The organism is Pseudoalteromonas sp. SR43-5, assembly GCF_014163835.1.
In the GTDB taxonomy this organism is placed as follows: domain Bacteria; phylum Pseudomonadota; class Gammaproteobacteria; order Enterobacterales; family Alteromonadaceae; genus Pseudoalteromonas; species Pseudoalteromonas distincta.
This window is the reverse complement of the sequence record NZ_JACJEA010000024.1, coordinates 1-57,671: the sequence shown is the minus strand read 5'-3', so window position 1 is coordinate 57,671 and position 57,671 is coordinate 1. Positions and strand designations below refer to the sequence as shown.

Annotated in this window: 45 protein-coding genes (1 of these 45 running past the window's edge); 20 read left to right on the top strand and 25 right to left on the bottom strand. The window is 40.3% G+C overall.

All coding sequences use genetic code 11. The annotated features are described in order from the left end of the window. The 6 genes from H5090_RS14695 to H5090_RS14670 all read right to left on the bottom strand — a co-directional run. Positions 1-182, bottom strand: partial view of a cold-shock protein gene (locus H5090_RS14695; protein ID WP_007580429.1) — the 5' portion only. It extends 28 nt beyond the left edge of the window; the window shows 182 of its 210 coding nt (coding positions 1-182); its start codon is at positions 180-182; its stop codon lies beyond the left edge, outside the window. 184 nt (positions 183-366) lie between these two features. Beyond that, positions 367-576, bottom strand: coding sequence for a cold-shock protein (locus H5090_RS14690; protein ID WP_024595869.1), 210 nt, complete (start codon positions 574-576; stop codon positions 367-369). A gap of 425 nt (positions 577-1,001) precedes the next feature. Beyond that, positions 1,002-2,006, bottom strand: coding sequence for a YeiH family protein (locus H5090_RS14685; RefSeq protein WP_182696073.1), 1,005 nt, complete (start codon positions 2,004-2,006; stop codon positions 1,002-1,004). Next, positions 2,006-3,001 carry a TauD/TfdA family dioxygenase gene (locus H5090_RS14680; RefSeq protein WP_182696072.1) on the bottom strand — a complete coding sequence of 332 codons (996 nt, stop codon included), beginning with the start codon at positions 2,999-3,001 and terminating at the stop codon, positions 2,006-2,008. The genes H5090_RS14685 and H5090_RS14680 overlap by 1 nt, the downstream gene beginning before the upstream one ends. Positions 3,002-3,010: 9 nt before the next feature. Beyond that, complete coding sequence (locus tag H5090_RS14675) at positions 3,011-3,973, bottom strand: aldo/keto reductase (RefSeq protein WP_076925524.1); 963 nt, start codon at positions 3,971-3,973, stop codon at positions 3,011-3,013. 215 nt (positions 3,974-4,188) lie between these two features. After that, positions 4,189-4,938: a GntR family transcriptional regulator gene (locus tag H5090_RS14670; protein ID WP_024595865.1), complete on the bottom strand. Its 750-nt coding sequence runs from the start codon at positions 4,936-4,938 to the stop codon at positions 4,189-4,191. Positions 4,939-5,118: 180 nt separating this feature from the next. Between H5090_RS14670 and H5090_RS14665 the strand changes: the two genes are divergently transcribed. The 10 genes from H5090_RS14665 (at position 5,119) to H5090_RS14620 (ending at position 18,759) form a co-directional block, all read left to right on the top strand. Beyond that, on the top strand, positions 5,119-5,886 hold the full coding sequence (locus tag H5090_RS14665; protein ID WP_024595864.1) for a sulfite exporter TauE/SafE family protein: 768 nt from the start codon (positions 5,119-5,121) through the stop codon (positions 5,884-5,886). 107 nt (positions 5,887-5,993) lie between these two features. Continuing rightward, positions 5,994-8,054: an alpha-xylosidase gene (locus H5090_RS14660; protein ID WP_182696071.1), complete on the top strand. Its 2,061-nt coding sequence runs from the start codon at positions 5,994-5,996 to the stop codon at positions 8,052-8,054. A 102-nt stretch (positions 8,055-8,156) separates the two neighbouring features. After that, entirely contained in the window at positions 8,157-9,896 is a 1,740-nt protein-coding gene (locus tag H5090_RS14655; RefSeq protein WP_182696070.1) for a solute:sodium symporter family transporter, read from the top strand. A 208-nt stretch (positions 9,897-10,104) separates the two neighbouring features. Further along, complete coding sequence (locus H5090_RS14650; protein WP_182696069.1) at positions 10,105-12,540, top strand: TonB-dependent receptor; 2,436 nt, start codon at positions 10,105-10,107, stop codon at positions 12,538-12,540. Between the two features lie 208 nt (positions 12,541-12,748). Then, positions 12,749-14,338 carry an alkaline phosphatase gene (locus H5090_RS14645; RefSeq protein ID WP_024595529.1) on the top strand — a complete coding sequence of 530 codons (1,590 nt, stop codon included), beginning with the start codon at positions 12,749-12,751 and terminating at the stop codon, positions 14,336-14,338. Positions 14,339-14,349: 11 nt separating this feature from the next. Further along, entirely contained in the window at positions 14,350-16,140 is a 1,791-nt protein-coding gene (locus H5090_RS14640; RefSeq protein ID WP_182696068.1) for an alkaline phosphatase, read from the top strand. A 139-nt stretch (positions 16,141-16,279) separates the two neighbouring features. Then, on the top strand, positions 16,280-16,993 hold the full coding sequence (locus H5090_RS14635; protein ID WP_182696067.1) for a hypothetical protein: 714 nt from the start codon (positions 16,280-16,282) through the stop codon (positions 16,991-16,993). Positions 16,994-17,286: 293 nt separating this feature from the next. After that, positions 17,287-17,721 carry a hypothetical protein gene (locus H5090_RS14630; RefSeq protein ID WP_182696066.1) on the top strand — a complete coding sequence of 145 codons (435 nt, stop codon included), beginning with the start codon at positions 17,287-17,289 and terminating at the stop codon, positions 17,719-17,721. A gap of 130 nt (positions 17,722-17,851) precedes the next feature. After that, positions 17,852-18,373, top strand: coding sequence for a YcxB family protein (locus H5090_RS14625; protein WP_182696065.1), 522 nt, complete (start codon positions 17,852-17,854; stop codon positions 18,371-18,373). A gap of 2 nt (positions 18,374-18,375) precedes the next feature. Further along, positions 18,376-18,759: a hypothetical protein gene (locus tag H5090_RS14620; RefSeq protein WP_002960201.1), complete on the top strand. Its 384-nt coding sequence runs from the start codon at positions 18,376-18,378 to the stop codon at positions 18,757-18,759. Positions 18,760-18,858: 99 nt separating this feature from the next. On the opposite strand, the gene H5090_RS14615 is transcribed toward H5090_RS14620, so the two are convergent. From H5090_RS14615 to H5090_RS14570, 10 genes are all read right to left on the bottom strand, one after another. After that, on the bottom strand, positions 18,859-20,748 hold the full coding sequence (locus H5090_RS14615; protein WP_182696064.1) for a monovalent cation:proton antiporter-2 (CPA2) family protein: 1,890 nt from the start codon (positions 20,746-20,748) through the stop codon (positions 18,859-18,861). A gap of 164 nt (positions 20,749-20,912) precedes the next feature. After that, the gene (locus H5090_RS14610; protein ID WP_182696063.1) at positions 20,913-23,309 is read right to left on the bottom strand and encodes a PKD domain-containing protein; all 2,397 of its coding nucleotides are present in this window, start codon (positions 23,307-23,309) and stop codon (positions 20,913-20,915) included. A 220-nt stretch (positions 23,310-23,529) separates the two neighbouring features. Then, a complete protein-coding gene (locus H5090_RS14605; RefSeq protein ID WP_182696062.1) occupies positions 23,530-24,423 on the bottom strand; it encodes a hypothetical protein in 894 nt (297 codons plus the stop codon). Between the two features lie 204 nt (positions 24,424-24,627). Next, positions 24,628-27,156, bottom strand: a complete 2,529-nt coding sequence (locus H5090_RS14600) for a TonB-dependent receptor (protein ID WP_220490782.1) — start codon at positions 27,154-27,156, stop codon at positions 24,628-24,630. Between the two features lie 280 nt (positions 27,157-27,436). Beyond that, entirely contained in the window at positions 27,437-28,282 is an 846-nt protein-coding gene (locus H5090_RS14595) for a DUF4198 domain-containing protein (protein ID WP_024596099.1), read from the bottom strand. 34 nt (positions 28,283-28,316) lie between these two features. After that, positions 28,317-28,826 (bottom strand): DUF2271 domain-containing protein, encoded by a 510-nt coding sequence (locus tag H5090_RS14590; protein ID WP_024589611.1) that lies wholly within the window; start codon positions 28,824-28,826, stop codon positions 28,317-28,319. Beyond that, positions 28,826-29,458: a PepSY-associated TM helix domain-containing protein gene (locus H5090_RS14585; RefSeq protein WP_182692760.1), complete on the bottom strand. Its 633-nt coding sequence runs from the start codon at positions 29,456-29,458 to the stop codon at positions 28,826-28,828. The genes H5090_RS14590 and H5090_RS14585 overlap by 1 nt, the downstream gene beginning before the upstream one ends. Before the next feature lie 124 nt (positions 29,459-29,582). Further along, positions 29,583-29,978, bottom strand: coding sequence for a YbaN family protein (locus H5090_RS14580; RefSeq protein WP_024596096.1), 396 nt, complete (start codon positions 29,976-29,978; stop codon positions 29,583-29,585). A gap of 129 nt (positions 29,979-30,107) precedes the next feature. Further along, positions 30,108-31,430 carry a carbohydrate porin gene (locus H5090_RS14575; protein ID WP_182696061.1) on the bottom strand — a complete coding sequence of 441 codons (1,323 nt, stop codon included), beginning with the start codon at positions 31,428-31,430 and terminating at the stop codon, positions 30,108-30,110. Positions 31,431-31,530: 100 nt separating this feature from the next. Beyond that, positions 31,531-32,013, bottom strand: coding sequence for a MarR family winged helix-turn-helix transcriptional regulator (locus tag H5090_RS14570; protein WP_182692757.1), 483 nt, complete (start codon positions 32,011-32,013; stop codon positions 31,531-31,533). A 428-nt stretch (positions 32,014-32,441) separates the two neighbouring features. On the opposite strand from H5090_RS14570, the gene H5090_RS14565 reads away from it, so the two are divergent. From H5090_RS14565 to H5090_RS14550, 4 genes are all read left to right on the top strand, one after another. Continuing rightward, entirely contained in the window at positions 32,442-33,290 is an 849-nt protein-coding gene (locus H5090_RS14565; protein ID WP_182692756.1) for a D-hexose-6-phosphate mutarotase, read from the top strand. Positions 33,291-33,326: 36 nt separating this feature from the next. Further along, the gene (locus tag H5090_RS14560) at positions 33,327-33,860 is read left to right on the top strand and encodes a PH domain-containing protein (protein WP_182696060.1); all 534 of its coding nucleotides are present in this window, start codon (positions 33,327-33,329) and stop codon (positions 33,858-33,860) included. After that, a complete protein-coding gene (locus H5090_RS14555) occupies positions 33,853-35,400 on the top strand; it encodes a PH domain-containing protein (RefSeq protein WP_182696059.1) in 1,548 nt (515 codons plus the stop codon). The genes H5090_RS14560 and H5090_RS14555 overlap by 8 nt, the downstream gene beginning before the upstream one ends. 122 nt (positions 35,401-35,522) lie before the next feature. Beyond that, the gene (locus H5090_RS14550; RefSeq protein ID WP_182696058.1) at positions 35,523-38,339 is read left to right on the top strand and encodes a PD40 domain-containing protein; all 2,817 of its coding nucleotides are present in this window, start codon (positions 35,523-35,525) and stop codon (positions 38,337-38,339) included. A gap of 16 nt (positions 38,340-38,355) precedes the next feature. Here the strand turns inward: H5090_RS14550 and H5090_RS14545 are convergent, their stop codons facing one another. Both H5090_RS14545 and H5090_RS14540 read right to left on the bottom strand, forming a co-directional pair. After that, positions 38,356-39,516: a lipopolysaccharide assembly protein LapB gene (locus H5090_RS14545; protein WP_024596092.1), complete on the bottom strand. Its 1,161-nt coding sequence runs from the start codon at positions 39,514-39,516 to the stop codon at positions 38,356-38,358. A gap of 49 nt (positions 39,517-39,565) precedes the next feature. Then, positions 39,566-40,699 carry a PepSY domain-containing protein gene (locus H5090_RS14540; RefSeq protein WP_024605420.1) on the bottom strand — a complete coding sequence of 378 codons (1,134 nt, stop codon included), beginning with the start codon at positions 40,697-40,699 and terminating at the stop codon, positions 39,566-39,568. Between the two features lie 290 nt (positions 40,700-40,989). On the opposite strand from H5090_RS14540, the gene H5090_RS14535 reads away from it, so the two are divergent. Further along, the gene (locus H5090_RS14535; RefSeq protein WP_033013459.1) at positions 40,990-41,604 is read left to right on the top strand and encodes a PQ-loop repeat-containing protein; all 615 of its coding nucleotides are present in this window, start codon (positions 40,990-40,992) and stop codon (positions 41,602-41,604) included. Positions 41,605-41,676: 72 nt separating this feature from the next. After that, complete coding sequence (locus tag H5090_RS14530) at positions 41,677-42,465, top strand: PhzF family phenazine biosynthesis protein (RefSeq protein ID WP_182696057.1); 789 nt, start codon at positions 41,677-41,679, stop codon at positions 42,463-42,465. A gap of 67 nt (positions 42,466-42,532) precedes the next feature. On the opposite strand, the gene H5090_RS14525 is transcribed toward H5090_RS14530, so the two are convergent. After that, on the bottom strand, positions 42,533-45,040 hold the full coding sequence (locus tag H5090_RS14525; RefSeq protein WP_182696056.1) for a zinc-dependent metalloprotease: 2,508 nt from the start codon (positions 45,038-45,040) through the stop codon (positions 42,533-42,535). Between the two features lie 288 nt (positions 45,041-45,328). Here H5090_RS14525 and H5090_RS14520 point away from each other — a divergent pair, with 288 nt between their 5' ends. Together H5090_RS14520 and H5090_RS14515 are read left to right on the top strand one after the other, a co-directional pair. After that, the gene (locus H5090_RS14520) at positions 45,329-46,507 is read left to right on the top strand and encodes an efflux RND transporter periplasmic adaptor subunit (protein ID WP_182696055.1); all 1,179 of its coding nucleotides are present in this window, start codon (positions 45,329-45,331) and stop codon (positions 46,505-46,507) included. A gap of 14 nt (positions 46,508-46,521) precedes the next feature. Continuing rightward, positions 46,522-49,677: an efflux RND transporter permease subunit gene (locus tag H5090_RS14515; RefSeq protein WP_182696054.1), complete on the top strand. Its 3,156-nt coding sequence runs from the start codon at positions 46,522-46,524 to the stop codon at positions 49,675-49,677. Between the two features lie 113 nt (positions 49,678-49,790). Here H5090_RS14515 and H5090_RS14510 read toward each other — a convergent pair whose 3' ends face one another. Both H5090_RS14510 and H5090_RS14505 read right to left on the bottom strand, forming a co-directional pair. After that, on the bottom strand, positions 49,791-50,243 hold the full coding sequence (locus H5090_RS14510) for a cytochrome c (RefSeq protein ID WP_024595584.1): 453 nt from the start codon (positions 50,241-50,243) through the stop codon (positions 49,791-49,793). A 92-nt stretch (positions 50,244-50,335) separates the two neighbouring features. After that, the gene (locus H5090_RS14505) at positions 50,336-50,806 is read right to left on the bottom strand and encodes a DUF2721 domain-containing protein (protein ID WP_007377300.1); all 471 of its coding nucleotides are present in this window, start codon (positions 50,804-50,806) and stop codon (positions 50,336-50,338) included. A 191-nt stretch (positions 50,807-50,997) separates the two neighbouring features. On the opposite strand from H5090_RS14505, the gene H5090_RS14500 reads away from it, so the two are divergent. Beyond that, positions 50,998-53,172, top strand: a complete 2,175-nt coding sequence (locus H5090_RS14500) for a S9 family peptidase (protein WP_182696053.1) — start codon at positions 50,998-51,000, stop codon at positions 53,170-53,172. A gap of 42 nt (positions 53,173-53,214) precedes the next feature. Here H5090_RS14500 and H5090_RS14495 read toward each other — a convergent pair whose 3' ends face one another. From H5090_RS14495 to H5090_RS14480, 4 genes are all read right to left on the bottom strand, one after another. Then, positions 53,215-54,702 carry a cell wall metabolism sensor histidine kinase WalK gene (locus H5090_RS14495; protein ID WP_182696052.1) on the bottom strand — a complete coding sequence of 496 codons (1,488 nt, stop codon included), beginning with the start codon at positions 54,700-54,702 and terminating at the stop codon, positions 53,215-53,217. Positions 54,703-54,712: 10 nt separating this feature from the next. Further along, positions 54,713-55,438, bottom strand: coding sequence for a response regulator transcription factor (locus H5090_RS14490; RefSeq protein ID WP_007580488.1), 726 nt, complete (start codon positions 55,436-55,438; stop codon positions 54,713-54,715). 62 nt (positions 55,439-55,500) lie between these two features. Continuing rightward, entirely contained in the window at positions 55,501-56,235 is a 735-nt protein-coding gene (locus H5090_RS14485) for a spondin domain-containing protein (RefSeq protein ID WP_024607274.1), read from the bottom strand. A gap of 10 nt (positions 56,236-56,245) precedes the next feature. Further along, positions 56,246-56,947, bottom strand: a complete 702-nt coding sequence (locus H5090_RS14480; RefSeq protein ID WP_165722689.1) for a spondin domain-containing protein — start codon at positions 56,945-56,947, stop codon at positions 56,246-56,248. A gap of 185 nt (positions 56,948-57,132) precedes the next feature. Here H5090_RS14480 and H5090_RS14475 point away from each other — a divergent pair, with 185 nt between their 5' ends. Continuing rightward, complete coding sequence (locus H5090_RS14475; RefSeq protein WP_182696051.1) at positions 57,133-57,498, top strand: DUF4870 domain-containing protein; 366 nt, start codon at positions 57,133-57,135, stop codon at positions 57,496-57,498. Positions 57,499-57,671: the final 173 nt, after the last annotated feature.

Here is a 57,671-nt window from a genome sequence, read left to right as displayed (position 1 = left end):
GGGCCTTTTTGACCTTGAGTAACAGTAAACTGTACACGTTGGCCTTCAGCTAAAGTTTTGAAACCGTCGCCAGAGATTGCGCTAAAATGTGCAAAAACGTCTGCGCCAGATTCTTGCTCGATAAAACCAAAACCTTTTGCTTCGTTAAACCATTTTACTGAACCAGTAGTTGTATTAGACATAATATGTTTCCTAAAAATTAATATAAGTGTGCCTGAAAAGAGGCGATTGAGCCGGAAAAAATAGTTAACTTGAGGATATCGTGCAGGATTATTACTAAAACAACTCGGTACTAACAAATAAAACAAAACTTCTTTCAAACTAGTATTCAAAATGGGTTATTGCTAACCCATTTTACGAAAGCAATTAGATGCTAACGATGTTTTCAGCTTGTGGGCCTTTTTGACCTTGAGTAACAGTAAACTGTACACGTTGGCCTTCAGCTAAAGTTTTGAAACCGTCGCCAGAGATTGCGCTGAAATGTGCGAAAACATCAGGACCAGATTCTTGCTCGATGAAACCAAAACCTTTTGCTTCGTTGAAAAATTTAACTGTACCAGTTGTAGTTGTAGACATAATAGTATCCTAAGGATTAATAAAAGTGCGCCTTAAATTAGGCAATTTAACAGGAAGAAAACATACATTTAACTGAGGATAACGCGAAGGATTATTACTAAAACAACGTGGTACTTACAAATAAATAGGGTTTTCTGTCAACCCGATGTGAGGCAGGATAACAGTAAATTAAAGTATATACCAAGCCCTATTGTAAATTTATTTTAGAGTAAGTGCTTTATTTGTTTGTTTGTTTTTTAACTGATTAGTTATGATTGAGATGATCTTTTTTACTTCTTAATTAAAGGTAAATCTATTTTAATCAAAGCTTTATGCTTGTTTTTGTATGCGGTTTTAGAGTAGGTGAAATACAGGTTTTAATTGGTTAAAACATAACCTAATTACCTACTAAATATTTTAATATATATCTGAAATAATCTGATTCATTAGCTCCAAATTACAAATCCAAGTATTAATAATGCAATCCAAAGTGTTTCAGCAACAATTAAAACAATAGGTTTCATGCCTACTTCGGTAAGTTTTCCTAAATTAGTTTTCATACCTATGGCTGAAATAGCCGCAATTAAAAAGAACTGTGAAAGTTCGTTAGCGGTTTCAAGCACTATTGTAGGAAGAGAAAAGCAGCTATTTATTATCATGAGTATGACAAAGCCAATTAAAAAACCAGGTACTTTAGGTAATTCTCCGTGTTTTTCTTTATTTGAGCGATTAATAACAACCATCATAATAAGCACAACGGGTAGTAGCATAGCAACACGCACAAGCTTAGTTAGGGTTGCTATATCGCCTGTCTCAGGTGATACAGAATAACCAGCACCCACTACCTGCGCTACATCGTGTATTGTGCCGCCTAAAAATACGCCTGCATTATGCGCGTCAAATTCAAGGTAATTAACCACAATAGGGTAGAGGATCATAGCTAGGGTCGACATGGCTGTTACGCCAATAACGGTTAATAAGGTGTCGCGTTCTTTATGTTCGCTGTTTGGCATAATAGACGAGATAGCCAGCGCAGCAGACGCTCCACAAATAGCAACCGAACCACCTGTAAGTGCACCAAAGCGCTTTTGTAAGCCAAATGCGCGTGCTAGTACTACGCCTAAAATAATAGTAGTAAATATAGCGCCCGCTAGCATTAGTGCGGTTTGCCAACCCAGTGTTACTAAATCTCCCAGTGCTATGCGTGTGCCTAGCAGTACTATACCGACGCGCAAAACCGTGGTGCCAGTAAAGTCGATACCTTTGGCGCAAGGGCTATCGCTTTGATACAAAAATGAGACTGCCATACCCAGTAACAAAGCAAACAGCATGGCTGGCGCGCCGTAATGCTCACTCAAAAATAAAGCGGCAAGGCCAGTCATTGCAGCAATGCTGGCGCCTTGCCATAAAAGTGATATTTTACTGCTTAATTTACCACTTAAACGCTGCATTACGCTTTTGCTGCGGTAAGTGCTACTAATACTTGGCGCTTACGTTCACCTGTAAAAGGGCGACGACCATGCATAGCCATTTCGTTATCAACTAAAGCAACGTCACCGTCTTGCCATGCAAGATCAAAGGTAAATACTTTAGAAAGCTCAACAATTTTATCAAGTCCTGCTTTAGGAATGGCACTACCATCACCAAAGGTAATGGCAATTGATGGGTTATCGCGTACACCTTTCCAGCCCATGTAAGCGGCAATCAGTTGGTTATAAAAAACCTGTACATTGTTTTCAAGAGTTACTACAGCAGGCAGCACCGGTGTAACGGCCTTTAGTGAGCCGTCTTCAAGCCATTCCCACTCGTAACCAAGTTCGGTTAATTTATTATGTGCTTCGTCTTTGGTTTCTACACTTAGCGTACTTTTCCAGCTGCGACCTTGGCCTGATGTTGCATCGTCAGCGGCTGGCATATAGGTGGTATATTTTAGGCCTTTGTGTTCAAAATCATGGGCAAGTTTACTATCGTATTCTTTTAATGCGCTAAATAACTTATCTGATCGGCAAAGAGGTGTTGCACCACCTTCTTCTGCGGCCGATTTACAAAAGAAGAATAACTTACTGGGCGAAATAGGCGTTTGCGCCATTTCGTGATGTAAGTATATTTCTACATCTTTTGGCGCTTCGTTGGCTGTAAATACACGCTCGGTAAAATTAATACGTACCGCGTTAGACAGAGACTCTTTATAAGTAAAATTGTCGTAATCAAACCCTGCTGAAAAAGTATCAAAGGTTTCGGCGCTATTTACCGGGAAGCCACGAAACAGCACAGCACCTGAGCTGCGAAGCTTTGTAGCCAATTCACTTTTATTCGCGCGAATGAAAGCTACCGCTTCTTCAACGGTGCTGGCGTTATTGCTATTAACCACAATGCACGGAAAAACCGAATCATCGAATGTTAATTGAGTTGGCACTGAGGCGTAGTTAATTTCGGTAGCTGACATTGTATGTTCCTAATCGTAAATTGGGTGAAAACGGTTAAAGGCAGCTTCACAAAAGTGCCCAGGGTCGTTAAATCGGCGATTACTGTTAAGCGCAGAAATTTGCGCCATTTCTTGCTCTGTTAATTCAAAATCAAACAGTGCGAGATTTTCTTTCATGCGTTCAAGTTTTGAAGTTTTTGGAATAATGGCAGTGCCGCGTTGCACGCCCCAACGAAGAACTACTTGTGCTGGCGTTTTGCCATGATTGTGTGCGGCCGCTTTAACAACGCTTTGCTCAAGAACTGATTCAGTTTTATCAGCCATTTCTAGCTCAAGGTATGAAAGCGCACCCAGTGGTGAAAACGCAGTAACCGGAATATCGTACTGCTTAGCTAATCTTACTAATCGCTCTTGCGTTAAATAAGGGTGCGACTCAATTTGCAACATAGCGGGTTTGATATTTGCGTAGGTCATTAAATCGTGAAGCAGTGCGCTTGAGTAATTACATACTCCAATGCGTTTAGCTTTGTTGTTATGTACTTGCTCTTCCATTGCTTGCCACGTTAAATATAGCGGCACTTTTGCCAGCTCCATTTGTGGATTTTGCGCGTCTGGGTCAACAAACCACTCTGGTGGATAGCGGGTTTCTATTGGCACAAATGTTTGCGCAATCGGAAAATGAATTAGGTATAAGTCTAGGTAATCTAGCTTTAAATCACTCAGTGTTTTATCAATCGCGAGGCCAACATGCTCTGGTGCATGAAAGGTATTCCACAGTTTTGATGTTACCCATAATTCTTCGCGAGTACATAAACCATCGTTTATTGCTTGGGCTATGCCATCGCCTACTTGTTCTTCGTTACCGTAGTCTGATGCGCAATCAAGATGGCGGTAACCTGCCTTAATGGCTTGGTATACCGTTTGCGCACAATCTTCTTGTGCTACTTTCCATAAACCGAACCCTACTGGAGGGATATTATTTAATGAACTCATTGGGAATTCCTGTTAAAAATGCATAATGACTTTGGTCTTGTATAAGACATAAGTTATTATACGAATCAAACAGTGTCAATACTGTGTTAACAGCAAAGTAGTAAATGGGTGGGTTAAAAAACCTACAGGCAGCAAAAAGGCAGCGTTTGCTGCCTTTAAAAAATATTTAATTATTATGCGCTAAAGTGAGTTTTTAGCACTAAACACGCTTTTAATTAATCAAGTTCAATTTGATAGTGGTAATGATCGCTACGGCATTTGCTTTGGCGGTATTCAATTAGCTTACCTTCGATTGATTCGGTAATTCGTGATACCAACAGCAGTGGGTCGCCAGCTTTAATAGCAAGCATTTTGGCATCATCAGCTGTAGCAAGTACAGCTTTAATACTGTCTTGGGTTTTGTGTACAGTTTGGTTAAATTTGGTTTGATAGTAATGGTACAATGTATGCGGAATATCACTACTTTGATGTATATCAGGAAAGTAGCTTTGTGGTAGGTATATAGTTTCGCTCATGCAAAATTCGTTATTAAGAATGCGCCTACGAACAAGCTTGGTAACTTTGTCTTTTTTATTGAGTTGTAACGCTTCTATTACTTCAACTGGCGCTGCACAAAGCTCAACCGATAGCAGTTCAGCCTTTGGCAAATCGGCACCTTTACCGTCTGCTTGTAACGGAAAAAACCTAAATAAGGCATCTTGCGCAGTATGCTCTGATACAAACGTACCAACGCCTTGGCGACGAGTTACTATTTTATTGTCGGTTAATAAGTTTAGTGCTTTACGAACTGTACCTTGGCTTACGTTAAATTCTTCAGCAAGGCGAAATTCGCTTGGTAGTGCTTCGCCAGGTACCCAACGTCTTTCAACAATGAGCTGTTTAATATAATCAGCCACTTGTAAGTAAAGTGGTTGAAAAGCCAAGCTTGGGCCACTTAATTTGTGATCAAACATAGAGTTACTCATTATTATTTACCATTAAATTTAATCCACCTGTAGTTATAGCATAGGTGAAACCTTTTACGCATATTTGCGCTAGCTCAATTAAACGTGAACTACTGCTGTAATGTTTAATAGGCGCAAAATATACATTATGCCTAAAAACAAATCGTTACACTACAATAGCTCACCCTTAGGAAATTAAAAGTGCTCAGTATTTCTTTTGAACTCATTTTGCTTATGGCGCTGTGCCTAAGCCTTGCCACTGTAATGCAAACTCTTAGCGGGTTTGGCTTTGGGTTGCTGGTGGTTGCAAGCTTTACGTTGCTTGATGTATTGCCACTTACGGCAACTACATTTTTAGTGAGTTTGCTAGGGTTAGTTAATTCAACAACCGTGGTCGTTAAAAACCGCAGTTCGGTAAAAGTACCCGAGCTAAAACTTATGTTGTATACCGGTATACCGTTAATGCTGATAGGTTTTGTGCTGCTTGAGTTTATGTCGTCGCATTTAACACACTATTTAAACTTTATTTTAGGTGTAAGTATTCTGCTGTGCTGCGCTTTAATGCTGATTGGCCGCGATCGTGCTAATAAACAAAGCCGCCCTCGTTCGTTTTTAATAGCTGGAGGGGTGAGTGGATTACTTGGTGGGTTGTTTTCAACCTCAGGGCCGCCGCTTGTGTTTCAGTGTTATAAACAAAGTTGGTCTATTGAAGCTATTCGCAGTACGTTATTAGCGGTATTTACTATCGGCGGGTTAGTACGTGTAGGTATCGCCTTATTTGGTACTTTGCCGGGGCTCGACATTATGTTTTTAATTGCAGCGGCTATTCCCTTAGTGTTGTTAGTTACGCATTTTGCTCGTAAATTAACGCCTTACGTTGACGCTAAATGGATACGCATTATAGCTATTACGTTACTAGGACTGAGCGGCGTATCGCTGGTGGCTACATCGGCACCTGGCATTTTTTAAAAATTGCGATGTAAATAATTCATCTTGAGTTTATTTACGTTGACATGGGGATTACAATTATTTAACTTGTGTCTTATACAAGACTAATAATTGGTTAAGGAACTCCCATGAATGCATTTGAATTACGTGAGCCAGACTGGAACGCAATAGAACCAGCACGCTTAACCGCACAGCCAAAGTTACAAGGTAATGTGTTGGTTTTGCCCACTCAGTTTGGTGATATTAGCGTAACGATAAGCCAGTTTGGTTTACGTTTAAATGCAGGCACCACGCATGACGAGCAGTTTAAAATATTAACCACAACCCCATCAGAATACCCCCTCACACTTAGCAAAAACAATAATGATTACAGTGTAAGTGGTGGCGAATATCGCCTAGAGTTTTACTGCGACCCTTTTCATTTCAAACTTTATAAAAACGATGAGCTAGTGCAGCAATCAGCAACCGATGGCCACTTTGTACGCCAGCATCGTTTACCGCCACTGGCTAAAACTGATAACGGCTGGATACTAAGCTTAGAGCTTAACTATGACGAAGCCGTGTATGGTCTTGGCGAAAAGTGGGGCAAGCTTGATAAACGCGGCCAACTTATTCGTTCATACAACCACGATGCGCTAGGTGTTAACGCCGAAAAGTCTTATAAAAACACCCCGTATGCATGGAGCCCAGAAGGCTGGAACTTATTTGTACATACACCTGCACCGGTAACTCATGGCGTAGGTTACGCACTGTGGTCGCAACGCGCATATGTATGTTTAGTTGAAGATGACGCGCTAGATGTATTTTTATATCAAGAACAAACACCTGCTCAAAGCATTAACCGTTACTGTGAGCTAACAGGTTTTGCACCGGTGCCACCGCAGTGGAGCTTTGGTGTTATTTTATCAAAAGCCTATTACAAAGATGCTGACGAATTACTGAGTGTTGCCCGCGAAGTGCGTGCTAAAAATATGCCGTGCGACGTAATTACTCTTGATGGCCGCGCATGGCAAGACACCGACACCCGCTTTGCATTTGAATGGGACCCAACACGCTACGCCGACCCAAAACCAGTGCTTGATGAACTAAAAGCCATGGATTTTAAAATTTGCGTATGGGAATACCCGATGATCTCGGTAAATAATCCATTATTTGCTAAAGCGGCCGAAAATGGCTGGCTTATAAAAGATAAACGCACCGGTAAAGCGTATCAATACGAGTGGGATTTAAGCCCATTTGGCGAAGTACTTACACCACTACCAGAGTCGGGTATTTTAGATTTTACTCACCCCGACGCTTACGAATACTGGCTCGAATCGCACAAGCCATTGTTTGAGCTGGGCGTAGATATGATAAAAGCAGACTTTGGCGAACAGCTAGAAGACGAAAACATGGTATCGCACAGTGGCGACAGCGGCATAAGATTACACAACGTTTACAGCATGTTGTATAACCGCTGCGTTTACGAAGCAGCCGAAAAATACTGTAAAACAGGGCCATTTTTGTTTAGCCGTTCAGCATGGACTGGCAGCCAACGTTTTCCTGCACAGTGGGGCGGCGACCCGCAGGCCGATTGGCAAGGTTTAGCAGCGAGTATTCGCGGCAGCTTAGCGTGGGGCATGTCGGGCGGGCCATTTTTTGCAACCGACATTGGCGGTTTTTACAAAGACACTCGCGATGCAGAACTTTACGTGCGCTGGGCGCAAGCGTCGGTATTTAGTGCGCATATGCGCTTACACGGTATTGGTCCTCGCGAACCGTGGTCTTACACCGAGCAAGCAAGTGATGCGGTATTTGCAGCGCTTAAATTGCGCTACCAACTTATTCCTTATTTAGAGCAAAGTGCCATACAAGCACAGCAAACTGGCTTGCCAATTCAGCGTGCAATGGTTTTAGCATTTCCTGATGATGTGCTAGCGCATAGTTTTGATCAGCAATTTATGTGCGGTGAAAAATTGTTAGTAGTGCCTTGTGTCGTACCAAACGGTAAAGTGAAGTTTTATTTACCACAAGGCAACTGGATTCGCTTTCCTGATAAACAATCTTACGAAGGTGGTAAGTACTACGAGCACACACTCGCACTTGAAGAAATGGCAGTATTTGTACGCGAAGGCGACAGCCTAATGCTTGGCCCAGAGGTTCAACACACAGAACAAGACATGAGCCAATTAACAGCATGGCCTAAATAAATCTCGGCTTAATAAAAAACACACACTACACACATACAACACACAATAATAAAGATATTAGCTTACTTTTTACCGAGTAAAGTAAGCTAAAAGGGGCGCAAGATGGAAGGTATGAACATTACCATGACACTGCTATCGTGCTTGGCGTTTATGGCGCTGGTGGGATATATCTCGTACCAAAAAACCAAAGGGGAAGTTAACACCCAAGATGGCTACTTTTTAGCGGGTCGTGGGTTAACAGGTACATTTATAGCAGGGTCAATGATCCTCACTAACTTATCGGCCGAGCAACTAATTGGCCTTAATGGCTCAGCCTATGGTTACAACCTAAGCTCAATGGCGTGGGAAGTAACCGCAGGAGTATCAACCATTATTATGGCGTTGATCTTTTTGCCTCGTTATCTAGCGGGCGCGTTTTCTACCTTACCTGAATTTTTACGGGATCGTTTTGACGATACCGTACGACGCATGACGGTGATCTTATTTATGGTAGGGTATTGTTTTATAACGATCCCTTCTGTTTTGTACTCAGGATCAATAGCCGTACTTAGACTTTTTGATGTACCCACCTTATTAAATATGAGCTACCAATCAAGCCTAATTGTGACCATTATTACAGTGGGCTCAGTTGGGGCTATTTATGCTGTATTTGGTGGTTTAAAGGCGGTTGCGGTATCAGATACTATTAATGGTGTTGGGTTACTTATCATTGGTATTTTAGTGCCAACACTGGGCTTAATTGCATTGGGTGATGGTAGTTTTTCAGAAGGGTTAAGCACCCTAGTAAACACCGACACAGAAAAGCTCAATGCTATTGGTAGTAGCGATGATCCCGTGCCATTTGGCACTATTTTTACAGGGATGATCTTAGCTAATTTGTTTTATTGGGGCACTAATCAGTATGTGATCCAGCGTACGCTGGGCGCTAAAAACTTAGTAGAAGGGCAAAAAGGGGTGTTGTTTTCAGGGTACTTTAAAGTGTTAGTACCGTTTATGATGATGATCCCAGGCGTTATTGCTTACCATCTTTATAAACACGAAAGCCTACCCACTATCGATTTAGCTTACCCACATTTAGTGAAAGAAGTGCTTCCACAGTATTTATCTGGGTTCTTTTTGGCCGTATTGCTAGGTGCTGTATTTAGCTCATTTAATTCACTGCTCAATAGCGCGGCAACCTTATTTTGCTTAGACGTTTATAAGCCAATGAAAAAAAATAAGGTAACAGACAGCCAACTTATAAAAGTAGCCAAAATTACTAGTATTGTTATTGCCATATTGTCGTTTATAACTGCGCCATTATTGATGTTTGCGCCTGAAGGTTTATGGCACATAATTCGTGTGTTTACAGGCTTTTACAACATTCCGGTCATCACAATTGTATTGGTAGGTTTGTTTACTCGAAAAGTGCCTGCACTGGGCGCTAAAGTCGCGATTATATTCCATATTATTGCCTACACCTTGCTTAAATTTGTATGGGATGTAGACATTAACTTTATTCATATTTACGCCATTTTGTTCTTAATTGAATTGGCGATAATGCTGGGTATTGGTTACTACAAACCACTTAAAACACCATGGCAATTTACACGCAAAGCTGAGGTAGACCTTAATCCTTGGAAATACGCATTACCTTGCGCAATTGTATTAGTAAGCTTGATTGTTAGCTTATATATATTATTTTCGCCACTCGGATTGGTTGGTGGAACCAGTGTGTACTTTGTACCAAGTTTAGCTGCTGTATGGTCTACAGCCTTAGTGCTTAGCTGGTGGAGTGTACGTCGTTGGCAGGTTAGTTACGAAAATAGCTTAGCGCGTATTGGTGCTAAAAACGCCGCATAACCTGCGGCTATATTCTGTATACCAAACTTAAATCACATTTAATTCACATAATGTTTGCATTAGTAAGATAGTTTGTTTAAATTTAAAGCTCTTATATAAGATATAAGAGCTTTAAGGGAAGTACCACACACTGACACCGCTTTATTAGCAACACACACAATTGCTAGCGCGGTACCACACAGCACACACGCACAATATGGAGAATGACATGAGAGCTAAAAAGTCCGTCTTAAGCTTGGCAGTCACGTTAGCAATGACAACCGGTTTAGCGCTTAGCGCGCAGGTACATGCGCAGCAAGAGCAAACCGAACAAGAACAACAAAAAACAGAAACAGCTAAAAACGATACGTTTGAAAAAATAGTCGTTACTTCACAAAAAAGAACGCAAAGTTTAAACGAAGTACCTGTTGCGGTATCGGTACTTAATAGCGATCAAATTAATTCAGCTTTTGCTAATAACATGGAAGGCTTACAGTCACTTGTCCCTTCAGTTAGCTTTAGAAAAGGCACCACAACCCGTAACTCAGCGCTAACAGTGCGCGGTATTGGTACTATTTCATTTAGTATTGCTGCCGAGCCAAGTGTAGCAACTGTTGTTGATGGCGTGGTGCTTGGCCGCTCGGGTCAAGCATTTGCCGATTTATACGACGTAGACCGCATTGAAGTATTACGCGGGCCACAAGGTACATTGTTTGGTAAAAACGCCTCAGCAGGTGTGGTAAACATAACAACAAAAGATCCCTCGTACGACACAACAGGCAGCGTAGAAACCTCGTTTTATCAAGATAACGAATACCGTTTTAAAGGCGTTATAAGCGGCGGTTTAACCGACGACCTAGCGGCAAGCCTAACGGTATTTAAAGGTAAATTTGACGGTTACATTGATAACGTTTACAACAACGAAAAAGTAAACGGTTACGACCGTGAAGGTGCACGTGCTGTATTTAAATACGAGCCAGAGGATGACTTAAGCGTAAAATTTATTGCTGAATTTTATAACGCTGACGATGATTGTTGTGCCGACTTAGAAGCACTACCAAGTGGCCGTAATCCAGATTCAAAATCAGTACCAAATAGTAACGGTATTGTTGATGGCGTAGCCGATATTGATTTAGACCAACGCAGCGTTGATCACGATTACGAGTCGCGCACAATTGACGAACATAGCGCGTTTTCGGTACAGGTTGATAAAACAATTGGCGACTATACATATACTTCAATTACAGCGCAGCGTTCGTGGGATAACACAGAGTACCGTGAAGGCGACTTTACCTCTATTGCTGGCGACAGCAGCGAGCCGGTATTTGACGCGCCGTTTCAATTACACGATTTAGGTGCACAGCAATGGGATCAGTTTTCGCAAGAATTTAGAGTTACATCAAACCTAGCTGGGCCATTTAACTATGTTGCTGGCTTATTTTATTGGAACATGGATTCACAACGTAACTTTACTCGCGATGCTAGTTGTCAAAATAATGGTGGCCAGCTTGATAGCGCAATGGCTTTTTACGCGCAAAATAACTTATCGGGCGCTGAACTTGATGCAGCACTTAACGACCTAGATGGTTATACACAAGGTCTAGGTGTTAGCTGCAATGCAAACGATATTGTATCGGCCACTGCTTTTATGAGCACAGAATTTAACAACTGGGCCGCTTTTGCCGACGGTACTTACGATTTATCTGAAGATTTACGCGTATTATTTGGTATTCGTTACACCGACGATGAAGTGTCGTACACGCATCGCCGTGTAAGTAATGATGTATATGGCCGCACCGGTGTAGGCGTGCGCCCAGCAACACTTAATACAGATGATGAAGGTAAAGCCGAAGAAACCAACGTATCGGGTCGTTTAGGTATGCAATACGATTTAGGCGATGGTCAAATGGTATACGGTACTTACTCGCAAGGTTACAAAGGCCCTGGTTTTAATATTTATTATAACTTTAACCCAGACACCGATAGTCGCGAAATAGCACCTGAAGAGTCTGACGCTTATGAAATAGGCTACAAATACGCAAGCCGCGAATTTGTATTTAACATGGCGCTTTTCAGAACCGAAATTGAAGGTTTTCAAGCTAACAACTTTGACTGTTCAGACGGCACTTGTATTACGCGCTTAACCAATGCGGGTGATGTAAGTACGCAAGGTGTTGAAGTTGACTTTATGTGGGCTGCAACAGAGTCGCTAACGCTTACCGGTGGTGTTGCTTACATTAAAGCTGAAATTGACGAGTTTAATTGTCCGGCAGAGGTAGCCGCAGGTTCATGTACTGACCGCTCAGGTTTAGATGTACCATTTTCGCCAGATTTAAAATACTCACTAACGGCTGACTACTTTATTGAAACCGACCATGGCTTTAACGTACATATAAATGGCTCTTACATTTACACCGACGAGCAATACTCAGACCTACCAGACAACGTAGGCGAATTTAACCCAGCCGCTTTGTTACCAGATTACGGTATTTTAAATGCAAGTGTGGGTTTATCGTTTAAAGATGACGCGTTTAGAGTGTCGCTTATTGCTAAAAACTTAACCGATGAAAGCTACGTAACTACCTACAGTGGCGATAACTTCCGTTACCAAATACCACGTGATGCTGAGCGCTACTTTGGAGTATCGTTTAAAGCACGTTTTTAATATTTAAATAATTCTCTTAATAATTTCCCTACAAGCGCAACGTTTTACACGTTGCGCTTTTTTTGTGACTTATCTTTGTAATAGTTTAGTCATTTTACTTTCATTAAAATTACCTTTATCAGTCACATCTGTTTTCTATAGTGCAGCGGTTGATCTTTTTTGTGTTACACATTTCAAAAAAATAACCACTAAACAATGGGAATTACGGATGAAAATTAAAAAAGTCGCTGCGGCAATCGCGCTAACGTTTACGTTTAGCGCAGTGAGCCATGCTGATGTACTACCGCAAAGCCAAACAGACAGCAGCTGGTATAGCGCTGCGCAAACTAAACTAACAACAAAAACAGCACAAGCGCAGGCTACACAAGCCACTAAAGCTAAAAACGTTATTTTATTTGTGGGCGATGGTATGGGTATATCTACTCTTACTGCCGCGCGCATTTTGCAAGGGCAGCGTAATAACCAATCTGGCGAAGAAGGTTATTTAAGCTTTGAAGAGTTCCCATACTCTGCACAAGTTAAAACGTATAACGTAGATGCTCAAACGCCCGATTCAGCAGGCACGATGACGGCTATTATTTCGGGTGTAAAAACCGATGTGGGCGTTATTGGTGTAGATGAAGATATTGAGCGCGGCGTGTGTTCAACAGTAGCAGGTAATGAGCTAATTACCGCGACCGAATTAGCTGAAATTAAAGGGCTATCTACCGGTATTATTTCTACAGCACGTATTACTCATGCAACTCCTGCTGCAACGTATGCTAAATCGGCTGACCGTAACTGGGAAGACGTATCAGATATGCCAGAAGATGCCGTAACGGGTGGCTGTGAAGACATTGCATCGCAACTGGTTAACTTTGAAAAAAACCTAGAAGCACGATTTGTAGGGACCGACGTAGACGGTCTTGATTTTGTAATGGGTGGCGGTCGTCGTCACTTTTTACCAAAAGATGAAACAGCTAACTCAACAGACGCAGTAAGCGCTATAGAAGGCGACCGTACTGACGAGCGCAACCTAGTAACTGAGTGGCAAACACAATACCCAGATGCTACGTACGTAATGGATCAAACAGGCTTTGATTCAATTGCAGATGACGCAACTAAAGTATTTGGTTTATTTAACGAATCCCACATGCAGTACGAAGCTGACCGCGCAAACGATGTAGCGGGTGAGCCTTCGCTTACCGATATGACTACTAAAGCAATTGAAGTGCTTGGTAAAAACGATAACGGATTTTTCTTAACGGTTGAGTCGGGTCGAATTGACCACGCGCACCATGCGGGTAATGCATACAACGCGCTTAACGACACCATTGAGTTTGCTAAAGCCGTGCAAGCAGCGGTAGATAACACCAATCCAGAAGAAACCCTTATTTTAGTAACTGCCGATCACAGCCATGTATTTACTATTGCAGGCTACCCTAAGCGTGGCAATCCAATTTTAGGTCAAGTAGTTGCAGTAGGCGAAACTACACCAAGCCTAGCTGCCGACGATATGCCGTACACCACAGTAGGTTACGCAAATGGTTTAGGTTTTAGAAATTTGGGCAGTGAGACTGATGCGGATGCAAGTTACACAAGTGCTGCTGTTGCAGGGCGTGTTGAGCTAAATGGCGTTGATACAACAACCCCAGGTTTTCACCAAGAAGCAACTGTACCAATGGGCTCAGAAACACACGCGGGTGAAGATATTTCACTGCATGCAAAAGGTCCAGGTGCTCAGCTAGCACAAGGCGTAATTGAACAAAACGTAGTGTTTCATCTAATTAATCAAGCTCTTGAACTAACTCAGCAATAATGGCGGCTAACATGAACAAATTAACAGTACTTTCTTTAGCAGTAATGGTCGCGCTAGCAGGTTGCTCGAGTGACGATAACAAAAATGAAAATAATATTATTGCAGTAGATAACGCTATTGCAGTGGGCTCTGAGCAGTGCATTAATGGCGGTGTAGAGACTCAAGTAGGCGCAGATACCAATAATAACGACGTGCTAGATAGCGACGAAGTTAACTCAACTAATTTAGTGTGTAATGCACCTGCAACGTCGCTCACAAACGAGCAATTAGCCTCGCTTACTAGTAATGCATGGTTTAGTGAAGCGCAAACAAAATTAGGTGCTGCACAAACAGCAAGTAGCAACATTGTTACTGAATCAGGCAAAGCTAAAAACGTTATTTTATTTGTGGGCGATGGTATGGGTATTTCTACCATAACCGCAGCACGTATTTTAGCGGGTCAGTTAGAGGGCGAAATGGGTGAAGATCACCAGTTAAGCTTTGAAACTATGCCTTTTTCGGGCTTTGTAAAAACATACAACGTAGATGCGCAAACGCCAGATTCGGCAGGCACTATGACCGCAATGGCATCGGGCGTTAAAACCGACGCAGGCGTTATTGGTATTGATGAAGCGGTTGAGCGTGGTAATTGTGCATCAGGCAAAGGGCACGAACTTGTTACCTCGTTAGAGCTTGCTGAAATTGCAGGTAAAGCAACAGGGATTATTTCTACAGCGCGTATTACTCACGCAACACCAGCTGCAACGTATGCTAAATCGGCAGAGCGTAACTGGGAAGATATCTCCGATATGCCAGAAAGTGCTGCAACGTGTGAAGACATTGCATCGCAACTGGTTAACTTTGAAGCCAATCTAGAAGCACGCTTTAGTGGTGTTGATGTAGACGGTATTGACGTAGTAATGGGCGGCGGTCGTCGTCACTTTTTACCAAAAGATGCTGCGTTTAATTCAACCGATGCAGTAAGTGCTGTTGAAGGGGATCGTACAGATAACCGCGACTTAACCGCAGAGTGGAAAACGCAATATCCAAATGGCACGTACGTAATGGATCAAACCGGTTTTGATGCAATAAGTGACGACGCCACTAAAGTGTTTGGCTTATTTAACGAATCCCACATGCAGTACGAAGCTGATCGAGCAAATGATGTAGCAGGCGAGCCTTCGCTTTCACAAATGACTGAAAAAGCAATAAGCGTGCTTGATAACAACGAGCAAGGTTTTTTCTTAACGGTTGAGTCGGGTCGAATTGACCACGCGCATCATGCGGGTAATGCTTATAACGCGTTAAACGACACTATTGAGCTTGCCAAAGCCGTTAAAGTGGCAATGGAAAACACCAACCCAGAAGAAACATTAATAGTTGTAACTGCCGATCACAGCCATGTATTTACCATTGCCGGTTACCCTAAACGCGGTAACCCAATTTTAGGTAAAGTGGTTGCAGTAGGTGCAACTGAGCCAAGCTTAGCTGCCGATGATATGCCTTATACAACGGTTGGTTACACCAATGGTGGTGGCTTTAGAAACTTAGGTAGCGAGACAGATGCCGATGCAGGTTATGCCTTTGCACCTGTTACAGGGCGTGTTGATTTAACAGATGTTGATACAACAACACCGGGTTTTCACCAAGAGTCGTTAGTACCACTTGGCTCAGAAACACATGCCGGTGAAGATGTTGGCGTTTATGCAATGGGCCCAGGTGCACACTTGGTAACAGGCACAAACGAGCAAAGCTTTTTATTCCATGTAATGGACTTTGCAGCTGACTTTGTAAAAACAGCAGACGCAAAACTAGCGCAATAAATACCGGCTAGTTATAAATTTAGTTAAATATATCTAAATAAAAAACCCCGCACACTGCGCGGGGTTTTTGTCATTAAACTGACATTTATAATCGTTATGTTATTGCCATAAACTTGAAATATAAATAAGAGATAGCTAAATGAAAAAAGCGTTATTAATAATTGCCACGCTTGTAAGTACAAGTAGCTTTGCCTCGCAATGTGATATTGATGCCAAGCATTTAAAAGCGGATTATAAAATTACCAACAGCCATAAAGCGCAGCAAAGTAGCGAGTCACTTACCCTTTGGCGAAACAACCAGCAAGTAGCGCACCAAAGTGAAGTAATAACCGAGCTTTGGCAGCACTTAGCCAATAATCAAATACGACCAATACGTTATTTTAATGCCCAGCAACGCGGTATTGAATATCAACCATCTGAGGTACGCGGCGTACAAAACTGGAGTGCTAAAAGTCAGCTGGTGGATAACCACTTAATCGAAAAAATGACCTTAGTAAGCACACAAGGCAAAGGCTGTGATGAAGTGAAAAACTATACACTGAGCGAAAATGGCAACGACTTTAACCTTGCCTTTATTACGCATTCAAAATTAGTTAAAACATTTAGTATTAGTAATAAAAAAAGCCAAACAAGTACATTACTAAGCCTTAATAATGTAAACACTAATGAGCCATTAATTAGTGCTCAATTTGCACAGTGGGATCGCTTTCAAACCACCGATTACGCCGACATTGGCGATAACGAAGGCGACCCATTTTTAGCTAAAATGATAAACCTTGGTTTTATTGAGCACGGCGCAACTGGCTTTTATAACCAGCAGGGCGAGGCTATTCAAGGCGGGCATCACCACTAGGTTTTAGTTGAGTTTTAATGTGGCGTAGGACGAGCTTGCTGTGTTGGGGGTAAATTTATACTTCAGTCAGCAAGCTGTGGTGAGCTATCAACCGGCCTCTAAAATAAAGTGAATTTAAAATACTTCCGCCTAAATAATACTTCGAATAATCGCCTCATCTTATAAATAAGCACCGCCTGCTGCTAATTATTTATAGTTCGCAATAACTTACGCTATTTGATACTAATAGAAGTCCACGCAATAGGGACGCTTGAAAAAGTACTTATTAGCAAAGCTGTTATATTGGAACTTAAATGCGAGTACTTTTAGTTATATGTTTTTTATGGACTAGCTTATTATTTGCCTGCGGCAATGATGAACTAGGCCAATCAGCCTCTTTTGCAAAAATAAATGAAGACTATAGCGTAGGTAACTTTGTTGGCTATGATGTCTACGTACCTGAGATATTTAAAGACTATTATTTAACGTCATTTACAGTAGTGATAAAAGATACTTTATTAGCAGACTTGGATTTTACTGAAGCTAATAGTTATGAAGGTTATTACAAGGTATTTTTTCAAGTTAATCCTGAGAGATTAGATTCATTAAATATAGTACTTGGTTATTCAACAACAAAAGACAAAAAAGGAATTGTAATGTGTGGTGAAAGAATACAGTTAAATTTAAAAGAGTTACTCAGAGCAAATCAACCAGAAATGATCATCGCGCCCCCACCACCACTAAAATAGATCGAATTATTAAATTATTTTTAAACGTCGATCAAAGCGCTTGAAATAGTTTGTTCGGGTTTTGTTTGGTCTTATATTTATATAGCTTAAGTCGTTCGCTATGTTTAAACAAAGTTAGGATTCATTTTTTATGATCAAATCTATCACTGTTACTAAAAAGAATTATACCGACTATGCTGATTTTGCAATAAAAAGGTTGTGTACGCCTCAAGGTAAAAAAGACTCAGGAGTTATAAAAAATGTGATTGTTTGGTTTGTAATAACTGTTGTTTTTATGACTATCTTTCAGGTCGAGTCTATTCGCCTTTCTGACTTTCATTGGCCAAGTGGGTTAATTGTAGCAGTGCCATTTTTAATATTAATTATTGTATTTTTATACAATAATCATAAGTTAAAAGAGCAATCAATCCCCAATGAAAATGGCGTAATGATTGGCAATAAAACAATTGAATTTCAAGCTGATGGCATTCGCGAGACTAATCATCTTGGAAGTTACTTTTATAAATGGCAAGCCGTTGAAGCAATGGAAGAAAATAAAGGCGATTTATATATATTTGTAGACAAGTTATTGGCTTTAATAATCCCAGCTAGCACATTTACAAACGAAGCCGAAAAAGAAGAACTAAAAGCATTTATTAAAGCTCATATTTAGTCATGCGTCATTTTATAAATATTTACACCGTCTTAGTGTTTATTTTAATGCTTATACCTATTTCATCAATGGGAAGTGAAAAACCAGCTAACACTACCGATGAAAAATGGGGCAAGTATCTAGAGCATAGAGCTGCTTGGAATAAAATGCTTAAAGAGCGTTATGAAAATAAGTTAAAGCATACTCCGCCAAAACCGCCTTGGATTAAATTTCCAAATTATCATCCGAGCGATATATTTTGGAGAATGGGTGACGGCGAAAGCTACATAAGTGACTATTTCTCTATCTATTTTCAGTACGCTTCTAAGGCTGAAATAAATGCTTATAAGATTAAATATCCTGAACACTCAGATTGGCGTGGAACATATAAGCGCTTTGAACACTAACTAAAAAGTACAGCTATGCTTTCAGATAACTTATTTGATTGTGGCGCTTATTCACAGTGCTATTAACTCACGCTAATAGCACATATCAGTTTTTAGACGCTACTCAAGATGAGCATCATCAGGCTTTTTAGGTTTACTCGCTACTTCGGTTAAGCCGTCTTCGCAGTCGCCGCTGTCGCAGGTATTTAAATCGCTTTGTGCTTGTTTATCTTGTTGCAGTACTTGCTTTAAATCTTCCATGCGTTGGCGAACTGCTACGCCGTAGCTGGCGTCGTCGCCCCATAATGCAGCAAGTTGCAGTACTGCAGCGCGGTCGTGGTCTCTAAATAGCTTACCAGCACGCTCTGCATCTTGCTTAGTGTTACCTAGTAACTCGAGTGCTTCTACGGCAAGGTTAATAGCTGAGTCGACTGTTTCGCGGTTAAACGCATCTACTTTTAAATTAAGTAACTGATACGCATGGCGGCGGTCGATTGCGCGAGCAACAATTTTAAGTTGCGGGTAGTTTTTATGCGCGAGCTTAATTATCTCAATGGTTTTATCGGGGTTATCAATTGCAATTACTAGCATTTGCGCTGTGTGCGCGCCTGCGGCTTCAAGGAGTTCTTGGCGTGCGGCATCGCCATAAAATACGGTGTTACCAAAACGGCGTAGTAATTCTATTTGGCTAGGGCTGTGATCAAGTACGGTAATTTCGTAGCCTTGCGCGTGCAGTAAACGCCCCATAATTTGACCAAAACGTCCGTAGCCCGCAATAATTACGTGCTTAGCGGTGCTAATTTGCTCTGGCTTATCAAACTCAGGTAAAGCACTGCTGCTGCGTTTTTGTATTTGCTCATAAACCATAAGTAATAACGGCGCTATTAGCATTGATACCGCCACAACTAAGGTAACAAGGCTGGTTTGCTCGGGCGTTAAAATGCTGAGCGTAGTGGTTACGCTTAGCAGTACAAAGGCAAACTCACCCCCTTGGGCAAGGGCTAGGGCAAATAATAATTGCTGTTTGCTGTTAATTTTAAAGGTAACGGCAAGGGCAAATAAAATGCAGGCTTTAACTACAATAAGTAAAACCACTAAGGCAATAACGGTACTAAACTCGTTAAATAGCAGTTCAAAGTTAATTGATGCGCCAACAGTTATAAAAAACAACCCTAAAAGTAAGCCTTTAAAGGGTTCTATATCGGCTTCTAATTCGTGTCTAAATTCGCTCTCGGCAAGTACAACGCCTGCTAAAAAAGTTCCCAATGCAGGCGATAAACCAATACTTTGCATAACCAGTGCAATAGCGACCACTAAAAACAGTGCAAAAATAGTAAATATTTCACGCATGTGCGTTTGGGCAATGTATCTAAATAACGGGGCCGATACATATTTACCGCCGGCAATAATAGCGGCAATAACCGCAACCGATACACATACTTGTTGCCATACAGGCCAGCTTGCAATAATTGAATCGCTGATTTCTTTTGTGTTAGTTTGCGGGGCAAATGCAAGCAGTGGCAATAGGGCTAAAATAGGAATAATTGCGATGTCTTGAAACAGCAATACCGAAAAAGCGTTTTGTCCGGCTTCTTGCTTTAGCCAGCCTTTTTCTTCAAGGCTCTGCAGCACAATAGCAGTAGAGGAGAGCGCCAGCATTAAACCAATGGCGAGTGCGGTTTGCCAATGCATGGCAAAAAACCAATAACAAAATGCAAAAATTGCCGCTGCCGTTAACACAACTTGCAAGCCGCCAAGCCCTAAAATAGAGTGGCGTAATGTCCATAAACGCGAAGGTTGTAGCTCAAGGCCCACTAAAAACAGCATCATTACTACGCCAAATTCAGCGAAGTGCATTACATCGGTTTGATCGCCCACAACACCCAGCGCATAAGGGCCAATGAGTATTCCGGCAATTAAATAACCTAATACTGAGCCAAGTCCGACTCGTTTTGCAATAGGCACAGCTACAATGGCTGCTGCTAAGTAAATTAAAGCAATTTCTAACACGCGTTTATCCTAATAACATCAAGGCTTTTAGAATGGCTTAGCTGCTTATAAAATACAATGGATTATATGGCTCAAAGTTGCTTATTTATCAGTAGTTATAACACTAATGGTTATAACTACTGGGCTAAGAATAGCACTTTATGTTGAAGGGCTTATTTGGGGGACTAAATATTACAAATACTTATAATTGCTGAGCTTGGTTGGCCTGAATCAGAATGGTAAATAGTAATGTTTGAGCTGATTGTATTTTCAACGTTTGTTTCAATTGCTGTTACTTCAAATTCGGCAGATGCAGGTAGGTCGATGTCTAATTCGCTATCGAGGTAAGTACTTCCGCTTTTTTGCAAAGTAAGTGGTTTTGTTTGATCAAAGCTAAATTGAAAGCTATCTGACGCTAAAAGTGTATCTACCATGTTAAAGCGTAGGTTAACTGTGTCGGGGCCTGAAAACTCAGCACACAAAAATACCGAAACCTCAACAGCTTGTAAAACGGGCATGCTATTTTGGCCTATATCCACAGTAAAGTTGCTTTGCGTAATTGCTACAGAGTTGTATTCCCCAGTTGCTAGCCTTTGATCTGCTGTTTTTATCGTTATTTTTTCACCTTGCGCTAAATTAACCTCTTCATCAAAAAAGCCATTTGTATTGGTGCTGTACTGCTGTCCATTAATTGTTAGCTGTGCATTGCTTATAGCCGCTTTTTGCACATTAGTGAGTTGTCCTTTAATACGACCGGTAAGTAGGGCAGAGTTAGTTACTGTAATTGAGAATTGCACACTTTTTGAAAATCCATCAGCATCAGTTGCTATAACGGTTAGCGTGTAACTACCTGTCATATCGGCGATAAATTCGGTAATACTTTGGTTTATATTGCTTAAGCTGGTGCTCGAGCCTGAAGGCGCTGATAGCGTCCAAGCGTAATCGAGAGAGGTTCCTTCTGGGTCGTAACTTTGGCTTACATCAAATTTAACTGCATTGCCCACTACATCGTAGCGTGATTGCTCCCCCGTGAAGCTAATTACTGGCAATGCGTTTTGTATTACATCAATTGTTAGGGTTTTTGTGTCAGAGAACTGCACGCCATCGTTAGTGCGTAACGAAATAACCACTTGTCCCCCTACTGATGCACTAAACGTTGGTTTTGATATTGTATTACTGCTAAGCGTTGCTTGGCTTTGCGACGAAATGATTTCCCATTGGTAGCTTAGTGGCTGGCCCTCTGGATCGTAACTAGTTGAGGCATCAAGTAAAACCTGTTCATCAACCGTTATGGAGGTTTCATAAGTTACCAAAGTAATAGGCTTTTTATTGCTACTGGCGTGCAGTACTGAGGTTGCTTGGTTTGAGCTTAATTGCCCATCAGACACTGTAAGCACTACAACGTAGTCGCCTTCTTTATCGGCAACAATAGAGGGCGTTGCAGATGTGTTGTTAGTGAGTTGCGATGCACTATTTACAGGCTTGGCTTGTAACTGCCAGTTATAACTCAGCGTATCTCCGTCTGGGTCGCTACATTGTTGGCACTGCAAAGTGGTTGATTCGTTTAACGTAATATCACGTTCGGATTCAAGTGTTGCAACGGGGACTTTATTACTTGTGGTAACAGTTAAAGTAACTGATGCGGTATCACTTTCGCTTTGTTGATCGGTAACGGTGAGTGAAAGCGAGTAATCTCCAGCTGTTGACGCTGAAAATCCAGCGGTATGATTTTGTATGTTTGAAAGAGCCGGCGTGCTGCCCTCGGGTTTTGATGTAATTGCCCACGCATAACTAAGCGTATCGTTTTTATCGGGATCAGTACTTTGGTTACCATAAAGCGTAACAACTTCATTTGGGGCAATTGTTTTATTTTCTACGTTAATAACCGCTTGTGGCGATGAGTTAGAATTAAGCGATTCACTTTTTATGAGTACAACAGTGCTTGCCGTATCACCTTGTGAATTAGTAACGGTAAGCTCAACCTTAAACTCGCCTATTTCGTCTGCAACAAACTGGCTTTTAACTTGAGTCGCATTTTCAAGCGTTGCATTACTTGCTACGGGCTTGGTAATAAATTGCCATTTGTATTGATTAATGGCGCCGCTGGTTGTGCTACTTTGCGCGCCATTTAAAAGCACAACATCCCCTTGCTTAACGGTTTGTGTGCTACCTGCGTTAGCAATTAGTTGGGTATTTGCAGTAACGGTGAGTTGTTTTTGTGCAGGTGTGCTTGAAAGCTTGCCGTCACTCACGGTTAATACTAATTGGTACTCTTGTGCTTCAGATACTGAAAACTCAACGGTACTTTCATTATTAACCGTAATCGGTATTTCTACTTGTTCGTTTTTGCTGGTTAATTGCCATTGATAGGTGAGTGCATCGCCATCGGGGTCACTACTTTGTGCTGCGCTAAAAACGAGGGTGGTATTTACTTTAAATCCCGATTGCTCGGTAGTAATAACCGCAATAGGCTTTGTGTTAGTGCTGAGCGGTTTAGTTACTGTTTTGGAGTCTGAACCTCCAGAGCCACAAGCTACGAGGGTGAATAAAGCAGTAATTAAAATTAATAACTTCCATTTCATAATATTAATATCCTTTTAAAAAGTTGAATATTAATATGTACCCAAATTAGCTATAAAGCAAAAAAATAAATCAAATAAGTACTTTTGCATTATTTTAGGAAATAGTTAACGCGAAACAGTGCTGCTTTTAAATAACTTATACTTTGAGAGGAGTGCTTTATGCCCAGATTGATAGGGCATAAAGTATATTAAATGGCAGTTGAATAACGCTTAAATAAAGTTAGTCAGCTACTTTTACTGAACCGCTAATATTATCGATACTTACATCGCCCGAGCCCGACTCAGTAATAGTCAGCCCCTTTGCATGGTTAACGCGAATATCACCCGAACCGTCTTCAATTGTTACGCTTGAACCAATATGCTCAATAAGCAGGTCACCAGAGTTATCATCAACATTAACTGCACCGCTTATATGGCTTATCACTAAATCACCCGATCCATCTTCAACGTTTAGCAAACCGGTTATGTTGCTCACATGCATTTCGCCAGAACCATCGTCAATAGTTGCATTACCGCTTACGTTGTTTATATGAATACTGCCAGAGCCGTCGGTTAATTCTAAATTACCTGCGATGTTTTCAAGGTTTACTTCACCAGATCCATCGTCAACAGTTAGGTTTTTAGCCCCACTTATCGTTAAATTCCCCGAGCCGTCTTTAACATCAATATTGCTTTGCATAGCACTTATTAAAATATCGCCAGAGCCATCATCAATATCTAAATTTAGATTACTTGGCACAGTAACCACTAAATTAATACTTGGAGATTGACCACTGTAAAAGCTAATACCATTACGGCTTTTATTTTGGGCAACAAGCTTTGCTTGTTTACCGTCTTGCTCCAGCGTTAGCTCGTATTCGTCTTCAATGTCGGCTGTGTAAATAGTGGCATCAACACTAATGCTGGTGGCCGTTTTTGAGCCTTTTATTTCAAGGCTACCTGCACCGCTTAATACATTTAAATATTCAAGATTATTGCTTGGCAGTGATAGCTGTTGAGTTTGCTTTACTGAGGCAACGCTTGGCGATATGTGAAATACACAGCCACTTAATAATAAAATGCCGCCAATAAGTGAAAGTGGTTTTGTAATGTTAGATACAGTTGATGAGCTCATGTTTAGTCCTTTGTATTTTTGTTTGTATTTATATAAACAATATAGAGCAAAAATGAGGCCGAAATGTAAGCTGTTGTTTTATATAGGGTGGTGGTTTTTTATGAAAGTTGAAATACTAATAAGTGGTTAAAATAACTAATTATTAATATAAAAGGATGCGTGATGCATCCTTTTATAATTGCTCTGCTTTTATTAGTAAACTAATTAAAAGCTGTAAGTAATATTACCGTATAAGAAACGTCCGTCTAATCCGTAAGGTGCATACGGTGTGTACGGGAATATTTGACCAAAGTCAGAGTAACCAATGTTATCCACGGTGGCTTGTGGGTACTGATCGAACAAGTTGTTTGCACCAACGGCAAATTTCCAATATTCGTCTGGACGGTATGCCACTTCTAGGTCGGTGATCCATTTAGGGTCTAAGTATTCATCGCGATCAGCTGTAGTTGATATGTCAGCGACTTCACCATAACGTGTGGCACGAAGCGTTGTTTGCCATTCGTTAAAGTTCCACACTGCTGATAGGTTCCATTTGCTATCTGGCGTGCCTTCTTCAAAGCGACCTACTTCACGACGCGCAAACACTACGTAGTCGTCACCTAGTGAGTTAAGTTCGCTTGGGTTGTCGTTTACGTGTGTTACTTCGGTGTCGTTAAAGTTAGCTGCTACGTTTAGGCGTAAATCACCTAAGTTGTCTAAATCTAGGTTATAAGTGGCAACTATATCTACACCTTGCGTGCGTGAATCGATAGCGTTGGTAAAGTAACGTACGCTTTCGGTATTTAGCTCACCGGCATTTTGTAGTATTTCTACTACGGCATCGCCCTCTAAGTTTTCAGACAATACAATACGGTCATCAATATCAATACGGTACGCATCAACGGTTAAGCTAAAGCTGCCTTGCGTGTACATAAAGCCCGCAGTAACGTTTACTGACTCTTCAGCATCTAACGGCTGAGCACCGAGTGCTTGCGCTGCGGCTGAATCGGTTGGGAATAAACCAACTTCAAATGGTTGGTTGTTTTCAAGTACTGTTGATATTTGGCGGTACGAGCTTTGCGCTAAAGATGGCGCACGGAAACCTGTGCTAATTGCTCCGCGCAGTGATAGGTTTTCAGTAATGCTGTAACGCGAGGCAAGTTTAGAGGTAAACGTGTCGCCAAAGTCGCTGTAATCTTCATAACGACCCGCTAAAACGACGTTCCATTTTTCTGTTAAGTAGGTATCAAACTCAACAAATAAAGCGATGTTATGACGGCTTTCGTCAGTCGCACTTTCTGGTCCAAAACCAGCAAGTACTTGCGCGCCACCGGCTGCAATTGGGTTGCCGTTGCTATCAAGTGCGGTGATGTAAGACGCTTCTTCGCCTTCTTCTATTTTGTAGCTTTCGTGGCGGTATTCAGTACCTACGGTAAAAAATACGTCATCAGGTAAGCCTAAATCGAGTGTGGTGTTGGTCGTTGCGTTTACTAAAAACTGATCGTAAACCAGTGCACCGTTATCAAATTCAGTTGGGCTGTCGGCACCTAGTGATGTGTTAATACTATTTACAACACCAAAACCAAAGTCGTTGCGGCCGTAGTTGGTACTTACATCCCATGTCCAGTCGTTAATTTCGCCTTTTAAGCCCAGTGCAAATGAGTAGTCTTGTACGTCTGTTTCAATCTGCGGCAAAAATCCATCTGGGTACACTTCTAAAACGTTACGGCTGTCTTTTGCACGGCGGTAAAAACCACCTGAATTACCTTCACGCTTTGAGTAGCTACCAAATGAATAAAGGTTTAAGCCGTTATCTAAATCGTAACCCATGTTGTAAAACAACGCGTAATCTTCAAGGTCTGCTTTACCAAAACGGTGGTTGTAACGATCGATAGTAAATTCGCGTGGGTCTAGGGTGCCATCATCAAGACGGCTGTATTGTTCGCGTGGGTCAAAGCCTGAGCGTTGCGTTGAGTCGTTATCGCGGTATTCAATTGATACATTTACAAAGCCGTTATCAGATAACGCAAAACCAGAGTTTGCACTAACTGTGCGTGTTGCACCGTCGTTTACTTCTCTGTCGCCACCGGTATTAAACGCTAAGTCGCCGTTAGCATCTGCATAGGTGCTTTCTAGCTGAGGTACGCCAGCCATTTGAGTATCGTATTTACCGTACGTTACGCTAACGCTGCCGCCTTCTGAGGCATCTTTAAGTACAATGTTAATTACCCCAGCAATTGCATCAGAACCGTACTGTGCGGCTGCGCCATCACGTAGTACTTCAACACGTTTAATTGCAGAGGTTGGGATCATGTTCAAATCAACAGCGGTAGAGCCTCGGCCAACAACACCCGCTAAGTTTAATAGCGCACCGGCATGGCGGCGCTTACCGTTTATAAGTACTAATGTGTGATCGGGTGCTAATCCACGTAAAACAGCTGGTTTTGCATGGTCAGTACCATCACCCATAGTGGCACTTGGGTAGTTAAAGCTAGGTACTTGGTTTGCTAGTATTTGGCTTATTTCTAGCTGACCCGTACTTTGCATATCACCGCTGGTAATAATATCTACAGGTACTGAGCTTTCGGCAATACTGCGTAAGCTACGGCGAGTACCTGTTACTGAAATCACTTCAATGCTTTTTTCGGCTTGAACATCTTGTTCTGCAGCAAATACAGAAGAATAGGGTGCACTAAGTGCAGAAGAAACGGCCAGGCTAAGTGCTACTTTTTTGGCTGATAATGGCTTTAACATGATGTTGATTCCCTTGAGGGCTGCTGACTATTGATTTTAAAAAGGAGCGCATCATATAGAAGCGACTACCCTAGTGCAAAGATAAAAACTATCTAAGATATTCTAAGTTGTTAACAAGTAAGGTCACTGTCTACGCGTGATATAGGCGTTTGGATCGTTGTAGTTGCAATCTTGTGTCGAATGGTTGCGAATTCAAGGGGATTTTAGATAAAAGTTAGTAAGACGTAAAAAGGCCAAGCAAATGCTTGGCCTTTCAATTTTTTAAATTTAGTAATTTAAATTATTCAGGGGCAACTTCAAGCGTTGTAAATAATGCATAACGTCCTGCATCTACGCCTTCTTCATTTACGGTAACCTTGTTAGAGGTTTCGATTAGGTATAGGCCTGGCTCTTTCCACGTAATTGTAAACATACCGTCTTTATCGGTCGTTACTTTTACTTCGCCACGCTCGTTACGGTAGCGTGTGTCGCCTTTTAAAATACTTACTTCAACGCCTTCACCAGCAGATTTACCATCTTGTAGTAACTGAAAACGTGCTTGTTCACCTACAAATAAATCGTTTGGATGCGTTGGACCGCTAAGCTCTAAGCCTAAACCTAGCTGTGCAGGTTTTGAGGTGCCATTTCGGCTTACAAATGTATCTACTGTTGAAACAACCTTTGTTGTCGTTACATCTTTTGCATTGCTAGGTAACTCGGCTTCTGTTTTTTTACCAAATACGCGCTTGCGCTTACCTTCTTCGTTTTTATAGAAGGTCATGTACATTGGCTTTTGGGTCATTGCAATGTGGTAAGTGCCTTGCTCTGTTAAGCTTACCGCAGCTGAGCTTTTACGCTTTAAGTAATAAGCACGAATGGTTTCAGATACTGGCTCACCATTAGGTGCAAGTGCCATTAATAATGTGTCGTCGTACTCGGCGCCTTTTTCTTTAGGTTTAAAGGCTTTGTCTGGTGCAAACATTTCGTTAGAGATACTAGCGTCAATCATTACGTAATGCGCTTTATCGCCTGATAAAGATGTATGCGAAGGTAGTAACCAACGTCCGTGTGCACTTGCTGAAGTTGACACTAAAGCAGATAAGCTCAATGCGCCGATTAATGCCGTTTTTAATAAATTAATTTTCATTGTATTTCCTTAAATTCAAATGATTAAGTAGCAGCTACTTAGTGCTTACAGTGACGAAGCTTTTAGAAAACTCGTTTTTACCATCAATTGTTAGTTTGCCTGATTTAGTTAAATCGAGCTCAACGCGGGTGTAGTCTCTGCCGCCTTCTTCGCGTACAACTTCAATATTTAGTAAGTATTTACCTGGTTTTACTGGGTTACCGTCTAAATCATTACCTTGCCAATTTATGGTGTAAGTACCTGCGCGTTTTGTTGCGCCGCTAATGCCGTCAAAGTTGGCATCGCTTTTACCAGCTTTACGCCACCATTGGCGTAAGTCTTTAAACCATTCTGCTTTTTGCACCCAAAGTGCAAGCGTTGTAACGTGTTTGCGCTCTGGTGTTTCAAGCCAAACTGCAACGTATGGGCGGTGATACGGTTGTACTTCTAAGTCAGGAAGCGTTAATTCAACCTCTAGCTGTGGTGTTTGCGCATGCGCCGTTGTTTGAAAAAACGCAGCTACGAGCAGTAATGCGGCGCTTATAAATAATTTAAATTTAACCATTAAGACACTCCTTTTATTTGTGGAACCCAACATAAATAAATAACCAGTGGAGTTACCACTCCGAGTACGGTTATCCATATTCCTGCTAAGCGTTTTTTTCTATTTTGAAACAAAATAATCATGCCGGTGATGGCAAATAAAATCATTAGTACGGCAGATATATCAATTACCCAACTCCATACTTCACCGCTGTGGCGGCCTTTATGTAAGTCGCCAATAAGGCTTAAAAAGCCACCTGTTTGGTAATCAAGATTTAGCTCGCCAGTTGTAAAATCAAGCTCTGCGTAGGCAAACCCAGCAGGCAGTGGGTAGTCGAGCATGACAAGCGCGTCTTCTTTTTCCCACTCAATGCTTTTTACTTTTGTAAGTGCATATTGCTCGGCTAGGTAAGCTTCTATTTCAGGGTAAAGCGTTGGCAGCGTATTTAGCTGCTCATTCGCTTTGGTAACTAGCTCTGCTGGAATTACCGCCGTTACTTGGCCATTATTTTTATCGTTTTTAAGCCAATCAATATGGTTGAGCACAATGCCGCTAACGCAAAATAAGATAAGCAAAAAAAACAAAGCTGTAGAAATATAAATATGTAGAGCACGGCTTGTGCTATACAAAGCCCGCTTGTTAATAAACGACATAAAAACAGTAAATAAATTAAATTTACAACATGATAATGATTTGCATTAGCCATTACAAATTTACTTACTTATCTTTACATAAAAACTTTAAAACAAAGGCGGTAAGCAGGTAAAAAATGAATATTTAACGCTTAGGAGGGCTGGAAGGTCTTAAAATAAGGTAAATCATTACCAATACTTCTATTACTGCAACGAGATAAATAACCCAAATAGGGGCGGCTGAATACAGTAAAAATGTAAATCCAATTAACATGCCAATGGCGGCGTAGCATTTGGCTTTTACAGGCACTACTTTATGGGCTTGCCATTGCTGCAAAGTTACACCGTAACGAGGGTGGTTTAACAGCCATTGTTCAAGCGCGGGTGATGAGCGAGTAAAGCAGGTGAGCGCTAAAATAAAAAATATAGTGGTAGGCATGACCGGCAGCACAATGCCAATAATACCCAAGGCTACAAGTATTAAGCCAAGTGCTTTAAACCATAAGTTTTTATAACAAATAAACACTGCTTTTATATTCACTTAGGCTCTTTTTAGTAATGGCTGATACTTTCGATTGTAGGCCAAATAGTTATAAAATCGAAGTGTAAAAACATAAAAAAGGGCAAACTAAGTTTGCCCTTTTAAATTTATAAAATAGGTTTTACTTATCTAGAAGTAGTAACCTACGTTGATGTTAAAGCGACGCTCTGTATCGCCATCACCAATAATTGTTCCGCCAATAAATGGCTGGTTACGTGCTTGAATAAAGTCAAAGTACGTAAATAACGGGCCTGCTGATACGCTCATACCTGTTACGTTCATCCATGTATCTGCACTGTCGTCAGATTTGTCATAAATGATCCCGTAATCGTTGTAAAACTGTACGCCTGTTATAGGGCCTAAATCAACCGATAGGTCGTAAGCTACGTTAAAGTTAGTCATGGTAGCTTCGCTTGATACGGTGTCGTAGTAGTCAAACGCACCTACAACAAAGCGGTTGCTGTTGTCGTCTAGGTCGTAGTCGTACTCACCGTGCTGAAATTGAATATTCCAGTTATTTATTTGGCTGTTTACGTGGAACGCCCATGCGCCGTAGTTACCTGCACGGTCGTTACCATCATGTAAGCCACCGCTTAATAGTGATACACCCACATCGGTTTTAGCGTTTTCGCCATGCTCAATTTGGTACACTGTACGAGCTGCAAATGTGTTGTATTCACCAAGGCGAGAGCCAGGTGCATCGTATGTGCCTTCGGTTGTTGCACGGCTACCAACTATATCAAAAGAGTAACGCTCGTTAACTTCAGAGCTGCCATCAACGCCGCCTACTTCATCATTTTTGAAAAAGCCTAGGTCTAGTTTCCAGTTATCTTTTAGTTTACGGTTTACTGTTACACCCAAGTCAAAGTCGTCTTCTAGGCCAACATAGTAGTTAGTGCTAAAAAAGTAGCTGTGTGAGTTGTATGGGCCATTACCAAAAGGGACAGGTGCAATACCAGCTTGTGCTTCCCAGCCATCAGTAAATTCGTAACCTAAGTATGCATACTTAACAATGGTCATGTAATCGTAAAAGCGAAAATCACCATTAACAGAAATATCGTTTATTTCGCCAGATAAGTTAATGCGAAATACTTCGAAATCTAAGTCGCCGCTACGATCTTGAGTGTCTTCATCGTATGAATTAGTGCTGTAATTAAAACGCACTGCGCCACCAATTTTAACGCCTTCGTCTTTTTTCTCAGATTCGGCGGCAGCAACAACAACTTCTTTGTTATCAGCTTTTTTACTAATTTTTGCAACTTCTTGCTTGTGTAGCTCATTAATTTTTTGCTGTTTTGTTTTTTCATCAGCTAACTTATTTTCAAGCAGTTGCATTTGTTGCTTTAACTGCTTAAGTTGGCTTTGTAACGTGTCTAGATCATCAGACGCATAAGAAGTACTTGTAACACCACCTAGAACTAGTGCTAGTGTTAATTTTGAGAGTTTAGTCATAATTGCCGCTCAGATTTTGATTAAAAAATAAAAAATTCAAGACGTAAAAAAACGCCTTACGTTTAGGGTAAGTACAAAAACTATGTATTTTTTTTATTATTTATTCTTTAGGAGCTTGAGTAAGCGCACCAACTTCTAGAAGGGGCGATGCATCTAATTTATCTGCATCCATCATTGCGGCTACACGCTGCATTGATGAGAGTAAAAGGCTCTGTTCCCATTCAGCAAGTGCAGAAAACTTTTCAATAAAGTGTTCTTGCAATGGCTGAGGTGCTTTATCAAGTAACTCTTTTCCTTTATCGGTGAGGTATAAGCTCACTCTGCGTTTATCCATTTGACTGCGTACGCGTGTTACTAAGTTTCTGCTTTCTATTCTGTCGAGAATATTGGTGACCGTTGCTGGGCTTAAATTTACATTTTGAGCAATACGGCTCGCCGTTATTCCATCGGTTTTTTGCACTTCTTGCATTATAAGCAATTGTGGGCCAGTTAAACCCGAAGTTTTATTTAGCTGCTTAGAATGTAAGTCAATCGCGCGGATAACTTTACGTAAAGAAATCAATAACTCGTCATATTTTTGCATTTGCTTATCTCGTCGATGGGGCGGTAGTTTGCCGTAATCGCGAAATGTTACACATCAAATAAATTGAATTCAAATAATATATTGTACTTTAGCCCGCTTTTATTGGTTTTTAATAGTTAGAGCAGTAACTAATGTAAAATTATATTGTTTAAATATTGGTAAATTTTCTTAGCACCTTGTGTGCATTAAGTTGCGCACAGTACGTATGTTGTGAATAATTGGCAAGTCTTATTGTATAGACTTTAGTATTATTCATTTACAGCTGTTAGTACAAAGTAATTGTTTGTGAGTTTACTGTATATGTATTAATCGGCAATGAACAAATTCAGCAATCAATATTTAATATCAATAGCGTATACTTTAAGCATGCATTATTGTTTAGATGTAAACATTAAAAATCTTTAGTATCAGTATTATAGGGGGAAGGTATGAAATTATCGCCATCAGTTAGCATTGAGCAAAGCGAATCCGGACTTGAGTTTATTAAAGTAGCTAGTGAAAAGTGCGACGCAAAAATATTTTTGCAAGGTGGGCAAATTACCGAGTTTATCCCTAAAAATAACAAGCCACTTATTTGGGTTTCACAAGAGGAAACCTATCAAGAAGGGGCGAGTATTCGAGGCGGTATTCCTATTTGTTGGCCGTGGTTTGGTACACACGCTAATGATGGGTGGCCTGCCCACGGTTTTGCGCGCACAAGCGTATGGCAAGCCGATGAAGTACACGAATCTGATGAGCAAATTACAGTTAGTTTAAAGCTCCCCATGAAACTTGTTAATACAACGTATTGGCCGCATCAGTGCGCATTAAAAGTTGAGTTTATATTAAGCGATAAATTACAGGTTCGCTTAACGACCACTAACTTAGGAAGTGTGCCATTTAGCTTTACTCAAGCATTGCATACCTATTTTCCAACCTCAGATATTACAAATACCCATGTTGATGGTTTGCAAGGCGCGCAATATATTGAGTTTAGTGAAGGGCCATTTGTACAAAATGATGTTGTAAACTTTAATCGCGAAACCGATATGGTTTATACACAAGCAAATGCAGTACAAACCATTAACACGCCAGAAGGTGTTATTAATGTGAGCCGCGAAAACTCAAGTTCGTGTGTGCTGTGGAATCCATGGATAGAAAAGTCAAAACGCTTATCTAACTTTGCTGACGATGAATATAAAACAATGCTCTGCCTAGAGGCCGCTAATGTACTGACAGATAAAGTAACGCTTGAGCCAAAACAAAGCCACACCTTAATAACCACCATTAGTTGGTAAGCTAGTCATAATTAAAAGCAGAAATAGGGACAAATAGTGTTTAACAATCAACAAATAATGGATTTGCCAAAGCATAGTGATATTAGCTTTAAGCCATTGGCTGATAAAGCCTTATTACATACACAACTTAGCTCGCTTCTGTTTTATGTACCGCTAATTGGAGCGCTTATTGCTGTTTGTTATTTTAATGAAGCTTTTGCTAATAATGCACAAACGTATTTGCTAATTGGTATGCCAATTTTGGTAGCCGTATCTATGGCGTACAACATAATAAGTGTGAGGTTGCGAGGTTTTGCAGTGCGAAATCATGACATTGCTTTTAAAAAAGGCGTTATTTGGCAACAAGTGACGGTATTACCTTTAGCGCGTGTACAGCATATGGAAATACACCAAGGGCCAATAGAGCGAAAACTTAGTCTTGCGAGCATTAAATTATTTAGCGCTGGCGGTGTAAGTGCGGATTTACAAATTAGCGGGCTAACCCATGATGATTGTAAAAACATGCGCCAATTTGTACAAAACTACCGCCAAGACGACGCAACTACTCAGGCAGCTTTAGTCGATGAGTAATACAACTATCGAAGATAAAGCCAGCCCTATTTACTGGCAAAAAGTATCGCCCTGGGCACTTTTATACTTTGTTGTGCACTTTAGTGTGCGCTTTGTAAAAGATGGCCTTTTAAACTTACTGCCCATGCTAGTCGTATTTGTTACTCAAGTAGAAAATAAGTTGTTTTGGGCGCAGGTTGCAGGCGGTATTGCACTAATTTTGCTACTTGTTTACTCATTTTTATATTATTTAAATTTTAAGTTTAGTATTAGTAGCGACAACGAAATATTGCTTAACAAAGGTGTATTTAAAAAAGAGCGACTTACGCTTAAATTTGGCCGCGTGCAAAACGTTAATATTGCCGAGCCGTTTTATTTTACCCCCGTAAACTTAGTTAATTGTATTTTTGATGCCGCTGGCAGTGTGTCGCAAGGAGTTGTTTTACCAGGTGTCACTAAAGATTATGCACAGCAAATGCGTAAACAAATATTTGATTTTAAAGCGCAGCAACAGCAAGAAGCACCAAATACTGAACAAAGCGAAACAGACACTATCGAAAACAGCCTAAGCATTAGCAATAAAGAAATAGCCAAATTTGGTTTAATGTCGAATATGGCTATTTTAGCAATCGCTGCTTTTGCCCCTTTTATAAACCTAATTGTTGATTTTTTAGAGAAGCAAATTATTGCGAAAGTAGAAGGCTTTTACCAACAAGAGCTTGGTATGCTGGCCAGCGCTGCTACTTTTGCGATGATCACCTTAATTGGTTTGTTAGTTTTGGTGGCTGTAATGCTATCGGTGACTATGTCGCTTATCCGTTTTTATAATTTTGAGCTTTATTTTAAAGGTCAAAAGTTTAAACGCATTGCTGGCTTGTTAGAGCGCCATCAGCTTTCAATGAGCATGGACAAGGTGCAATCTATTGTTATTAAACAAAACCTAATGGGGCGATTACTAAAGCGATTTACCGTTGAGTGTTTACAAGCAAGTAGCGGCGGAATAGCAGCCGGTGTGGCGGCTAAAAAAAATAAACAAACGTTAGTACTACCTGTATTAAATAGCGAACAAGTTGATAGTGTATGCCAATGGATTTACCCGTGGTTTAATAGTAAAAAACTCGCTTTTAAGCGCGCAGAGCGAGCGCTTTTGTATAAAAATTTAGGCTTTTATTCACTGTTACCCAGTGTATTAGTGTTTGGCTTTTGTTTTATTGCTGATATTAATACTTTGATAAGCCTTGGTGTTTTAGTGGTGTTTTCTGGCTTGGTGACTTTGTCGTATCAGCGTTATGGTTATTACATGCATGAGGATAATGGTCGATTTTACATGGTTGTACGCAAAGGTATGATTGGCGTTCATTACCGTGTTTTTGAGCTTTATAAAGCGCAAAGTGCGCGCAGTATAAGTACGTACCTAATGAGAAAGTCAGGCTTAAAAAGCCTGTATATACAACTTGCTTCAGGCTTTGTATTTATGCCCTACATAAAGCAGCAAGATGCTGACTTTATTATTGATTTTACAATTAAGCAGATTGAGTCAGATACTCGCAGCTGGATGTAAAATACCCTAATAAAACATGTGTAAATACCCATTTTCACATGTTTTATTACATTTTCTTACTGCCCATGAAAGACATTTAATAATACCCTAGATGGTATTAAGGAATTATTTTAGGGACGCTCATGAAAAAAACACTTATCGCATCAGCTTTATTACTAGCAGCACCGATCTTTGCAGCCGATTGGCAAACTATTCATACCGAACATTTCAACATTCACTACAGTGTTGAGCATGCTGATTTTGCTAAATCAACTGCAGCAGAGCTTGAAATAGTACGCACCAAAGTGCTTGAGCAGCAAAACCGAACACTTGATAAAACAGTTGATGTAGTGGTGTTTGATCCCCTAAATGCGGCAAATGGCTTTGCGCTACCTACCTCAAATAATCCTGTAATGGCACTTTTTACAACCCCACCACAATCCGACACCGTTATATCAAACAGCGCTGGCTGGCAGCAGTTACTTGTACTGCATGAATATATTCACTTAGTGCATTTAGCACAGCCTACACGCAATCACTGGCAGCAAAAAGTACGTGGCATATGGGATTTATACGACTTAACTTACAGTGATACACCGCGCTGGGTAGCCGAAGGTTATGCCACATTGATTGAGTCTAAAATGACGGGCCGTGGGCGTTTATTTGATAACTACTCAGAGTCAATACTGCGAGAATTTGCTCAGCAAGGTGCTTTGCCAACCTATGGGCAATTAAATGGCGAGCAGGGCTTTATGGGCGGCTCAATGGCTTACTTAATGGGTAGCCGCTTTTTAAATTGGCTAGAGCAAAACTATTCAGAGCAAACACTCGATAGTGTTTGGACGCGAATGCAAGGCGTAAAAATGCGTGATTTTGATGAGGCATTTAGCGGTGTGTTTGGGCAAAGTGCAGCCAAGCTATATCGCCGATTTATAGCTGAATATACCTATAAAGCAATGCAAATAGAGCAAGGGGAGCCGTTACTTAATAGTGAACTTTGGCTTGAGCTTAACTTATATGCAAGTAACCCAGCACTTTCAAAAGATGGTAGTAAGATTGCGATTGTTGAGCGAGATAAAGAGAGTAATACCAAGCTTATAATTTATAGCACGGATGACAACATAAAGGCGCAAGAAGAGTTTACTAAAGCGCAAAAAGAGCTACTCGAAAACGATGCACAAGACATCCCCGATACAGCGCCAAGTGTGTTTAAGCGCGAACAAAAACAAGTGCTTAATCAAATTAATCGAGCCGGTATTGCAAACCCGCAATGGGTAAATAACACAACGTTGTATTTTAATGCGTACAGCAATGAAGAGTCGGGTATTTATAACAAAGTGTCTGATATATTTAGCTATAACACTGACACTGGATATATCACACAGCTTACCAAACTTGCTGGTATACGACGATTTAGCGTAACCAGTAACGGTGAAACCTTGTATGGCGAGCAAATAAGAGATGGCTACTCTGAATTAGTAAAGGTTGATCTCAATACGCAAACCACCACACCATTATTTACAAAAAGCCTTGAGACAACTTACGATTACCCAATACTCAGTCCTGATGAAACTAAATTAGCTTATTTATCAACGTCATTAAATGAAAACTGGCAATTGTATATACAAGACGTAGGTGGTAATAAGCAGCAATTAGTACCTATGCCAAACGGGTATCAATATTTAAGTCAGCCTAGCTTTAGCCATAATGGCGAGTCACTTTACTTTGTTGCAGGCTTAAATAGCGCTACTGATATTTATAACTACAACATAGAGAGTAAAAAACTCACCAAGTTAACCCAAGGGCAGGAAGCCGTTGCCCACCCGATTGAAATGGCCGATGGCTCGTTACTCTATTTTTCGATAACCGCAGATGGGCCAAATGTAAAAACATTGCCAAAAGCTATAAACAGCACTGTAGTTACTGAATTTTCGGCTAATAAAAAAGCACCGCTGCTCATTGTAAACGAACATACGCTTCCAAAAGCTAAAATATATACGCATCAAACAACGCAGCAAACAAATTACAACGTGCTCGAGCAGCACGCTACTTTTGCACTAGGGACGCAGTATTATTCGGCTTCTACCAGTTTGTTAGATTTAAGCATTAAAAGTAGCGATTTATTAAAACAGCTCGACTTGCAAGCGGGATATAGCACTGATTTACACGATGGAGCACTGCACGGTGGTTATGTGCAGGCAAAATATAATGCGCTTGATGTAAAACTGAAACTTGCACTGTTTGACTATAATTTAAATACATCGCGCCAGTATCAACAAAGGCTAAATGCAGATATGGATGCCCGTGGTGGTTTTGCTGCAATAAGTTACCCTGTTAAATTTGGGCAGCTAAGTTTAACGCCAGAGCTTGCCTACAATTACACTGATTATAAACAAAGCCATAAAAATTGGACGCGTTTAGGCGTTGCCCAAAATTGGCAATATGATCGTCAAGACTTTGTAATAGGCCAAAGCCTTTATGCTAGTTGGTACGATGGCAGTAGTAAAAGTAATAGTTGGCAAGGTTACGATTTAGTCGCCAAAATTTTTGGTAAAGCGTTTGGTATTCCTCTTTATGCAAACTTTTCTCAAAAGCAACGTGATGACAGCAGCCTTGCATTAGGTGGCTTTAGCTCAAATCTTATTAATCAGCATCAAAATAGTGAATATGTACTTTCATCTGAGCTGCCTTTTTATAGCGCAGCTGCAAAGCGCTATCAAGGTTACGGTGGCGGCTTTAGCTTTAAAGAAGGCATGCCGTGGCTTTATTACAAGCAGCATCAACTCGACGGCACCGTATATGCACAAAGTTACGGGATAAAACACCAAGGTGATTTTAGTTTTGGAATGGGGCCTGCTGGTATAAATGACTTAATATTTAATATGGGACTGTCGCGAGTAGAAGGCGACAGTTTTGAGGATGAAATGCGAGCGTGGCTGAGCTTTTATTATTCGCTATAAATATTAATTGGCTAAGTTACTTATCCATCTGCAAGGATAGTAACTTAGCTTGATATACATCGATTTTTTGGTTATCACGTTCTAGTTCGATAGCTTTCTCAAGCAAGGTTTGTGTTTGTTTAATATTACCTTGTTGATAGCGAACTTTTGCGAGTTCCAAGTATAACTCAGCAATGTAAGGCGCTTTAGTAATAGCTTGCTCAAGGTGTGCTTTAGCCTGATGAGCATGGCCAGCTTGTAAGTTGTTTTTAGCGATTACTAGTAATTCATATGGGTCTTTTTCTTTATTAACTAATTGTGACGTGAGCTCTTTAACAAGCTCTTTGTCGCCTAATTTTTTAGCTAAAAGCTGATAGTTGCTGATTAAATTAATGCTTATTTCATTATTACTAAGTGCTGTTTGATAGATATTTTTAGCGCTTTGTAAATCACCTGCCCGACGATGCAAAACGCCCGCTATATTAAATAATTCAGGATCATTGGGAGTGTATTTGTTTGCTTGTAAAATAAGTGAGTAAGCAATATCCAGCTGTTTGTCTGCTAGCGCTGTTGCGGCTAAATTACTGTAAAACTTAGAAACTAAATCGTTATAATCTGCACTGCTTGAATAAAAGCTGCGACGGGTAGGAAAGTAGTCGATTAAGGTGCCCGCTCTGAAAAATTCAACAATATTATCATCTTTTTTCTCTACTTTTGGGGCGTATACTCTTGTTCTAAAGTGGCTTGCTACATAAACAACATTATTTTCTTTTGCGTATACAGGCTGACTTGTTACTTCTTGAAAGCTCGTTTCTAATCCGAGAGCTTGTGCATAGCTTTGTGTTAAAACAGCTAAGCTAATGCAGTTGCCTTGCGAAAGTTTTAAGGCTTGGGCTGAAGTAAGTGTATCGCCGTGGTATTTAAAGTTAGCTAAGTTGCTTTCGAGGTAGTTGTAAATAATGCGGTCATGACGGATTTCAGACTGTTTTTGTTTTTCGGCATAGGCTAAAAATTTTTCTTTTTCAGCATTTGGCAGCTCGAAAATACTGTACTCAGAAGGAGTGTCGAGTTTATTAAACAAAGAATGGTTTAATAGTTGTTCAAGCTCTATTTGTTGTTCTACTTGGTGAACCTTGGTTGTGTTACATCCAACTAAATATAAAAAAGTAATACAGACTGCTATTTTATAAAACATCATAAACCCACTCCATTGTTAAATTTTACATTACAATGTGGTGGGTTTTTAATCAAGCACTTGCTGTACTGCGTTTACTTGAGCGATTTTTTTGTGATTGTTTTTTACGTTTACGGCGGGTAAACCACAAGTAAAAACCAGTACCTGCTAGCCACACTGGGCTCAAACCAATTACGCACCACAGTATTTTACTTATTAGCCCTGCAAAGTAGCCAAAATGAAGTTTTCTAAAGCTATCAATTACTTGCCAGCCAACGCCTACTTCGCGAATATCCCAGTTAGTTAAATGTTCGCCTGTATGCTTATCGTAGCTAACCGTATTAGCGTATTCGCTCGCAAGCGGGTTATTTGTATCGACTTCGCCGAATAAGGTGATATTTTCGTCAGGCTCGAGCGGCATAACTAAAAACGTACCATTAAAAGTGGGTATTTGCTTTTTACTGTCATCGAGTATGTGTTGAAACGAAATATCGCTACTGTGCAAGTTTTTGGTTAGTACAAAGTGCTCTTCCTCAGCGTGTTCAATAACTTCGTGATACCACACCGCCCAGTTAAAGTAGCCACCTGTAATAGCTAAAATAATAATGATGGGCGACCCTATCACCCCAGTCATTTTATGAATGTCGCTAAGTACAATTTGCAGTGTTGCACGCCAGCGCACACTAAATAGGCGCTGCCAAAATTTACGATAAATAATAAGTCCTGTAATACCTAATACCAATAAAAACAGAGCAAAAAAGAAGCCTAGTACTGTGCCTGTTTGCCCTGGCAGGTTTTTAAAGTCGTTAAGTAAAAAGGTGTAATGCAGTTCTAAAAACCAATCAGTAAAATAATGGCTGGTACCAACAGGCTCTGACAAAATGTCACCCGTATACTGGTTTAAATGAAACTTATACCATTGCTCTGTCCCGCGTTTAACTAAGTAAACCCGATCAGCAGTATCATCGTTAAATATCTCCCAACTACCTACTACATACTCAGGGTAAGCAAGCTCTGTTTTTGCGATTAATTTGTCGATTGGCATGCGCTCTGGCAGTGCTTTTACAACATAGTGACTGCTTGGCATAAGTAAGCCATCTATTTCACTTTTAAAAACTAATACGCTCCCTGTAATACTAATAACAATCAAGGGAATGAGAGCTATAAGAGCGATCCAACTGTGAATTTTAAAAAGAGTTTTTCTCATAGATAGTTTTATATATTGCAGTTAATGACTTGCGCATGATAACAACTATCATTTTCATTTAATAGCTTGTGAGTAGGTTTTCTATTAAATAGGTAAACCGTGAACTTAATTCTACGGTTTTTGTATACCTAGCTTTCCAGTACCTAAAATAAGAATATCTTATTTAGTTGAGTTAAATTTACGCGGCTCTACAATGCCGCGCTCATAGTAAAAGCCTTTTAAAAACAGATGTTTATTAAATGTTTTTATTTCTGTTTTTAATTAACATTTATATAACGAGCGAGGTTGCTTTGGCGCATTATTTGCCTATATTGTCTTCTTTTATTTTGGTTTTTAGTTTTTTACCATTACTAAACAAAATTCGAAAAAATCGTAGTGTCTCTGGTTTGTCACTATTAATGATGACATTTGGATTAGCACAAAGCCTTTATTTTATAACCTACAATATTTTCTTTGAGCGCTATTATATTGCGTTACCATTTATTGTAACCGGTGCGTTAAGCGGGCTTATTTTATATTTTTTTGCACGTTTCAATGCAGCTAAACGAGAACGTGTACAGCTGGTTACTATGCTAGGTTTTTCGTTACTGCCTTTTTCACTGCTTTTAAATTCAAGCCTTGATACTGCAACGGTATTAAGCGCTTTAACGTATGTTGGTCTTGTGATGAGTTCGGTACGTGTTATGCCGCAAACTTATAAAACATTGCGTACGGGTAATGTGAGTAATTTAAGCGCGCGCTACTTTAGCTTGCAGTTTATTGCTGGTATTTGCGGCTTAGTTGTTGAGCTTACGACAGTTGCTCCAAGCACGGCGCACTTACTTATGTTTATTATGCTATTGCTTACCAATGCTGTGCAATTTGGTTGTATGCAATACTATAGAATGCGACCTGTAATGGCTTAAAGCAAAAATAAAAGTGCTAATTTAGTTTAGGTATGGCAGTTTTAAGCTATTAATCATTACAAAGTTTAAACAATGCAATTAGCTATTCATCAAATTGATGCGTTTACGAATGAGTTATTTAAAGGTAACTATGCGGCAGTGATCCCACTAGAATCGTGGTTAAGTGACGATTTAATGCTAAAGATTGGCGCTGAGAATAACGTATCTGAAACTGCTTTTACCTGCCTGCAAGACGATGGAAGCTTTGTTATTCGCTGGTTTTCGCCGTTGATGGAAATCAACTTTTGTGGTCACGCCACACTTGCGGCTGCCTATGTTTTATGTGAAGAGCATAATATATCGAAAATTCGCTTTGTTGCTGATGCGGTGGGCGAGCTAATCGTTAATAGAAACGCTGATGGCAGCTTTGCAATGACCTTTCCTAAACAAGCACCGATTGAGGTACAAAATGTACCGCAGCAATTGCTTGATGGCTTGTCTATACAACCGATTAAAGTGCTTAAAAATCGCCAAGCTTACTTTGCTATTTATGAAAATGCCGATCAAATACTTGAATTAAAAACTAACTCCGAGCTTTTAAAAGCGCTTTATCCACTAGATGTAGTGGCTACAGCACCTAGTGATGATTACGATTTTATATCTCGTTATTTTTGGCCTGCAAGCGGTGGCGATGAAGATTATGTAACGGGCTCAATTCATACTGGCTTGGCACCTTACTGGGCGCAGCAATTGGATAAAACTACGTTAAGTGCTTATCAGGCTTCAAGCAGAGGCGGGCATTTAATTTGCAAAGTGGATGATACAACCGTCACTTTGACCGGGCATGCTGTAAGGTATTTAAAAGGCACTATTTATATTTAAACTGTGAATTAAGTTATAAAAAAGGCCACGTAAATTGTGGCCTTGGTTTACTCAATTAATAGAGGTTTTATGCTTCTAGCGCTTTTGCAATTAAGCGATCAATATATTTCTTATGCGCTTTAGTTGCTGTATCTGCACCCCAAGCAACACTGGTATCGGCTATTTGAGTTAGCTGATATAACGCTGCTGTTTTAGCTAAGTTATCGTATTTGCTTGCTTTGCCAAGACCAGCAATTGCAATTAACTGGTTAACATACTCAATTTGTAAGTTGTGACTAATAGAGTTTGCGTCTTTGCTTTTCACGAAAATGCTGGCGGTTAAATCTTCCATAAACTGAGTTAGGCTATATTCGTTACCGTACAGAGCTGTGTCAGAAATACGCAGTAATACCGCTGGGTGTAATAACTGTGCAAGTACAGACTTTTGCATTCCTAAAATCATTTGGTGTGCTTTAGGGTCTTCATTTTTGCCATAGTGATTAAAGCCACGACGTTGCAGCTGTAAGTAGCTATAAAGAGGTTGCATGTTTTGTAGTACATCTGGTGCAAATACAAACTTGGCTAGTATATCCATTGCTTGTGTTTGACGCTCAAGCGATACCGGTGTAAATGGTTTATCTGCATTTGTATCACCCACTACAGCGCGCTCAACGTATACGCCACCAATCTGGCGAGAAACAACACCTGCTTGAGCTCGGTACTGACCAAATAAGCTATTAGCAGAGGTAACAAGCTGTTGGTAAGACTCACCTTTAACCGTTGCTTTATCTTTTAGCTCAGTAAATAGTTTATTAATTAGTGCCATACGATCTGCGCCATAGGCAGCAGGGTTTGACGACAAATCACCAATCATTACACGTGGATCGATATGGCGACCTGGTGCGCGCATATCGTCTGCATCGTTACCAAAGGCAAGGGCATGTTCACTTGAACGAGCAAGTATTTTTTCAAGTCGAGCTTGCTCAGCAGCTTCATCTGCAAGCGCTACGCTGTAGCCATAGTTAATTGCCCAATCATCGTAAGGACCAGGTTTTGTTTGAAAAATATCACCTTGCTGCACACCAATTGGGGCAATGTTAGCGGGTGCATAATCCATAACAGAACCGGTTACTATGCCTTGGGTTTTGTTTTTATCGTGTACTTCTTTTTCATCCCACAAAATTGATGATTTCATATTATGGTTAAGACCTAAAGTATGGCCAACTTCGTGAAGTACCAGTTGCGTTAAACCTTGGCGAAGCATTTCTTTATCTTCAATTTTGTCGCCGCTAGCAAGGCCTTTGGCAAGCATTAGATTTTGTTGAATCTCATGCCCAAGAGAGCAATTTAGCTCGCCGGTATTTGTTGTTTCACCGTGGCTCATTGTTCCTTGTGTGAAAAGCGTGTCGTAAATCCAGCGGTTTTTCATAAATACAAACTCAAGCATAATGTCTGAGCCCAGTATTTCGCCTGTTAATGGGTTAGCAAGTGCTGGCCCGTATCCGCCAAATGGAGGCTTAGGTGACGAAGTCCAACGCAGTACGTTGTAATTGATATCGCCCGCATCCCAGTCTGCATCGTCTGGTTGTACTTTTACCTCTAAGGCATTTTTAAAGCCGGCTTTTTCAAAAGAGGTATTCCACGTTAAAACAGCGTCACGAATAGTATCGCGCCATTCAATGGGTGTGGTGTTTTCTATCCACCAAGTAATTGGTTTTACTGGCTCTGAAAGCGCTGCACTTGGGTCTTTCTTTTGTAAGTCCCAGCGTTTTATAACATCTTGATAAGGTGCCCAATCGGTAGATGTCATTTGATCAAATTGATTTGTAAAATAACCAATGCGCGCATCATCCATACGTGGTGCGTAGTTATTGCTAGGTAGAGCGACAAACGAGTGCTGAACTTTTACCGATACGCTACGCGGGTCGCTTACTGCATTTGAGCCACGTACCGTTGGGCTTGGGTTAGTAAATACGTAATCAACAACTACGTCTAAGTTATTAGGATATGGACGCTGTTTAATAATGCGTGATTTTTTATCGTCTAGTTTACCTACTTTAAAGCGCTTTTTAGCGTTTTTATCAGCAGGATTTGGTGTAGGCGATACTTTATGAAGTGCTTCGCTTAAAAATAACTTATTTACATTAAATGCTATTTTACCGTCTTCTTCTTTTTCTATTTTAATGCTCGCAAGTACCGCTTCACTAATATTGGCATCACTTGCTTTTGAAATTGCACTACTTTCGTCAAATTTGTAGCGAGGTGTTTTGCTAATAATATCGATACGGTCAAAGTATTTTCTAAATTCAATTAACTTAGTTTCGCGGTACGAGCCACGATAATGGCCAGCATCTGTAACGCCATCGACAGTGTGCGCAAAATACACAAACGGCGTATTGAGTTGGGATTCGTTAATCACCATAAGGTGCTTACCGGTTTTTTCGTCTTGATAAAGGCTAAATATACCGGCAAATTCGGTTTGTCCTTTGATCATTTCGCTAAGTGTTTTTGACTCTTTTTCGTCTTTTTTATCGGCTGCAAATGCATGGCTGCCAAACGCTAAGCTAAGCGCAAGGGTGATGGTCGTTAATTTCATTTTGAGGCTTTTAATATTTGTTAATTTAATTGGACTGTACGTAAATTAATTTAGTTTCGCACATCTTCGCGATGAAATTTAAGTGTTTAACGCTAATAAACTGATATTAATGAATAAAAGTTTGTAACAAAATATAACGAATGAGGTGAGCTGCATGTGAAGTTATATTCTATAGCCCTAAATAGCAGCGGTTTATATGTATTTGCAACAGTTGCTTACAAATGTCACCTTAATGTTTCATATGGCTCTGGTATTATGGCGTTAATAGAATTTTGGGGATAATAGGATATGCAAACAAATTCACTTAGATGGGTTTTTCCATTTGTAGCGCTCATTGTTGGTGTTGTTGGCTTTATGGGAATCAATGCCATTGCAAAAGATCCAGAGAAAAAAGAAGTAATTGATACTCGTCCAACAGTGCAAGTTGAGCCAGTGACTGCAAACGATCACCAAGTTATTATTAATAGCTACGGTGAAGTAAAGCCTCTTGAAAATACACTGCTCTCGGCGCAGGTGTCGGGCGAGGTGTTAAGTTGGCATCCTAATTTTGTAGCCGGTGGCATAGTTGCTCGCGGTGAAACCTTATTCACTATCGAAAAAGACAACTATGAAGCAGCAGTACTTGTTGCAGAGGCCGAGCTTGCTCGCGCACAAGCGGGTTTGATAGAGGAGCAAGCTCAAGCTCAAGTAGCCGAAGACGAAGCCAAGCGCTTTCCAAGTAAAGCGCGCACAGATTTATTTTTACGTAAACCTCAAGTGCTCAGTGCTCAAGCATCTGTTAAGTCGGCGCAAGCAGCATTAAAGCGCGCGCAACGTGATTTGGATAATTGTGATGTTACAGCCCCTTACGACGCATTGGTGATTAGCCGAAATATAGGTGTTGGACAGTTTGTCACTATGGGTTCGCAAGTTGCTGAACTCAATAATATTGAGACCGCTGAAGTGATTATTCCTATAGCAGGGTTCGATAGCGTTTTTTTGCCAGAGCGTATTAAAGGTATTACCGCAACGATTATTCAAAAAGGCCTAAACAGCTTCACCCGTGAAGGTGTAATTGACCGCGATCTAGGGATTGTTGATAACGCTACGCGTATGAGCAGTTTAGTAGTGCGTATAGAAGACCCATACGGTCTTAAGAATATACAACCAGCCATTAAGTTTGGTAGCTACGTACAGGTAAATTTTGCAGGTGCAATGCTCAATAATATTTACCGCTTACCGCAAGAGTTAGTTAATAACAAAACCGTATGGATCGTTAATGAAGAGCAGCAACTTGAGCCGCGCAAAGTCACAGTTATTCGTGAAGAGGGTGAGTACTTTTACATCAGTGATGGTTTGCAAGCAGATGATAAGTTGGTGATTACTTTGCCAGAATATCCGCAAAAAGGCATGGCTGTAAAAATTGCGGGCCTTCAAAATACTAAAAATACAGAGGCACTTGAAAATGCTTCCACTGAAAAATTATAAAGGTAGGCTGAGTTATGAGTAACACTGAACTACCAAATACAGCGCCTAACGCTGAAAAACAAACCGGTATTATTGCTTACTTCGCTAATAACTCCGTTGCTGCCAACCTAATGATGATTTTTATTGTGGTGATGGGAATTATTAGCTTTCTAAATATCCAACGCCAAATGTTTCCTAATGTAGAGATTAACTACATTAATATTGAGGCTAATTACCCCGGTGCCTCTCCTCAGGAAATAGAAGAAAGCATACTTATAAAAATTGAAGAGTCGCTAAAAGATGTGACCGAAATTAAAAAAGGTGTGTACAGGGCATTTAGAAATGGCGGTAGAGCAAGTCTTGAAATTAATACTGATGTAGAGCTGACCGATATACTCGATAAAGTTAAGTTACGGGTTGATGGTATAGCAACGTTTCCTGCCGGTATGGAACCGGTCACCATAAGTCAGGTTGAGTTTAGGCAAGATGTTATAGGTATGACGCTCGTTGCTGACTTGCCGCTTACTGAGCTTAAGCCTATAGCAAACCAAATAGAGGATGAGTTACTACAGCTATCTAACGTGTCGTTAGTGGTAAACGATGTTCCTCTTGATGAAATAGCAATTGAAATCGAACCCGATACGCTGCGTCAATATAACCTAACCCTTAGTGATGTAATGAATGCAGTGCGTCGTTACTCAGCTAACTTTTCGGCGGGGCAGCTAAAAACAGACGCAGGTGTTATTTCTGTTCGCGTCGAAAATCAGTTTTACTCTGGTGAAGAATTTAGGCAAATACCGGTAAAAATAGGGGCTAATGGCGCTAAAGTGTTACTGCAAGATATTGCCGTGATTAAAGATCAGTTCACTGAAGGTGAGCGTTACTTTAAATTCAATGGTGAAAATGCGGTTTATATATCGGTGAAAGCGACCGAAGAGCAAAGTATTATCCCAGTTGCTGATTCAGTAAAAGCATTTATAGAATTAAAAAATAAAGAGCTACCACTGGGGGTTCGCTTAGAGCCATTAATGGATATGACGTACTACTTAAATGCTCGCTTAGACATGATGGTTACAAACCTTATTCAGGGTGCTGTTTTGGTTGCAATTATGCTATCAATCTTTTTACGCTTTAAGTTGGCATTATGGGTAATGATTGGTTTACCAGTGTGCTTTTTGGGCGCAATGATGATGATGCCACTGTTTGGTGTAACCATTAATATTTTATCACTTTTTGCTTTTATTATGGTGCTAGGGATTGTGGTGGACGATGCCATTGTCATAGGCGAAAGTGCCTACACCGAAATAGAGAAAAAAGGCGGCGGTGTTGTTAATGTGGTTAATGGCGCAAAACGCGTAGCAACCCCTGCAACTTTTGGTGTACTAACTACCATTGCAGTATTTGCTCCATTTACGTTATCTACAGGCCCAGAAAGTGCCTTCTTTTATGGTATAGCTGTGGTGGTAATGCTGTGCTTGGTATTTAGTTTGATTGAATCAAAGTTGATATTGCCTGCCCATATTGCTCACACTCATTTTTCACCAATAAAAGAGGGGGGCTGGCGAGATCGGTTTAATACGCGATTTTTTGGTTTTGTAAATGGCCCATATAAACGCTTTGTTATACGTTGTGTTGAATGGCGTTGGTCAGTGCTATTTTCATTTATTGCTCTATTAATCGTAACCTTTGCTTTAATCTCATCAAATCAAGTTCGTACCGGGTTTATGCCAAAGATCCCGCATGACTACCCGCAAATAAATCTAGAAATGAATGACAATGTATCAGACATACAAACAATAAATGCTATTCGTGAAATAGAAGCGATGGTGATTGCGATTGATGAAGATACCGAACGCAAATATGGTCAAAAACTCATAAGAGATATTTTAGTATTTAACCAAGGGCGAACTGAAGCACAAGTGCTTGTTCCCCTTGTTGATGAAAGTATAAGGCCTTATAACGCGTTTGAATTATCACGACGTTGGCGCGAGGCGATGCCCGATATTGCCGGTGTTAAATCATTAACCATTTATGATGATGTAAATGGAGGGAGCAGTGACGGCGAATTTGGTTATTTATTATATGGCTCTGATATTGATACATTAAATAATGCAGGACGTCGTTTTATAGAGTTGCTGCAACAGCAAGAAGGTTTGTTTGATATTAGCTCAACAATAGATCCTGCAAGTAAAGAAGTGCAAATGAGCCTAAAACCGGTCGCTTACGATTTAGATTTAGACTTAGCTTCTATTGCAAATCAAGTTGGGGCAAGCTTTTACGGTGGTGAGGCTCAACGTGTTATTCGCCGAGGCGAGGAAGTACGTGTAATGGTGCGTTACCCTAAACTGACTCGAGAGGCATTTTCGTCACTTAAGCATGCGGTTGTTACTACCCCGCAGGGCCGTGAAGTACTGCTTGGTGATGTAGTTGAACTTACTGAAACACCAGGCATTAGTTATATCCGCCGGGAAGGGGGCTATCGTACTGTGTATGTTTATGGAAACATAGATGAAGAAGTGATTGAGCCAAACGAAGTTGTAGATCAAATTAAAGAAAAGCTACTACCACAACTTAAAGAAGAGTATCCAAGTGTTAAGTCAGAACTAGGTGGCGCCATTGAAGAGCAACAAGATCAGGCTAATCAGCAGAAGATGTTTTTCTTCGGCGGTATGATTTTGGTGTATATTTTATTAGCCGTACCCCTTAAGAGTTATGCGCAACCACTTATTGTTATGTCGGTGATTCCATTTAGCTTAACGGGAGCAATATGGGGGCATTACTGGTTTGGTTTGGATATAACTTTAATGTCTGGCTTTGGTATTATTGCAGCAGCAGGGGTGGTTATAAACGACTCACTCGTTATGACCGATTATGTGAATCAAGCCCGTAAAACAGGTGTTAGTATTAAAAATGCTGTAATAGATGCCGGTTGTGCTCGATTCAGACCTATATTACTTACTTCAATTACTACATTTGCAGGTGTATTGCCCATTATGTTTGAAACAAGCCTGCAGGCTAAGTTTGTAATACCTATGGCGGTAGCGCTTGGTTTTGCAGTGATGTTTGCAACATTAATAACACTTATATTAGTGCCATGCTTGTACATTATATTAAGTGATATTGGTAAGGTGTTTACACGCATTTTGGGTGGGATTAGGACTGTATTTAAACGTCGCCCACAGAAGGTTTAGCTCAATAAATAACATACGGGCTTAAATGCCGGGTACAAAAAGCACTGAATGATTAACCATTCAGTGCTTTTTATCATTTGTTGTTACTACATTAAGTATTAAAACAACAATAATTAATCTTTAAATTGCTTATGGCAATCTTTACAGCCTTTAGCCCATGCGCCAAAAGCTTTACCAATTACGGCCTTATCGCCTGATTGAGCCGCTACTGCTAGTTCATCTGCGTACTGTTGGAATGCAGTTGCTTTTTTCATAAAAGTATCGTTTTCAGACCAAACAGCAGCAAGTGCAGCTGTGTCGCCTTTATCTGTTCCTTCGTAAAACGCTTCCCATGGCATTTTTGAAAGTGCAGCTGCGTTGTTAGCACGCTTTTTAAATTGCTCTGCGTCAAAAGGTACTTTACCTTTTAGCATTGCGCCCATGTCACCAATTTGTACTGAGATCATTGAAAACGCTGCTTGGCGGTATTCAATCGCGTCACTTGGCTCTTTAAATGCAGAATTTGCCGATACGCTAAATGCACACGTTGCCAGTGCTATTGTTGCTAATACTTTTTTTAATTTCATGTTTGCCCCTGTTGAAAATTGTAATTCTTAATTCGGTATCTTGTATCTAACATCGTATTTATTCAAGTGAATACGATAGATTTAACTAAAACTTAATCGTTTATATCAATATCTGCAAATATCATCCCGCGACGCATGCTTCTAGTTGCTAAGAATACCTCACCAAGTAACGACATAAATGCACATATGAGTAATGCCATTGCTGCTACAAAACAACAAGCAATAGTCACGCCTAAGTTTATAGATTGAATGTGCGATAAAAATAACAACATAACCACAGCGCATACAAGTAATGCGCTTAATACACTTAAACTAAAAGCAATATGAATACATCGAGAACGCTTTAAAAGAGCGCGCAGCTCTGTAGCGAGTGATTTATTAAAGTCCTCGTCAGTACTTACTTTTAATCTGCGTTCTAACTGACGTGCCCTATCGGTAATACGTGCCAAACGATTAGATAAAACACCTAAAGTAGCGGCAATACCCGTGATCAAGAATACTGGGGCAACAGCTGTTTGAATTACTTTAGCCATAGTTAAAATATTTATTACTTCGTTATTCATTCCTACCCTTAATCAGTTGAGCTTGAAAATGACTTATATATCTACAGAGTACCTGATGTAGGCTTATTAAGAAAAGAGGAATTACGTTGATTTACTTTACATAGCTTCACAAAGTAAATCACAACACAGGTTATTTTTAGGTATATTTAATTACTTAATAAAAAAATAAAAACCAACAAGGACTTTGACTGATGAAACGTATTCCATTCGCACTTGCTGCATTATCGCTAGCTATTTTAAGTGGCTGTAATCAAGCCCCTGAAGAAACCAAAAAAAATAATACACAAGTTAAAACGGTTCAAGTAGCCCAAGCTATTGCCCCAGTTGCTAAAAAAGTGCCTCATGAGATGACTATTCATGGTGACACACGTGTAGATAATTACTATTGGTTACGTGATGACGAACGTAAAGCGCCAGAGGTGATTAACTATTTAGAAGCTGAAAATACATACACAGATGCAATGCTTGCACATACCAAAACGCTGCAAAGTGAATTGTTTGAAGAGCTAAAAGGGCGTATCCAAAAAGACGATGATTCAGTCCCAGTTAAAAACGGTGATTATTTTTACTCAACGCAAACACGTGGCGATAACGAGTACACTACTTACTTACGCAGCAGCGATTTTGCAGGTACCGATCAGCAAGTTATTTTAGATGTAAATGAGCTTGCGAAAGGCCATGATTATTATGCAGTAAGTGGCTTAAATGTAAGCCCGAATGGCAATTTAATGGCTTATGGGGAAGATACTGTTAGCCGTCGTATTTATAGTATAAAAATAAAAGATTTAACAACCGGTAAATTACTCGAAGATACACTTGAGGGCACCAACGGCGGTATAGTTTGGGCAAACGATAATAAAACGGTTTATTACATTAAAAAAGATTTACAAACTTTATTAGGTTATCAAGTTTATCGTCATACATTAGGTACACCACAAGCTGATGATGAGCTAATTTACGAAGAAACTGATACCAGTTACTACATGGGTATGAGTAAAAGCAAAGATGAGTCAGAAATTTATATTTGGCACAGCAGCACAGCAGCATCAGGCGTATCGGTACTAAGTGCTGATGATACTAAGGCAATGCCTAAACGCTTAATTGAGCGCGAAGCAGGGCTTGAATATGAAATTTCGAAGCTAGGAAATACTTACTACATTGTAACTAACTTAGATGCTGTAAATTTTCAGCTGATGAAAGTGGATATTGATAAAGCTGGTGACAAAGCAAATTGGCAAAGTGTGATCCCAGCGCGCGATGATATTAAACTCGAAGGCATTGATTTATTTAATGACTACTTAGTTTACCAAGAGCGTGAAATGGGCCAATCAAAGTTGATTGCGCGTGATTTAAAAACAGGTAAAGAGTTACCACTGAGCTTTAACGATAGCGCTTATACAATTGGTACTTATGGTAATAACGATATAGATAGCAGCACGTTACGTGTTTATTACACAAGCATGACTACACCAAGCTCATCGTACGATGTAGATTTAGCGACTGGCGATAAAAAACTACTTAAACAGCAAGCTGTATTAGGTGATTTTGATGCTGATAATTACGCCTCAGAGCGTATTTTTGTAACAGCACGTGATGGCATAAAAGTACCGGTAAGCTTAGTTTACCGAAAAGATGCGTTTAAAAAAGATGGTACTAACCCGCTACTGCAATACGGTTACGGCTCTTATGGCGCAACCATGGATCCTACTTTTTCAAGCACGCGTTTGAGTTTACTTGACCGTGGCTTTGTATTTGCAATTGCCCATGTACGTGGCTCGCAAATGCTAGGTCGTCCTTGGTACGAAGACGGCAAGCTACTCACTAAAAAGAATACGTTTAATGACTTTGTTGATGTAACTAAAGCATTGGTTTCTCAAAAGTATGGCGCAAAAGATGAAATATTTGCGTTAGGTGGCAGTGCTGGTGGCTTATTAATGGGCGCAGTAGCAAACCAAGCGCCTGAGCTTTATAAAGGCATGGTTGCTGCGGTACCGTTTGTAGATGTAGTAACAACGATGCTTGATGCGAGCATTCCGCTTACAACAAATGAATACGGCGAGTGGGGTAATCCGAACGAAAAAGCGTATTACGATTACATGCTGTCTTACTCGCCATACGACCAAGTATCTAAGCAAGCATATCCTAATATGTTGGTAACGACTGGCTTGCACGATTCACAAGTTCAATACTTTGAACCTGCAAAATGGGTTGCTAAGCTGCGTGACTATAAAACTGATGACAATAAGTTACTGTTTAAAATAGATATGGAAGCAGGGCACGGCGGCGCATCGGGTCGCTTTAAGCGCTTAGAAGATACCGCGCTAAACTATGCATTTATGCTTGATTTAGCGGGTATTAAAAAGTAATTAATTTATATATTTAAAATAAACAAAAATGTAAGGTGCTTTTTAAGAAAGCACCTTTTTTTGTGGCAAGTTAAAGCTAAACATAGTGCCTTTACCAATTTCACTTTGTACGTAAATTTCGCTATCCATCAGTTTTAATAACCCTCTGCAAATAGCCAATCCTAAACCACCTTGCTGGCGCCCTTCTTTATTAGAATTACTTGCTTGGTAGTGCGGATCAAAAATAGCATTCAGCTCATCTTCTTTTATGCCTACGCCCGTGTCTGATACATGCACAAATAGTTGATTATCGTCACTGCGTTTTACATGTACTGCAATGCTGCCGCCGTGAGGGGTATGCCTAATTGCATTATCAATTAAGTTACTTAACACGCGCTCTAATTTAGCTATATCGGCAACCACAGGAAAATCACAAATCGCAGGTTCTACCGACAAACTAATGCCTTTTTTATCAACGGCTAAACTAAATTTTGCCATGCAATCGTAAATAAGCTCACCTAAATTAAAGGTTTCTTTATTTATACTTATTTCGCCATTTTCTAAGTGAGCAAGCTCAAATATTTGCTCTATGAGTAGCTTTAATTGCCCACAATTATTAAGCGATACCTGCAAGTATTCTTGCTGCTCTTTTTTACTTAGCTGCTCGCCTGACTGATTTAATACTTCTAAAAACCCCTGCAAGGAGGCAAGTGGTGTACGTAGGTCGTGCGATAAGTGAGTTAGTAACTCTTTGCGTTGTTTATCGCCTTGTTCAAGCGCTTTAAACTGCTCATTAATACGCGTTAGCATGGCTTGAATACTTCGCCCTAAACTATGCACTTCGTTACTTTTTTGCGTTGAATAGTTACTTAGCTTGGTGTCGGTAAGGCTGTAGTTAGCGGCTTCAATATTACTAACATCGCGTGCTAAGCGCTGAATTGGGTTGGTAAAAAAACGTAGTAAAATTAGCATCGCAATAAATAAAAATGCGAGTGCAGAGCCAAGCCATAAAGCGGCTAGCCATAACTTATCATTATTTTTTACAGTGCTTAGTGAGGTATCGTAAGCCTCACCACCAATAATTACATATAAATAACCTTGTAGCTTATCTTGATTAAATACTGGCGCGGCTGAAAATATTTTTTGTTGCTCTTTATTACGAGGATTATCACCATAAATAGGGGCAGCGCTTGGGTCGTTAATCAGCCTTTTTAAAGGCGTTAAACTAATATGCGTGCGTTTAACTTTACCCGGCTTTGCTGAGTAAGTAAGAATTTTTCCGGTTTCGTCTACAAAATAAAATTCAAACGCCGGGCCTAATAACATTAAGGTATGAAATAGGTTTTCAAGCGCTTTATAGTCGTAAACACCTTCTTTTATTAATGGATTATCTTGTACTAAATGCTCGGCAAGCGCCAAATGTAAATTTTGTTCTGCATGGTGCTTTGAAGTCAGTTCTAATTGCTTGCTCCAACCGTAAACTAGGGCACAAATAAAACAAAAAATTACGACGAGCGATATAGCTAATTTTTGATACAAAGATAATTTCATAATAGGTGTCTTAATTGAGTTGGCTAGGGTTTAGTTTGTAACCAACACCCCAAACTGTTTCGATGATAGGCGCTTGTTGGTGTTCTTCTAGCTTGGCACGTAAGCGGTTTATATGTGAATTAACCGTGTGCTCGTAACCACTGTGTTGATATCCCCATACTTTATCGAGTAATTGTTGGCGACTAAAAACATGATTAGGATGGCGTGCAAAGTAAACGAGTAAATCAAATTCGGTGGCTGTAAGGTTAAGGGCTTGTTTGCCTAAATACACTTGGTGCGAACTAAATTCTATATTGAGTGAGCCTACATTTAGTGTTTGTTCGCTATCAACGGGAGAGTTGTCGTTATTTTGGCTAGCGAGTAGCTGTGCTCTGTGGCGTAATTGGGTTTTTACTCTGGCTTGTAATTCGCGTGCAAAAAATGGCTTACAAATATAATCATCAGCGCCCATTTCAAGGCCAATAACTCTGTCCATATCGCTACTCAGCGCGGTGAGTAAAATAACGGAGGTAGTAGGGTAATGCTCTTTTATTTTTCGGCACAAACTCAAACCATCCATTTGCGGTAAGTTTATATCTAGTAAAATAAGTCCGTAGGGATGCTTAGCTATTTTTTTTAAGGCTAGTTCTGCGCTTACAACATGATCAACATGTAAGTTAAGCGACGTTAGCTGCGTGGTAATTAACTTACCTATTTCTCTGTCATCTTCTACTACTAATATTTTTTCGTGACGCATGTATTACCTCGTAAAAAGGGGGGCATCCGTGCTCCCTTACTTCCCCATTACAAGCTGGAACGTTACTGCGTGCGCGTAATTACTATTTTCGATACTGGGTTATCAAACTTATGTTCAACACCAAGTGCTGATGTAGATAATCCATCTTGATTTGAAACAATGCCTGGATGCATCGTTATTATATCGGCTGTATCGTCACGTATTTCGTTAAACCCTTCACCGCTAGCGGCAGGACCTGGCACAGTTTCAGCTGTTTCTGTATTTGCTTCCGTACCCGCATCATAAGCAGTCGTTGTGCGTGATAACGAACCGCCAACTTCTAATGTTGATACATCTAAAGAACTAAGACCGGTAAAAGCATCATTTGTATTCCCAAGCATGGCAGCAAATGACAAATTAAGCGTTTCTTGCTCTTCAACAGTAATGATTACTGTGGTGGTTTCACCAGGGCCAATAGCACCTTCAGCTGAAACTGCAGCAAGTGCACTTTCGTAGCTGAGGTATTCTTCATTTGCACCGCTTTCTGCAAGCATTTCTAAGCCAACAGAAGCTGTTGTACCGAAGGTCCAAGGTGCTTCATCTTCAAAAGCAATGACAGAGAGTGGTGACAAAGGCTGTCCTGCAGTTAAGTTACTAAAAGTAATAGTAAACTCACTGATCACAGGTTCTACAACAATTGGCTCAACAACGACCGGCTCTTCAACAACTGGGTCGTTATCATTATCGCTACACGCTGCAAGTGTGGTTGCAAGTGCAAGCACTAGTAGACTTTTTTTAAGGTTGTTAGCAGACGACATAATTATGCTCCTACTTAACTGTAACGGTTAATTGTGCTACTGGGTTTAACCATCTGTGTACTGTATTACTTAAATCGCTATTACCCGCTTCTAAATCGTCATCACCTAAGCTACCTGGGTGAATATGGATGCTTGTATTTGTATCACCACTTAATATACCTGTACCGCCAGTGCCAGCGTCGCCACCTGGAGCCGCAGGAATACCTGGGGTACCTGGTGCACCAGAGCCTTCAACTACAAGCTCATTGTTTTGTTCTGTGCCTGCATCGTAAGCATTTAAATTAATTGTGTAAGTACCCGCTTCTGTTGGGATTTTCCAGCTGTTTAAGCCTACAAAGCCATCATTAGTTGGTAGCATCATTGCAGTTAATGATAGGTACTCGTTACCGTCGATAGTGGTAAGTGTTGCCGTTGTAGATGCGGCTGGTGCAAGTAAACCTTCAGCTGGATTTGCAGCCATATCACTGCCCGCTGCAGTTGCTTGTGCAACTAGCTCTGCAATATTACCGCCTTCAGCCATTGTTTGTAATGCTGTAGATGCTTGCGTTGCTACTTCAAATAGTGTGTCTTCGCTGTTGTGTGCTGTAATTAACAGTGGAGTAAAGTGAATACCCTTGGTTAGGTTAGTAACTTTTAGGTCTAATTCTGCGGCCATAGTCGATTGGCTAGCTGCCGCTAAAAGAATTGCGATTGTTAATGTAGAAGTTTTCATTATTATTTCCTGTAAGTGATGATTCGAGTTAAGTATTGAATAATCGTCTCCAGAAACCCTCACAAACTTATCACTTTTTTATCACAAGATTGCACGCTGTGATTTTTAAACATAAATACGTTGGTTGATTTGTAGACATTTGTTTAGTTAAGAGGCAACATACATAAAACAAAAAGGAGAGTGTTATGGAAGAAAATCAACAGGTTGAACCAGTTAATAAAGATGACCGTACGTGGGCTATGTTATGCCATTTAAGTGCGCTTGCTGGGTTTGTTGTGCCGTTTGGCTCAATAATTGGGCCATTAATTGTGTGGTTAATTAAAAGAGATGAAATGCCAATTGTTGACGTGCACGGTAAAAAGGCGCTTAACTTTCAAATAACGATGGCAATTGCATATGTAGTTTGTTTTGTACTGATGTTTGTAGCAATCGGCTTAATATTACTACCTATAGTGGCAATTTTTGGGTTTGTAATGGTTGTAATGGCAAGTATTAAAGCTAACGAAGGTAAAGAGTTTAATTACCCGTTTAGTTTAAATTTGATAAAATAAACACACAGTTTATTTTTATACCAATTGCATTAAATTAGTGACCTATTGTAGCGATAAGAAAATAGCTCAATAACAAGGCTAAAATTATGATACATAGTTGTTCTATATAAATAATTTTTAACGTAGTTAGTGAGTTATTTAATACGCTAGAATGATCATGTTTTTAATAAAAT

Coding starts and splice junctions, on each gene's coding strand:
- H5090_RS14690 (WP_024595869.1), bottom strand. CDS start 576: ATGTCTACAACTACAACTGGTACAGTTAAATTTTTCAACGAAGCAAAA.
- H5090_RS14685 (WP_182696073.1), bottom strand. CDS start 2,006: ATGCAGCGTTTAAGTGGTAAATTAAGCAGTAAAATATCACTTTTATGG.
- H5090_RS14680 (WP_182696072.1), bottom strand. CDS start 3,001: ATGTCAGCTACCGAAATTAACTACGCCTCAGTGCCAACTCAATTAACA.
- H5090_RS14675 (WP_076925524.1), bottom strand. CDS start 3,973: ATGAGTTCATTAAATAATATCCCTCCAGTAGGGTTCGGTTTATGGAAA.
- H5090_RS14670 (WP_024595865.1), bottom strand. CDS start 4,938: ATGAGTAACTCTATGTTTGATCACAAATTAAGTGGCCCAAGCTTGGCT.
- H5090_RS14660 (WP_182696071.1), top strand. CDS start 5,994: ATGAATGCATTTGAATTACGTGAGCCAGACTGGAACGCAATAGAACCA.
- H5090_RS14655 (WP_182696070.1), top strand. CDS start 8,157: ATGGAAGGTATGAACATTACCATGACACTGCTATCGTGCTTGGCGTTT.
- H5090_RS14650 (WP_182696069.1), top strand. CDS start 10,105: ATGAGAGCTAAAAAGTCCGTCTTAAGCTTGGCAGTCACGTTAGCAATG.
- H5090_RS14645 (WP_024595529.1), top strand. CDS start 12,749: ATGAAAATTAAAAAAGTCGCTGCGGCAATCGCGCTAACGTTTACGTTT.
- H5090_RS14640 (WP_182696068.1), top strand. CDS start 14,350: ATGAACAAATTAACAGTACTTTCTTTAGCAGTAATGGTCGCGCTAGCA.
- H5090_RS14635 (WP_182696067.1), top strand. CDS start 16,280: ATGAAAAAAGCGTTATTAATAATTGCCACGCTTGTAAGTACAAGTAGC.
- H5090_RS14630 (WP_182696066.1), top strand. CDS start 17,287: ATGCGAGTACTTTTAGTTATATGTTTTTTATGGACTAGCTTATTATTT.
- H5090_RS14625 (WP_182696065.1), top strand. CDS start 17,852: ATGATCAAATCTATCACTGTTACTAAAAAGAATTATACCGACTATGCT.
- H5090_RS14620 (WP_002960201.1), top strand. CDS start 18,376: ATGCGTCATTTTATAAATATTTACACCGTCTTAGTGTTTATTTTAATG.
- H5090_RS14610 (WP_182696063.1), bottom strand. CDS start 23,309: ATGAAATGGAAGTTATTAATTTTAATTACTGCTTTATTCACCCTCGTA.
- H5090_RS14605 (WP_182696062.1), bottom strand. CDS start 24,423: ATGAGCTCATCAACTGTATCTAACATTACAAAACCACTTTCACTTATT.
- H5090_RS14600 (WP_220490782.1), bottom strand. CDS start 27,156: ATGTTAAAGCCATTATCAGCCAAAAAAGTAGCACTTAGCCTGGCCGTT.
- H5090_RS14595 (WP_024596099.1), bottom strand. CDS start 28,282: ATGAAAATTAATTTATTAAAAACGGCATTAATCGGCGCATTGAGCTTA.
- H5090_RS14590 (WP_024589611.1), bottom strand. CDS start 28,826: ATGGTTAAATTTAAATTATTTATAAGCGCCGCATTACTGCTCGTAGCT.
- H5090_RS14585 (WP_182692760.1), bottom strand. CDS start 29,458: ATGTCGTTTATTAACAAGCGGGCTTTGTATAGCACAAGCCGTGCTCTA.
- H5090_RS14575 (WP_182696061.1), bottom strand. CDS start 31,430: ATGACTAAACTCTCAAAATTAACACTAGCACTAGTTCTAGGTGGTGTT.
- H5090_RS14570 (WP_182692757.1), bottom strand. CDS start 32,013: ATGCAAAAATATGACGAGTTATTGATTTCTTTACGTAAAGTTATCCGC.
- H5090_RS14565 (WP_182692756.1), top strand. CDS start 32,442: ATGAAATTATCGCCATCAGTTAGCATTGAGCAAAGCGAATCCGGACTT.
- H5090_RS14555 (WP_182696059.1), top strand. CDS start 33,853: ATGAGTAATACAACTATCGAAGATAAAGCCAGCCCTATTTACTGGCAA.
- H5090_RS14550 (WP_182696058.1), top strand. CDS start 35,523: ATGAAAAAAACACTTATCGCATCAGCTTTATTACTAGCAGCACCGATC.
- H5090_RS14545 (WP_024596092.1), bottom strand. CDS start 39,516: ATGATGTTTTATAAAATAGCAGTCTGTATTACTTTTTTATATTTAGTT.
- H5090_RS14540 (WP_024605420.1), bottom strand. CDS start 40,699: ATGAGAAAAACTCTTTTTAAAATTCACAGTTGGATCGCTCTTATAGCT.
- H5090_RS14530 (WP_182696057.1), top strand. CDS start 41,677: ATGCAATTAGCTATTCATCAAATTGATGCGTTTACGAATGAGTTATTT.
- H5090_RS14525 (WP_182696056.1), bottom strand. CDS start 45,040: ATGAAATTAACGACCATCACCCTTGCGCTTAGCTTAGCGTTTGGCAGC.
- H5090_RS14520 (WP_182696055.1), top strand. CDS start 45,329: ATGCAAACAAATTCACTTAGATGGGTTTTTCCATTTGTAGCGCTCATT.
- H5090_RS14515 (WP_182696054.1), top strand. CDS start 46,522: ATGAGTAACACTGAACTACCAAATACAGCGCCTAACGCTGAAAAACAA.
- H5090_RS14510 (WP_024595584.1), bottom strand. CDS start 50,243: ATGAAATTAAAAAAAGTATTAGCAACAATAGCACTGGCAACGTGTGCA.
- H5090_RS14505 (WP_007377300.1), bottom strand. CDS start 50,806: ATGAATAACGAAGTAATAAATATTTTAACTATGGCTAAAGTAATTCAA.
- H5090_RS14500 (WP_182696053.1), top strand. CDS start 50,998: ATGAAACGTATTCCATTCGCACTTGCTGCATTATCGCTAGCTATTTTA.
- H5090_RS14495 (WP_182696052.1), bottom strand. CDS start 54,702: ATGAAATTATCTTTGTATCAAAAATTAGCTATATCGCTCGTCGTAATT.
- H5090_RS14490 (WP_007580488.1), bottom strand. CDS start 55,438: ATGCGTCACGAAAAAATATTAGTAGTAGAAGATGACAGAGAAATAGGT.
- H5090_RS14485 (WP_024607274.1), bottom strand. CDS start 56,235: ATGTCGTCTGCTAACAACCTTAAAAAAAGTCTACTAGTGCTTGCACTT.
- H5090_RS14480 (WP_165722689.1), bottom strand. CDS start 56,947: ATGAAAACTTCTACATTAACAATCGCAATTCTTTTAGCGGCAGCTAGC.
- H5090_RS14475 (WP_182696051.1), top strand. CDS start 57,133: ATGGAAGAAAATCAACAGGTTGAACCAGTTAATAAAGATGACCGTACG.